Below are 54470 nucleotides of genomic sequence, written 5' to 3' on the forward strand. Positions count from 1 at the left end.
CAGCGCAGGCGAACGCGGCCGCCCTGCCGGGCCATCGGCCCGGGCCCTGACGGCCGCCGCGTCGACCACCGAACCGGCCCTTCCGCGATCCGCACCCATGCGGGGGGGTGCGGATCGGCACCGCCCCACCGTTCGGCACCGGTCCCCGCGTGGGGAGGGACCGGCGCCGAACGCTGTGGGGTGTGGGAAGCGGGGATTCTCGTCCATGCACCGATCCCATGACCAGCGCGCGCGAAGAGGCAAGGGGTCAGCCGGGATTCACGCCATGATGGCTGAATTCAACCGAGCTTATGCCCTCCGGTCCCTGTCGAAGTCCAGCTCCAGCATCCGGATCGCGTTGCCGCGCAGGATCTTGTACGTGGTCTCCGGCGGCAGCCCCGCGACGTGCTCGGCCGCGATCCGCTTGGTGTGCGGCCAGGTGGAGTCCACGTGCGGGTAGTCGGTCTCGAAGGTCGCGTTGTCCACCCCGACGGTGTCGAGCGAGGCGACGCCGTGCCGGTCGCGGAAGAAGCAGCAGTAGATCTGCCGGTAGTAGTACGTGGACGGCGGCTCCGGGATGAGGTCCCGGACGCCGCCCCACGCCCGGTGCTCCTCCCACACGTCGTCCGCGCGCTCCAGGGCGTAGGGGATCCAGCCCATCTGCCCCTCGGCGTACGCGAGCTTCAGCCGCGGGAACTTCACCAGGACGCCGCTGAAGAGGAAGTCCATCATCGACGCCATGGCGTTGTTGAAGCTCAACGCCGCCTGCACGGCGGGCGGGGCGTCGGGGGAGGCGGCGGGCATCTGCGAGGACGAGCCGATGTGCATGCACACGACCGTCCCCGTCGCCTCGCACTCGGCGAAGAACGGGTCCCAGTAGCCGCTGTGGATGCTGGGCAGGCCGAGGTAGGTGGGGATCTCGCTGAACGTCACGGCGCGCACGCCCCGCGCGGCGTTCCGGCGGATCTCCCGCACGGCCAGCTCGATGTCCCACAGCGGGATCAGGCACAGCGGGATCAGCCGCCCGCCGCTGTCACCGCACCACTCCTCGACCATCCAGTCGTTGTAGGCCCGCACGCACGCCAGCCCGACCTCCTTGTCGTCGGCCTCGGCGAAGGTCTGGCCGCAGAAGCGGGGGAAGGTCGGGAAGCACAGCGACGCCTCGACGTGGTTCATCTCCATGTCGGCGATCCGGGCCTTGGGGTCCCAGCACCCGCGGCGCATCTGCTCGCGGGTGATGCCCTCCAGGGTCATCTCGTCCCGCGAGAAGCCGACGGCCGCGATGATCCGCTTGTACGGGAACAGCCCGCCCTCGTACTCCCACCAGTCCGTGAGCGGACCATCCGGATCGGTCGTGATGCGGTATTTGCCGCCGATGTACGCCAGTTCCCCGATCCCGGCCGTGAGCGGCTTCGGGCCGCGGTCGCGGTACTTGGCCGGGAGCCAGGTCTCGAAGAGGTGGGCGGGCTCGATCACATGGTCGTCCACGCTGATGACCATGGGCAGCTCGGTCGCGCCGGTCGTCTCGCCCGTCATGGCGTCATCTCCCCGATAATCTGACGGCCCGTCAGATGGCAGGGTAGGGCTGACCGCCCCAGGCAACAAGAGGCTTCGCCCCCGCACGGATGTAAGGCCCGGGCCCAGCACCCCCGGATCGAACGCATCCGCACGGCGTACGAGCGGAGCTTCGGCCAGGAGTCGGTGGCAAGGCCGGACGCCCCGACCCCCGGAACCGGATGGGCGGGTTTCGCTGCCGGGTGCGGGCCGGTGGCCGGGTTGTGCCCACCCGTTCCGCCCAGCGGAACGATTGCCCACAACCTGGGTACAAGCCGCTGCTCGGCGGGAGGGGGCGGGGCCGCGCCCACCCCCGCCCGGCGCCCGCCCCCGGGTGGCTCGGGGTCGCTCCGGGGCCGCCCCCACCGGCCGGTGGCCGCCGCTCGACGGGAGGGGGCGGGGTCGCAGGGGTGGGGTCCTGGACGTTCCGTATATTTGTGGCGCCCATTTCCGGCTCACCCCACGTTTCCGGGCACCGGCGCCAAAAATATACGAGTCCAGGACCCTGCCCCGGAGGCCCCGCACCCGCACCCACCACGGACCCCGGCGCCCCCCGCACCCGGCGCCCCCGACCCCCGCCACCCCCCGGCTCAGCCGCCGTCGGCGACCGCCCGCACCGCCTCCGTCACCGGCGTGGAGCCGCCCAGGAGTTCCAGGGTGCGGCCCGCGGTGCGGGGTTCGTCGAGGAGGGCGGCCAGGACGGCGGCCACGTCGTCGCGGGTCACCTCGTCCCGGCCCGTGTGCTCGGCCAGGTGCACCAGCCCCGTACCCGGGTCGTCCGTGAGGCGGCCCGGGCGCAGCACGGTCCAGTCGAGGCCGTCGCGGGCCCGGAGATCGTCGTCCGCGGCGCCCTTCGCGCGCAGGTAGGCGGCGAAGACCGGGTCCGTGCCGGGCGCGGGCTCGCGCCCGGCGCCCATCGCGGACACGGTGAGGAACCGCCGTACCCCCGCCCGCTCGGCGGCGTCGGCGAAGAGCACGGAGGCCCCGCGGTCGACGGTCTCCTTGCGGGCGGCCCCGCTGCCGGGGCCCGCACCGGCGGCGAAGACGGCGGCGTCGGCGCCCTCCAGGTGCTTGGCCACGTCGTCCACGGAGGCCGATTCGAGGTCGCAGACGACCGGTTCGGCGCCCGCCGCCAGCAGGTCGCCCGCCTGTTCCGGCTTGCGGACGATGCCCGCCACTTCGTCTCCGCGCGCGGCGAGCAGCCGCTCCAGCCGCAGCGCGATCTGACCATGTCCACCAGCGATGACAATGCGCATGATCCCGACCGTACGCCGGTTGACCTATGGCTGCCCGTCGCCGTCCGCGGGCCGGGACGGGGGACGGGACTGGCGCGGCAGGTCGAGGGCGACCGCGGCGGCCGAGTCGCAGTACTCCCGTACCGCGCTGGTGCGGGCGACCACCCGGCCCTCGTGCACCACGACCCGGCTGTACGCGAGCGACAGCACGCCCGCGAGCCCGTCGCCGCGGACCGCCAGCAGCTCGGCGGGGAACCCGGCCTCCACCCGCACCTCGGGCAGTCCCAGCGCGGCCCGCGCCCGGGCGCAGACCGCGTCGTAGGCCTCCTCTGGTCGCAGTTCGCCCCGGGAGGCCAGCAGATAGGCGGCCTCCAGGGGATCGCCGCGGCCCACGGGGTTGACCGTGTCGCGCAGGGCGCCGCTCCCGGCGGCGACCCGGACGCCCGCGGCCCGCAGCAGCCGCACCGGCGCGCAGCCCGCCACGCGCGCCCCCTGCTCGCCCCGGTCCTCCAGCCCGACGCAGTCGCCCTGGGGCAGGCAGACCACGGTGACGCCCGCGGCCGCCAGCCGCGCGGCGACCCGCGCCGCGATGTCCCGCGGCAGCCGGGCCAGCCCGCCGCAGGGGCCGATGGTGACGCCGGGCCGCAGGCCCCCGGCCATCGCCGCGAGCCGGGCGAGCCGGGCCGGGTCGTCGCCGTCCGTGTGGAGGTCGACGGCGCAGCCGTGGCGGGCGGCGAGGTCGAGCACGGCTTCGGCGTGGCCGGTCGGGTCGGGGTCGAGGTCGGGGCAGCCGCCGATGACGGAGGCGCCCATCCGTACGGCGTCCCGCAGCATCGCGAGCCCGTCCGCCCCGGCCGCCCCGGTCAGCACCCGCGGCACCGCGACCGCGCCGAGGTCGATGAGCCCGCGCAGGCTGTGCCGGGCGTCCAGGACGGCCTCCAGGGAGCGCAGGCCGTGCACCCCGCCGATCCGCACATGGGTGCGCACGGCGGTCGCCCCGTGGCCGAGGTGCAGCAGGGCGGCCTCGGTGGTGCGGCGCTGGACGTCCTCGGCGGTGTGCGGGACGGGGCCCGCGATGTCGGCCGTCAGGGCGGTGTCGCAGTGCGCGTGCGGTTCGGCGGGGGCGGGGAGCAGCAGATAGCCGCCGAGGTCGAGCCGCGGCCCGGGGACCAGGCTGCCGGTGGTGCCGACCGCCTCGATCCGCCCGCCGCTGAGCCGTACGTCCACCGTTCGGCCGTCGGCGAGCCGGGCGCCGCCGAGGACCAGCGCGGTGGGCCCGGCGGCCGCCCCGCCGTCGTTGCCGGAGGGCTGCTGCTGGTGGCTCTCGGGCGGCTGGCTCTCGGGCATCGCACTCCTGGGGCGGCGCAAGATCACGCGGGGCGACCCGAGCCTAGGACCGCGTGGCGGCGGCTTCGCGGAGGAGCCGAATAGTCGTACCGGTGTGGTGCGTGAGCACTCTGTGTCGCACCCACCGGCCCCGGGCCGATACGGATTTCACCTTCGGCGGCCGAGCGTGTAATGTCTTCATCGCTCGCCCCAATAGCTCAGTCGGCAGAGCGTCTCCATGGTAAGGAGAAGGTCTACGGTTCGATTCCGTATTGGGGCTCTGATGTGTGAGGTATCCCGTTCGACTCCGGTCGGACGGGGTCCGGATCACATCGAAGCGGTGTAGCTCAGTCGGTAGAGCAAGCGGCTCATAATCGCTGTGTCACCGGTTCAAGTCCGGTCACCGCTACACACAGTAGCCGATTGTGGGGTCGGTCCTCCGGTCGGCTACTCTTTACTGCGTTCTTCTATCCCATCCGTTCGTCAAGGAGCACTCAACGTGGCTGCCACCGACGTCCGCCCGAAGATCACGCTGGCCTGCGTGGAGTGCAAGGAGCGGAACTACATCACCAAGAAGAACCGGCGTAACGACCCGGATCGTCTTGAGATCAAGAAGCACTGCCCGCGTTGCAACGCGCACACCGCGCACCGCGAGACGCGATAGCCATAAACTCTCATTCGAGGCCGCCCCCCATCAGCGGGGGTGGCCTCGTTTCGTTAGTCATCAACAGCAGGAGGTGCCGAGGCGATGGCGCTTGATCCGTCTTTCGTCGGGCGGACCTACCCGCCCACCGACCCGTATGAGGTCGGCAGGGAGAAGATCCGCGAATTCGCCGAATCGATCGGCGAGACCAACCCGGTCTACACCGATCCCCAGGCAGCCAAGGCGCTCGGCTACTCCGATGTGATCGCCCCGCCCACGTTCGTATTCGCGATCACCTTCAAGGCCGCACGGCACCTGGTCGTCGGCGATCCGCAGCTGGGCCTGGACTTCAACCGGGTGGTGCACGGCGATCAGAAGTTCACGTACACCCGGCCCATCGAGGCGGCCGACCGCCTCACCGTCACCACCAGGATCGACGACATCAAGTCGCTCGCGGGCAACGACGTGATCCTGATCAGCGGTGAGGTGCGCGACGCCGCGGGCGAGCACGTGGTGACCGCGATGACGAAACTGGTGGCCCGCGCGGCCGAAGCGGAGGAGAGCAGATGACCGCCAAGATCTCGTACGACGCCGTCGAGGTCGGCACCGAACTTCCCGCGCAGATCTTCCCGGTGAACCGCGCCGACCTCATCCGGTACGCCGGAGCGTCGGGCGACTTCAACCCGATCCACTGGAACGAGAAGTTCGCCAAGGAGGTCGGCCTCCCCGACGTCATCGCCCACGGCATGTTCACCATGGCCGAGGCGATCCGCGTGGTCACGGACTGGACCGGCGACCCCGGGACCGTCGTCGACTACGGCGTGCGCTTCACCAAGCCGGTCGTCGTCCCGAACGACGACAAGGGCGCGATCATCGAGGTCGCCGCCAAGGTCGCCGCCAAGCTGGACGACGACGCCCGCACCGTCCGGGTGGACATCACGGCGACCAGCGAGGGCCAGAAGGTGCTGGGCATGGCCCGCGCCGTCGTCCGCCTCGCTTAGGTCCGCCGGACAGGGCCTGACCGCCGGGCGTCTCGCGTGAACCCCGCACCGCCCCCGGCATCGCGCCGGGGGCGCCCCCGTACTCTGGTGCGCGTGCAGGAACTCCATGACGCCCCCCTCGCCCCCCTCACCACCTTCCGTCTCGGCGGCCCGGCCACCCGCCTGATCACGGCCACCACCGACGACGAGGTGATCGCCGCGGTCCGCGAGGCCGACGCGACCGGCACGCCGCTGCTGCTGATCGGCGGCGGCAGCAACCTCGTCATCGCCGACAAGGGCTTCGACGGCACCGCCCTGCACATCGCGACCAGCGGCTTCACCCTGGACGGCACCCGGCTGGAGCTGGCCGCGGGCGAGAACTGGTCCGACGCCGTGGCCCGGACGGTCGAGGCGGGCCTCGCCGGTATCGAGTGCCTCGCCGGAATCCCCGGCTCCGCGGGAGCGACGCCGATACAGAACGTCGGGGCGTACGGTCAGGAGGTCTCCACCACCCTCACCGAGGTGGTCGCCTACGACCGCCGCGCCGACGCCGTCGTGACGATCCCCGCGGCCGACTGCGCCTTCTCCTACCGCCACAGCCGCTTCAAGGCCGAGCCGGACCGCCACGTCATCCTGCGGGTCCGCTTCGAGCTGGAGGACGCGGGCGGGGCGTCCGCGCCCATCAAGTACGCCGAGACCGCCCGGGTGCTCGGCGTCGAGGTGGGGGACCGGGTGCCCGCCGAGACCGCCCGCAGGACCGTGTTGTCGCTGCGCGCGGGCAAGGGCATGGTGCTCGACCCCGAGGACCACGACACCTGGTCCGCGGGGTCGTTCTTCACCAACCCGGTGCTGACCGAGAGCGCGTACGAAGCCTTCCTGGCCCGCGTCGCCGACCGCCTCGGCGCGGACACCGCGCCGCCCGCCTTCCCGGCGGGGGAGGGGCGGATCAAGACCTCCGCCGCCTGGCTGATCGACAAGGCGGGCTTCACCAAGGGCTACGGCACCGGCCCGGCCCGCATCTCCACCAAGCACACCCTCGCGCTCACCAACCGCGGCGAGGCCACCACCGAGGACCTGCTGGCGCTGGCCCGCGAGGTGGTGGCCGGGGTAGAGGAGGCGTTCGGCGTACGGCTGGTCAACGAGCCGGTGACGGTGGGCGTGAGCCTCTAGTCCCCTCACGGTGAGGGGACTAGCTGGCCAGCCAGTCGTCGATCCCCGCCAGCAGCCGCCGCCGTACGTCCTCCGGCGCCGCCGACCCCCGCACCGACTGCCGCGCCAGCTCGGCCAGCTCCTCGTCGCTGAAGCCGTGGTGCTCGCGCGCCAGCTGGTACTGGGCCGCCAGCCGCGACCCGAACAGCAGCGGGTCGTCGGCGCCCAGCGCCATCGGCACCCCGGCGTCGTACAGGGTGCGCAGCGGTACGTCCTCGGGCTTCTCGTAGACCCCGAGCGCCACGTTGGAGGACGGGCACACCTCGCACGTCACCCCGCGGTCGGCCAGCCGGGCGAGCAGCCGCGGGTCCTCGGCGGCGCGCACCCCGTGACCCACCCGGGCCGCCACGAGGTCGTCCAGGCAGTCGCGGACGCTGCCGGGGCCCGACAGCTCGCCGCCGTGCGGGGCGGCGAGCAGGCCGCCGTCCCGGGCGATCGCGAAGGCGCGGTCGAAGTCGCGGGCGAAACCGCGCCGCTCGTCGTTGGAGAGCCCGAAGCCGACCACCCCGCGGTCCGCGTAGCGCACCGCGAGCCGGGCCAGGGTGCGGGCCTCCAGGGGGTGCTTCATCCGGTTCGCGGCGACCAGGACCCGTATCCCCAGCCCGGTGTCCCGGGCGGCGGTGTCGACCGCGTCGAGGATGATCTCCAGCGCCGGGATCAGCCCGCCCAGGCGCGGGGCGTACGAGGTGGGGTCGACCTGGATCTCCAGCCAGCCGGAGCCGTCCGCGACGTCCTCCTGGGCGGCCTCGCGCACCAGCCGCCGGATGTCCTCGGGCTCCCGCAGGCAGGAGCGCGCGATGTCGTACAGCCGCTGGAAGCGGAACCAGCCGCGCTCGTCGGTGGCCCGCAGTCTCGGCGGCTCGCCGCCGCTCAGCGCCTCGGGCAGATGGACGCCGTACTTGTCGGCGAGTTCGAGGAGCGTGCCGGGGCGCATGGAGCCGGTGAAGTGGAGATGCAGATGCGCCTTGGGGAGCAGATGTACATCGCGTGCCATCTGGAGATTTTGCCGCACGCCCGGACCCGCCGGTACCGCTTTCGCCGAACGTGGGCTTGCCCGCACAGGAATCCGAGCCCGGTACGGGCCGGAACGAGAGCGGGCGCCCGGCCGTGGCCGGGCGCCCGCTCTCACCAGGGGAAACCCGCTCAGGCGCGGGCCTCCGCCAGCAGCTTCTGGATCCGCGAGACGCCCTCGACGAGATCCTCGTCGCCCAGCGCGTAGGACAGCCGCAGGTAGCCCGGTGTGCCGAACGCCTCACCCGGCACCACGGCGACCTCGGCCTCCTCCAGGATCAGCGCGGCCAGCTCGACGGTGGTCTGCGGCCGCTTGCCGCGGATCTCCTTGCCGAGCAGCCCCTTCGCCGACGGGTAGGCGTAGAACGCGCCCTCCGGCTCCGGGCACTCGATGCCGTCGATCTCGTTGAGCATGCGCACGATGGTGCGGCGGCGGCGGTCGAACGCCTCGCGCATCGTGGCGACGGCGTCGAGGTCGCCGGTGAGGGCGGCCAGGGCGGCGGCCTGCGCGACGTTGCTCACGTTGGACGTGGCGTGCGACTGGAGGTTGGTCGCGGCCTTCACCACGTCCTTGGGGCCGAGGATCCAGCCGACCCGCCAGCCGGTCATCGCGTACGTCTTCGCGACGCCGTTGACCACGATGCACTTGTCGCGCAGCTCGGGCACCACCACCGGCAGCGAGTGGAACTTCGCGTCGCCGTAGACCAGGTGCTCGTAGATCTCGTCGGTGAGCACCCACAGCCCGTGCTCGGCGGCCCAGCGGCCGATCTCCTCGATCTGCTCGCGGCTGTAGACCGCGCCGGTCGGGTTGGACGGCGAGACGAAGACCAGCACCTTGGTGTGCTCGGTGCGGGCGGCCTCCAACTGCTCGACGGAGACGCGGTAGCCGGTCGTCTCGTCCGCGACGACGTCCACCGGGACACCGCCGGCCAGCCGGATCGACTCCGGGTAGGTGGTCCAGTACGGCGCGGGGACGATGACCTCGTCGCCCGGGTCGAGGATCGCGGCGAACGCCTCGTAGATCGCCTGCTTGCCCCCGTTGGTCACCAGGATCTGGGCCGCCTCGACCTCGTAACCGCTGTCGCGCAGCGTCTTCGCGGCGATGGCGGCCTTGAGCTCGGGGAGCCCGCCGGCCGGGGTGTAGCGGTGGAACTTGGGGTTGCGGCAAGCCTCCACCGCCGCCTCGACGACGTAGTCGGGCGTCGGGAAGTCCGGCTCGCCCGCGCCGAAGCCGATCACCGGGCGGCCGGCGGCCTTGAGGGCCTTGGCCTTGGCGTCGACGGCGAGGGTCGCGGACTCGGAGATGGAACCGATCCGGGCCGACACCCGTCGGTCGGTCGGGGACTGTACGGGGGGAGTAGCAGCGGTCATGGATGCATCGTCGCAGACGGGCGAAAAGGGCGGTACACGGGTTTAACGAGACTCACACAAGGCTCCTGCGGAACCCGAGCGGAGCGCACGGGCGCTTCTCGTTCGACGCCTGGCCGTCAAGCACGTACACTCAACCGTCGTTGGCCGCTCAACAGACGCATCCGACCCGCACACTCCGTGCAGCGGGATGGATGCGGTAGGTTGGGGGTTGCCGCAAAGGGTCGTAGCTCAATTGGTAGAGCACTGGTCTCCAAAACCAGCGGTTGGGGGTTCAAGTCCCTCCGGCCCTGCTACACGCACTTGATCGCCAGGGTGCGTGCATGCGTACGCAAGGACAAGCACCGCTGTGCGGCCGGGCCGGACGCGGCACGGCCACGACCCGGATTCAGGTGAGGACGAGTGACGGAAGCCCTTGGCTCCACCGCGACGCCTGAGAGCGGTCGTCCCGACGAGGACGAGGTGGCGACCAAGAAGGGCCGCCGTGGTGGCAAGCGCGCGAAGAAGGGGCCTTTCGGCCGGCTCGCGCTGTTCTACCGCCAGATCATCGCCGAGCTGCGCAAGGTCGTGTGGCCCACGCGCAGCCAGCTGTCGACGTACACCAGTGTGGTGATCGTCTTCGTGCTGATCATGATCGGCATCGTGACCGTGATTGACTATGGGTTCAACAACGCCATCAAGTACGTCTTTGGCTGAGACCCCGCGGAGGGCGGCCGCGTCCCGGCAGTGCCCTTTCGCACGTTCCACCCCTTGAAGCCAGGAAGAAGCAGCCACCGTGTCTGACCCGAACCTGAACGACGCCGCCGAGCCCGTCGAGTCCCGTGAGGACGAGCTCGACATCGTCGAGGCGGCGGACTCCGACCAGGCTGAAGCCGCCGACGCCGCCGCGGGTGAGCCCGCCGAGACGGCCGCGCTGCACGTCGAGGACGAGGCCGAGGCCGCCGTCGAGGTCGCCGAGGACGAGGCAGCGGAGGTTGCCGAGGCCGAGGTCGACCCGATCGAGGCCCTCCGCGAGGAGCTGCGCGGGCTGCCCGGCGAGTGGTACGTGATCCACACCTACGCGGGCTACGAGAAGCGCGTGAAGGCCAACCTGGAGCAGCGTGCCGTCTCGCTGAACGTCGAGGACTTCATCTACCAGGCCGAGGTCCCCGAAGAAGAGATCGTCCAGATCAAGAACGGCGAGCGGAAGAACGTCCGTCAGAACAAGCTCCCCGGCTATGTGCTGGTGCGCATGGACCTGACGAACGAGTCCTGGGGCGTCGTGCGGAACACCCCGGGCGTCACCGGCTTCGTCGGCAACGCCTACGACCCGTACCCGCTGACCCTGGACGAGATCGTCAAGATGCTCGCCCCGGAGGCCGAGGAGAAGGCCGCCAAGGCCACCGCCGAGGAGGGCGGCGCCCCGGCGCCCAGCCGCAAGGTCGAGGTCCAGGTGCTGGACTTCGAGGTGGGCGACTCGGTCACGGTCACCGACGGCCCGTTCGCCACGCTCCAGGCCACGATCAACGAGATCAACGCCGACTCGAAGAAGGTCAAGGGCCTGGTCGAGATCTTCGGCCGGGAGACCCCGGTCGAGCTGAGCTTCGACCAGATCCAGAAGAACTGACGCCTCTTCCGCACCCTTCCGACAGGTCAGATCGGGCCCTTCCGGGGCCGGTCTGACCTGCTCGGTTTCAGGCCGCACACCTATACCCGTTATCGTTGTGCGGTATGCCTCCATCCGGATGACCCGGAGTGGGGGCGGACCACCTCTCACTAGGACCCGGAGAGAGCATGCCTCCCAAGAAGAAGAAGGTCACGGGGCTGATCAAGCTCCAGATCCAGGCCGGTGCCGCCAACCCGGCCCCGCCGGTCGGCCCCGCGCTGGGTCAGCACGGCGTCAACATCATGGAGTTCTGCAAGGCCTACAACGCCGCGACCGAGTCGCAGCGTGGCATGGTCGTGCCGGTGGAGATCACGGTCTACGAGGACCGTTCCTTCACCTTCATCACCAAGACGCCGCCGGCCGCGAAGCTCATCCTCAAGGCCGCGGGCGTGGAGAAGGGCTCCGGCGAGCCGCACAAGACCAAGGTCGCCAAGATCACCCGCGACCAGGTCCGCGACATCGCCACCACCAAGATGCCCGACCTGAACGCCAACGACCTGGACGCCGCCGAGAAGATCATCGCCGGCACCGCCCGCTCCATGGGCATCACGGTCGAGGGCTGACAGCCACCCCGTAGCACCACCGTGGCAGGACCAATGCGCGGTCCGGACCACGACTCCGAACACAGACATCAGGAGCAGTAGTGAGCAAGCGCAGCAAGGCCCTCCGCGCTGCGGACGCCAAGATCGACCGGGAGCGCACCTACGCCCCGCTCGAGGCCGTCCGTCTCGCCAAGGACACCTCCCCGAGCAAGTTCGACGCGACCGTCGAGGTCGCCATGCGCCTGGGCGTCGACCCGCGCAAGGCCGACCAGATGGTCCGCGGCACCGTGAACCTGCCGCACGGCACCGGTAAGACCGCCCGGGTCCTGGTCTTCGCGACCGGTGACCGTGCTGCGGCCGCGGAGGCCGCCGGCGCCGACATCGTCGGCTCCGACGAGCTCATCGACGAGGTGTCCAAGGGCCGCCTGGACTTCGACGCCGTCGTCGCCACCCCGGACCTCATGGGCAAGGTCGGCCGCCTCGGCCGGGTGCTCGGTCCGCGTGGTCTGATGCCGAACCCGAAGACCGGCACCGTCACCCCGGACGTGGCCAAGGCCGTCACGGACATCAAGGGCGGCAAGATCGAGTTCCGCGTCGACAAGCACGCCAACCTGCACTTCATCATCGGCAAGGTGTCGTTCGGCGAGGCGCAGCTGGTGGAGAACTACGCCGCGGCGCTCGAGGAGATCAACCGTCTCAAGCCGTCCGCCGCGAAGGGCCGCTACATCAAGAAGGCGAGCCTGAGCACGACGATGGGCCCCGGCATCCCGCTGGACGCCAACCGCACGCGCAACCTGCTGGTCGAGGAAGAGGCCGTCTGAGCCTTTCCCTGACCGGAACCGCCGGGCCCCCGCATCTCGTGATGAGGTGCGGGGGCCCGGCGCGTTGCTGTCGGCGGGTCACTATAAGGTTCGACGGACAGTCGTAAAAGAAAAATAAGGGGGAACCGTGCGCGGTACTCATGTGGGTGTGCGATGCGTGATCGCGGCCTGTGGCGTTGTTCTGATGGCCGGACTCACCGCGTGCGGGAGCGACAAGTCCGATGAGGGCAAGGCGAGCGACAAGACCGGCGACAACGGCGGCCAGTCGGTCGGCAGCCCGCTGGCGGCCCTGAAGCTCGCCTCGCAGCGCACGGACCAGCAGCACTCGGCCAAGGTCGAGGGCACCACCCAGAACGGCACGCAGACCGCCGAGATGTCCGGCGCCATGGACTGGGCGGACGGCATGAACGCCACCATGACCATCACGCAGAAGGGCGGGGCCATAGCCTCCAGCCCGATCGCGGGCAAGCCCCTCCAGGCCCGGTACACGCCCGACGCGATGTTCATGAACATGGGCGACGAGTTCGCCCAGCAGGCGGGCGGCGGCAAGCACTGGATCAAGTACGACTACGACGCGCTGGCCGAGAAGGCGGGCGCCTCCGGTGCCTTCCTCAAGGACCAGATGCAGAACAACAACCCGTCGCGCTCGGTGCAGCTGCTGATGGCCTCGGGCAAGGTCAAGAAGGTCGGCTCGGAGAGCGTGAAGGGTGCCGAGACCACCCACTACACGGGCACGGTCGAGGTCTCCGAGCTGGCCAAGATGCAGTCCACCGACCTGAGCCGGTCGGACCTGGACGCCCTCCAGAAGCAGATGGAGCAGTCCGGCATGAAGACCGAGACCATCGATCTGTGGATCGACAACAAGAACCTGCTGGTCAAGAAGCGTGAGCAGGCCAAGAGCAACAACGGCGGGTACGACTCGACGGTCTTCTACTCGGACTACGGCACCAAGGTCACCGTCGAGGAGCCGTCGTCCTCGGACACCATCAGCTTCGATGAGATGGCGGGCACGCCCCGCAGCTGATGTGCCCGTAGCTGATTTGCCCGGCCGCGGCCCGTTCGCGTAATCTGCTTCAGAAGCCAAAGACCGCTGGTTGTCGCTGTGCCTCCGCAAGGGGATACGGCGGCTGAAGGATCCGCTAGCTGCGGACGGCCCGCGTAGGTGACTGTGGTGAGAACTCCCGAACGGGCCGTGTGTCCGTGCGGTCGAGTCACGCCCCGTGCGCCTGCGCCGGGGCGTTTTCGTGTTGTTCAGTCTCCTTCCTTCAGGCCGATGCGGTCCTCATCACCCGGAAGGAGGCCGAGGCTCATGGCGAGTCCCGACAAGGTCGACGCCGTCGACGAGATGCGGGAGAAGTTCAGCACCTCGAACGGCGCCGTTGTGACCGCGTACACCGGTCTCACCGTCGCACAGCTCAAGGAGCTGCGCCGTTCGCTCGGTGAGAACGCCCAGTACCGTGTGGTGAAGAACACGCTGACCAAGATCGCGGCCAACGAGGCCGGGATCAACCAGATCGACGACCTCTTCGTGGGTTCGTCGGCCGTCGCCTTCGTGACCGGTGACCCGGTCGAGGCGGCGAAGGGTCTCCGTGACTTCGCCAAGGACAACCCCGCTCTCGTCATCAAGGGCGGTGTCCTTGATGGCAAGGCGCTGTCCGCCGACGAGATCAAGAAGCTCGCGGACCTCGAGTCCCGCGAGGTGCTGCTCTCCAAGCTGGCGGGCGCCATGAAGGCCAAGCAGTCCCAGGCTGCCGCGCTCTTCCAGGCCCCGCTCTCGAAGTTCATCCGCACCGCGGAGGCGCTTCGGGCCAAGGTTGACGAGCAGGGCGGTGCCGGCGAGCCGGCTCCCGCCGAGGCCGAGGCCGCCGAGTAACTCGGCCCCGGTCGCAGCGGGCCCGGAAGAAGCCCGCCACCATTTTCATCCGGCACCTGCCGAACTAGTGGAAGGACCGCCATCATGGCGAAGCTCAGCCAGGACGACCTGCTCGCGCAGTTCGAGGAGATGACCCTCATCGAGCTCTCCGAGTTCGTGAAGGCCTTCGAGGAGAAGTTCGACGTCACCGCCGCCGCCCCGGCCGCCGTCGTCGCCGCCGGTGCCCCGGGTGCCCCGGCCGCCGCCGAGGCCGAGGAGGAGAAGGACGAGTTCGACGTCATCCTCACCGGCGCCGGCGACAAGAAGATCCAGGTCATTAAGGTCGTGCGCGAGCTGACCTCCCTGGGTCTGAAGGAGGCCAAGGACCTCGTCGACGGCACCCCGAAGCCGGTCCTCGAGAAGGTCAACAAGGAGGCCGCTGACAAGGCCGCCGAGTCCCTCAAGGGCGCCGGCGCCTCCGTCGAGGTCAAGTGATCTCACGGGTCGGATGACCCGCTGTGCCGTGAGGGCGATCACCCGTTGGGGTGGTCGCCCTTCGGTGTTCTTGTGACGGCTACGCTGACATCCCGGTTCCGGCAGGTATGGTGATCTTCGTTGCCCGTCGCCACGCCCTGTGACGATCTCGCCGGAGTGGGGGGCCTTGACGAACGGCACGCAGCGCGCAATTCTCGGGACGCGACGTCACACGATCCGTAAGTCCGAGGCATGGATCGTCGGCGAAGCGGGCAGTATCGATATGCGCTGGCGAAGCGCGGTCGTCGCCGACCAGGCGGGGTGAAGGACAACGAGGGGCATGCCCCCTCACCGGAGGGAGAGATTGGCGCTGCCGGTCTCAGAAACTCGGCGCTGGACATCAGTGTGCCAAGTGGCTACACTGACCCTTTGCGCTGCCTGTTAGCTGCTCCCTGCCCGTCACCAGGGGCATACCCACCTTTGAGCACTGCCGATGAAAATACCCTGACCAGGGATTTCATCCATGGGTTCGCGGTGGGACCGGTACGCGCGTAGTGAGTCCGAGCCCTCGGAAGGACCCCCTCTTGGCCGCCTCGCGCAACGCCTCGACTGCCAATACGAACAATGGCGCCAGCACCGCCCCGCTGCGCATCTCCTTTGCGAAGATCAAGGAGCCTCTCGAGGTTCCGAACCTCCTTGCACTGCAGACCGAGAGCTTCGATTGGCTGCTCGGCAATGCCGCCTGGAAGGCTCGCGTCGAGGCTGCGCTGGACAGCGGTCAGGACGTCCCCACCAAGTCCGGTCTGGAAGAGATCTTCGAGGAGATCTCCCCGATCGAGGACTTCTCCGGGTCGATGTCCCTGACCTTCCGTGATCACCGCTTCGAGCCGCCGAAGAACTCGATCGACGAGTGCAAGGAGCGCGACTTCACGTACGCCGCGCCGCTCTTCGTCACCGCCGAGTTCACCAACAACGAGACCGGTGAGATCAAGTCCCAGACGGTCTTCATGGGCGACTTCCCGCTCATGACCCCGAAGGGCACCTTCTGCATCAACGGCACCGAGCGTGTCGTCGTCTCGCAGCTGGTCCGCTCGCCGGGTGTGTACTTCGACTCCTCCATCGACAAGACGTCCGACAAGGACATCTTCTCCGCCAAGATCATCCCGTCCCGGGGTGCCTGGCTGGAGATGGAGATCGACAAGCGCGACATGGTCGGCGTCCGCATCGACCGCAAGCGCAAGCAGTCCGTCACCGTCCTGCTCAAGGCGCTCGGCTGGACCACCGAGCAGATCCTCGAGGAGTTCGGCGAGTACGAGTCCATGCGCGCCACCCTGGAGAAGGACCACACCCAGGGCCAGGACGACGCGCTGCTCGACATCTACCGCAAGCTGCGCCCGGGCGAGCCGCCGACGCGTGAGGCCGCCCAGACGCTGCTGGAGAACCTGTACTTCAACCCGAAGCGCTACGACCTCGCCAAGGTCGGCCGCTACAAGGTCAACAAGAAGCTCGGCGCGGACGCCCCCCTCGACGCCGGCGTGCTGACCACCGACGATGTCATCGCGACCATCAAGTACCTGGTCAAGCTGCACGCGGGCGAGACCGAGACGGTCGGCGAGGCCGGCGACATGATCGTCGTCGAGACCGACGACATCGACCACTTCGGCAACCGCCGCCTGCGGAACGTCGGCGAGCTGATCCAGAACCAGGTCCGCACCGGTCTGGCCCGTATGGAGCGCGTCGTCCGCGAGCGGATGACCACCCAGGACGTCGAGGCGATCACGCCGCAGACCCTGATCAACATCCGGCCGGTCGTCGCCTCCATCAAGGAGTTCTTCGGCACCAGCCAGCTGTCGCAGTTCATGGACCAGACCAACCCGCTGTCGGGTCTGACCCACAAGCGCCGTCTGTCGGCGCTGGGCCCGGGTGGTCTGAGCCGTGAGCGGGCCGGCTTCGAGGTCCGTGACGTGCACCCCTCGCACTACGGCCGCATGTGCCCGATCGAGACGCCGGAAGGCCCGAACATCGGTCTGATCGGCTCGCTCGCCTCGTACGGCCGGGTCAACGCGTTCGGCTTCGTCGAGACCCCGTACCGCAAGGTCCACGAGGGTGTCGTCACCGACAAGGTGGACTTCCTCACCGCCGACGAGGAAGACCGCTTCGTCATCGCCCAGGCGAACGCGCCGCTGGCCGAGGACAACACCTACGCCGAGAACCGCGTCCTGGTCCGCCGCCGTGGCGGTGAGGTCGACTACGTGCCCGGCTCCGAGGTCGACTACATGGACGTCTCGCCGCGCCAGATGGTGTCGGTCGCGACCGCCATGATCCCCTTCCTCGAGCACGACGACGCCAACCGCGCGCTCATGGGCTCGAACATGATGCGTCAGGCCGTGCCGCTGATCAAGGCGGAGTCCCCGCTGGTCGGCACCGGCATGGAGTACCGCTGCGCGGTCGACGCCGGCGACGTCATCAAGGCCGAGAAGGACGGTGTCGTCCAGGAGGTCTCCGCCGACTACGTGACGGTGGCCAACGACGACGGCACCTACACCACCTACCGGATCGCCAAGTTCTCCCGCTCCAACCAGGGCACCTCCTTCAACCAGAAGGTCGTCGTCGACGAGGGCGCCCGCGTCGTCACCGGCCAGGTCCTGGCCGACGGCCCGTCCACCGAGGACGGCGAGATGGCGCTCGGCAAGAACCTCCTCGTGGCGTTCATGCCGTGGGAGGGCCACAACTACGAAGACGCGATCATCCTCAGCCAGCGGCTGGTCCAGGACGACGTCCTCTCCTCGATCCACATCGAGGAGCACGAGGTCGACGCCCGGGACACCAAGCTCGGCCCCGAGGAGATCACCCGGGACATCCCGAACGTCTCCGAGGAGGTCCTGGCCGACCTCGACGAGCGCGGCATCATCCGCATCGGCGCCGAGGTCATCGCCGGGGACATCCTGGTCGGCAAGGTCACCCCGAAGGGTGAGACCGAGCTGACCCCGGAGGAGCGCCTGCTGCGCGCGATCTTCGGTGAGAAGGCCCGTGAGGTCCGTGACACCTCGCTGAAGGTGCCGCACGGCGAGACCGGCAAGGTCATCGGCGTCCGCGTCTTCGACCGCGAGGAGGGCGACGAGCTGCCCCCGGGCGTGAACCAGCTGGTCCGCGTCTACGTCGCGCAGAAGCGCAAGATCACCGACGGTGACAAGCTCGCCGGCCGCCACGGCAACAAGGGCGTCATCTCGAAGATCCTGCCGGTCGAGGACATGCCGTTCCTGGAGGACGGCACCCCGGTCGACATCATCCTCAACCCGCTGGGTGTCCCGTCCCGAATGAACCCGGGACAGGTGCTGGAGATCCACCTCGGCTGGCTGGCCTCCCGCGGCTGGAAGGTCGAGGGCTCCGAGGAGTGGATGCAGCGGCTGAAGGCGATCGGCGCGGACGAGGTCCAGCCCGGCACCAACGTCGCGACCCCGGTCTTCGACGGCGCCCGCGAGGACGAGATCGCCGGTCTCTTCGAGTCGACGATCCCGAACCGCGACGGTGACCGCCTGGTCCAGCCCTCCGGCAAGGCCCGGCTCTTCGACGGCCGCTCCGGCGAGCCGTTCCCGGACCCGATCTCGGTCGGCTTCATGTACATCCTCAAGCTGCACCACCTGGTGGACGACAAGCTGCACGCCCGGTCCACCGGCCCGTACTCGATGATCACCCAGCAGCCGCTGGGCGGTAAGGCTCAGTTCGGTGGCCAGCGCTTCGGAGAGATGGAGGTGTGGGCGCTGGAGGCTTACGGCGCCGCGTACGCCCTCCAGGAGCTGCTGACCATCAAGTCCGACGACGTCACCGGCCGCGTGAAGGTCTACGAGGCCATCGTCAAGGGCGAGAACATCCCCGAGCCCGGCATCCCCGAGTCCTTCAAGGTGCTCATCAAGGAGATGCAGTCCCTGTGCCTCAACGTGGAGGTGCTGTCCAGCGACGGCATGTCCATCGAGATGCGCGACACCGACGAGGACGTCTTCCGCGCTGCGGAGGAGCTCGGCATCGACCTGTCGCGGCGCGAGCCGAGCAGCGTCGAAGAGGTCTGACGGGTCTGGCCGGGGCGGTTCGTACGCACCCGCCCCGGCCTCTCCCCGGACCCCCAGTCAGACCCGAAGACACGACCCTGAAAGAGGGATTGACGACAAGTGCTCGACGTCAACTTCTTCGACGAGCTGCGGATCGGCCTCGCCACTGCTGACGACATCCGTCAGTGGTCCCACGGCGAGGTCAAGAAGCCGGAGACCATCAACTACCGCACCCTGAAGCCCGAAAAGGACGGACTCTTCTGCGAGAAGATCTTCGGTCCGACCCGGGACTGGGAGTGCTACTGCGGCAAGTACAAGCGCGTCCGCTTCAAGGGCATCATCTGTGAGCGCTGTGGCGTCGAGGTCACCCGCGCCAAGGTGCGCCGTGAGCGGATGGGCCACATCGAGCTGGCCGCTCCCGTCACCCACATCTGGTACTTCAAGGGCGTGCCCAGCCGTCTGGGCTACCTGCTCGACCTCGCCCCGAAGGACCTCGAAAAGGTCATCTACTTCGCCGCCTACATGATCACGTGGGTGGACGAGGAGCGCCGCACGCGCGACCTGCCGTCGCTGGAGGCCCACGTCTCCGTCGAGCGCCAGCAGATCGAGCAGCGCCGCGACGCCGACCTGGAGGCCCGCGCCAAGAAGCTCGAGGCGGACCTCGCCGACCTGGAGGCCGAGGGCGCCAAGGCCGATGTGCGCCGCAAGGTGCGCGAGGGCGCCGAGCGCGAGATGAAGCAGCTGCGCGACCGCGCCCAGCGCGAGATCGACCGTCTCGACGAGGTGTGGAACCGCTTCAAGAGCCTCAAGGTCCAGGACCTGGAGGGCGACGAGCTGCTCTACCGCGAGCTGCGTGACCGCTTCGGCACGTACTTCATGGGCGGTATGGGCGCGGCCGCGCTCCAGAAGCGCCTGGAGTCCTTCGACCTCGACGAGGAGGCCGAGAAGCTCCGCGAGATCATCCGGACCGGCAAGGGCCAGAAGAAGACCCGTGCGCTCAAGCGCCTCAAGGTCGTCTCCGCCTTCCTCCAGACCCGCAACAGCCCCAACGGCATGGTGCTGGACTGCATCCCGGTGATCCCGCCGGACCTGCGTCCGATGGTGCAGCTGGACGGTGGCCGCTTCGCGACCTCCGACCTGAACGACCTGTACCGCCGTGTGATCAACCGGAACAACCGCCTCAAGCGTCTGCTCGACCTCGGTGCCCCCGAGATCATCGTGAACAACGAGAAGCGGATGCTCCAGGAGGCCGTCGACGCGCTGTTCGACAACGGCCGCCGCGGTCGCCCGGTCACCGGTCCCGGTAACCGTCCGCTGAAGTCCCTCAGCGACATGCTGAAGGGTAAGCAGGGCCGGTTCCGTCAGAACCTGCTCGGTAAGCGTGTCGACTACTCGGCCCGTTCCGTCATCGTCGTCGGCCCGCAGCTGAAGCTGCACCAGTGCGGTCTGCCCAAGGCCATGGCGCTGGAGCTGTTCAAGCCGTTCGTGATGAAGCGCCTGGTGGACCTCAACCACGCGCAGAACATCAAGTCGGCGAAGCGCATGGTCGAGCGCGGACGCACCGTCGTGTACGACGTGCTCGAAGAGGTCATCGCCGAGCACCCGGTGCTGCTGAACCGTGCGCCGACCCTGCACCGCCTCGGCATCCAGGCCTTCGAGCCGCAGCTGGTCGAGGGCAAGGCCATTCAGATTCACCCGCTCGTCTGCACCGCGTTCAACGCGGACTTCGACGGTGACCAGATGGCCGTGCACCTGCCGCTGTCCGCGGAGGCCCAGGCCGAGGCCCGCATCCTGATGCTGTCCTCGAACAACATCCTCAAGCCGGCCGACGGCCGGCCGGTGACCATGCCGACCCAGGACATGGTGCTGGGTCTGTTCTTCCTCACCACCGACGAGGAGGAGCGCGAGGTCAAGGGCGAGGGCCGGTCCTTCGGTTCGGTCGCCGAGGCGATCATGGCGTTCGACGCCCGGGAGCTGTCGCTCCAGGCGAAGATCGACATCCGCTTCCCGATCGGCACCGTCCCGCCCCGCGGCTGGACCCCGCCGGTTCCCGAGGAGGGCGAGCCCGCCTGGCAGCAGGGCGACAGCTTCCGGCTGCGCACCACGCTGGGCCGTGCGCTCTTCAACGAGCTGCTGCCCGAGGACTACCCGTTCGTCGACTACTCGGTGGGCAAGAAGCAGCTCTCCGAGATCGTCAACGACCTCGCCGAGCGCTACCCCAAGGTCATCGTCGCGGCGACCCTGGACAACCTGAAGGCGGCCGGTTTCCACTGGGCCACCCGCTCCGGTGTCACCGTCGCCATCTCCGACGTGGTCGTGCCCGAGGCCAAGAAGGCCATCATCACGGGCTACGAGGCGCAGGACGAGAAGGTCCAGAAGCAGTACGAGCGCGGTCTGATCACCAAGGACGAGCGCACCCAGGAACTCATCGCGATCTGGACCAAGGCGACCAACGAGGTCGCCGAGGCGATGAACGCGAACTTCCCGAAGACCAACCCGATCTTCATGATGGTCGACTCGGGCGCGCGCGGAAACATGATGCAGATGCGTCAGATCGCCGGTATGCGTGGTCTGGTGTCCAACGCGAAGAACGAGACCATCCCGCGGCCCATTAAGGCGTCGTTCCGTGAGGGTCTCTCCGTGCTGGAGTACTTCATCTCCACCCACGGTGCCCGTAAGGGTCTCGCGGACACCGCCCTGCGTACCGCCGACTCGGGTTACCTGACCCGTCGTCTGGTGGACGTCTCGCAGGACGTGATCATTCGCGAGGAGGACTGCGGCACCGAGCGCGGTCTCAAGCTCGCGATCGCGACCACGGGCGCGGACGGCGTGCTGCGCAAGACGGAGGACGTCGAGACCAGCGTGTACGCGCGCTGCCTCGCCGAGGACATCGTCGTGGACGGGAAGGTCCTGGCCCCGGCCGGCACCGACCTGGGCGACGTGCTCATCGACGAGCTGGTCCGGCACGGCGTCGGGACGGTCAAGACCCGTTCGGTGCTCACCTGCGAGTCCGCCGTCGGCACCTGCGCCATGTGCTACGGCCGCTCGCTGGCGACCGGCAAGCTGGTGGACATCGGCGAGGCCGTCGGCATCATCGCCGCCCAGTCCATCGGTGAGCCCGGCACCCAGCTGACGATGCGTACCTTCCACACCGGTGGTGTGGCCGGTGACGACATCACCCAGGGTCTGCCGCGTGTCGTCGAGCTCTTCGAGGCCCGTACGCCCAAGGGCGTCGCGCCGATCTCGGAGGCGGCCGGCCGCGTCCGGATCGAGGAGACCGAGAAGACCAAGAAGATCGTCGTCACCCCGGACGACGGCTCCGACGAGACCGCCTACGGCGTCTCCAAGCGGGCCCGTCTGCTGGTGGGCGAGGGCGACCACGTCGAGGTCGGCCAGGCGCTGACCGTGGGTGCCACCAACCCGCACGACGTGCTGCGCATCCTCGGCCAGCGCGCCGTCCAGGTGCACCTGGTCGGCGAGGTCCAGAAGGTCTACAACTCGCAGGGTGTGTCGATCCACGACAAGCACATCGAGATCATCATCCGGCAGATGCTGCGCCGGGTCACGATCATCGAGTCCGGCGACGCGGAGCTGCTGCCGGGCGAGCTCGTGGAGCGCTCGCGCTTCGAGGGTGAGAACCGTCGTGTGGTCCAGGAAGGCGGCCACCCGGCCTCCGGCCGTCCGCAGCTGATGGGTATCACCAAGGCCTCGCTGGCGACCGAGTCCTGGCTGTCGGCGGCGTCCTTCCAGGAGACGACCCGGGTGCTCACCGACGCGGCGATCAACGCCAAGTCGGACTCCCTGATCGGCCTCAAGGAGAACGTCATCATCGGTAAGCTCATCCCGGCCGGTACGGGCCTGTCCCGCTACCGCAACATCCGGGTCGAGCCGACCGAGGAGGCGAAGGCCGCGATGTACTCGGCCGTCGGCTACGACGACATCGACTACTCGCCCTTCGGCACCGGTTCCGGCCAGGCGGTCCCGCTGGAGGACTACGACTACGGTCCGTACAACCAGTAGGAGCACCCCCGGCTGGGGGTCCGGGGGTTATCCCCCGGGAATTTGCAGCACAGGGCGGTCACCCCATGGCGGGGTGGCCGCCCTGCGGCTATGCTCCGGGTTGGTGTGTCCAGCGCGTGTGCATTTGTTTTGACCGGAGCCGATGCGGTAGGTACGCTCTGACCTTGTGCCTGGGGTGTCCCTGGGCTCCCGTATGCGCTAAGAGCGCTGCCGGGGGGCCGAGGTGTCGACACCAATCAATTCGCACTCTCCTGATATTCGCAGGGGACTGCGGTGCGCGACACACCCGACCGCGTGGGTCGGAGAAACCCCAGGTTAGCTTTATCGAGATCGGCACACAGAAACCGGAGAAACGGTGCCTACGATCCAGCAGCTGGTCCGCAAGGGCCGCCAGGACAAGGTCGAGAAGAACAAGACTCCCGCACTGGCGGGGTCGCCGCAGCGTCGTGGCACGTGCACTCGCGTGTTCACCACGACGCCGAAGAAGCCGAACTCGGCGCTCCGCAAGGTCGCGCGTGTCCGGCTGAGCAGTGGGATCGAGGTCACCGCCTACGTCCCGGGTGAGGGGCACAACCTGCAGGAGCACTCCATCGTGCTCGTGCGCGGCGGTCGTGTGAAGGACCTGCCGGGTGTTCGTTACAAGATCATCCGCGGCTCCCTCGACACGCAGGGCGTCAAGAACCGCAAGCAGGCTCGCAGCCGCTACGGCGCCAAGAAGGAGAAGTAAGAATGCCTCGTAAGGGTCCCGCCCCGAAGCGCCCGGTCATCATCGACCCGGTTTACAACTCTCCTCTGGTGACTTCCCTCATCAACAAGGTCCTGCTGAACGGCAAGCGCTCCACCGCCGAGCGCATTGTCTACGGCGCCATGGAGGGCCTGCGTGAGAAGTCCGGCAACGACCCGGTCATCACGCTCAAGCGCGCGCTGGAGAACGTGAAGCCGACCCTCGAGGTCCGCTCCCGTCGTGTCGGTGGCGCCACCTACCAGGTGCCGGTCGAGGTTCGTCCCGGCCGCTCCTCCACCCTCGCGCTGCGCTGGCTCGTGGGCTACTCCCGCGCCCGTCGTGAGAAGACCATGACCGAGCGTCTGATGAACGAGCTGCTGGACGCCAGCAACGGTCTGGGCGCCTCCGTCAAGCGTCGCGAGGACACCCACAAGATGGCCGAGTCCAACAAGGCCTTCGCGCACTACCGCTGGTAGTCGCTACCCCATCGAGAACCGAGAGAAGACTGAAGCCTTATGGCTACCACTTCACTTGACCTGGCCAAGGTCCGCAATATCGGGATCATGGCCCACATCGACGCGGGCAAGACGACGACCACCGAGCGGATCCTGTTCTACACCGGTGTGAGCTACAAGATCGGTGAGGTCCACGACGGCGCTGCCACGATGGACTGGATGGAGCAGGAGCAGGAGCGCGGCATCACGATCACGTCGGCCGCGACGACCTGTCACTGGCCGCTCGAGGACACCGATCACACGATCAACATCATTGACACCCCGGGGCACGTCGACTTCACCGTCGAGGTGGAGCGCTCGCTGCGCGTCCTCGACGGTGCCGTGACGGTGTTCGACGGTGTGGCCGGCGTGGAGCCGCAGTCCGAGACCGTTTGGCGTCAGGCGGACCGCTACGGCGTTCCGCGGATCTGCTTCGTCAACAAGCTCGACCGCACCGGTGCCGAGTTCCACCGCTGCGTCGACATGATCACGGACCGCCTGGGCGCGGTGCCGCTGGTCATGCAGCTGCCGATCGGCACCGAGGCCGACTTCAAGGGCGTCATCGACCTCGTCACCATGAAGGCGCTGGTCTGGAACATTGAGGCGTCCAAGGGCGAGATGTACGACACCGTCGACATCCCGGACACCCACACCGAGGCCGCCGACGAGTGGCGCGGCAAGCTGCTGGAGACCGTCGCCGAGAACGACGAAGAGATGATGGAGCTGTACCTGGAGGGCGAGGAGCCCTCCGTGGAGCAGCTGTACGCGGCGGTCCGCCGCATCACCATCGCCTCGGGCAAGGGCGGCGGCACCACCGTCACCCCCGTGTTCTGCGGCACCGCGTTCAAGAACAAGGGCGTGCAGCCCCTGCTCGACGCGGTCGTCCGGTACCTGCCGTCGCCGATCGACATCGAGGCGATCGAGGGCCACTCGGTCAAGGACCCCGACGAGGTCATCAAGCGTCGTCCGTCCGAGGACGAGCCGCTGTCGGTCCTGGCGTTCAAGATTGCGAGCGACCCGCACCTCGGGAAGCTCACCTTCATCCGGGTCTACTCGGGCCGCCTCGTGGCCGGCTCGCAGGTCCTGAACTCGGTGAAGGGCAAGAAGGAGCGCATCGGCAAGATCTACCGGATGCACGCGAACAAGCGTGAGGAGATCGAGTCGGTGGGTGCCGGTGACATCGTCGCCGTCATGGGTCTCAAGCAGACCACCACCGGTGAGACGCTCTGCGACTCCTCGAACCCGGTGATCCTCGAGTCCATGGACTTCCCGGCCCCGGTCATCGAGGTGGCCATCGAGCCGAAGTCCAAGGGCGACCAGGAGAAGCTGGCCGTCGCGATCCAGCGGCTTGCCGAGGAGGACCCGTCCTTCCGCGTCAAGACCGATGAGGAGACCGGCCAGACCATCATCTCCGGCATGGGTGAGCTCCACCTCGACGTGCTGGTCGACCGCATGAAGCGCGAGTTCAAGGTCGAGGCCAACGTCGGCAAGCCGCAGGTGGCCTACCGCGAGACGCTGCGCAAGGCGGTCGAGCGGTACGACTACACGCACAAGAAGCAGACTGGTGGTTCCGGCCAGTTCGCCAAGGTGCAGATCGCGCTGGAGCCGCTCGAGGGCGACGGCTACGAGTTCGAGAACAAGGTCACCGGTGGCCGCATCCCGCGGGAGTACATCCCGTCCGTGGACGCGGGCTGCCAGGAGGCCATGGAGTTCGGCGTGCTCGCCGGCTACCCGCTGACCGGCGTCAAGGTCGTGCTTCTCGACGGTGGCTACCACGAGGTCGACTCCTCCGAGATGGCCTTCAAGATCGCCGGTTCGATGGCCTTCAAGGAGGCCGCCCGCAAGGCCAGCCCGGCCCTGCTCGAGCCGATGATGAAGGTCGAGGTCACGACGCCCGAGGACTACATGGGTGACGTGATCGGCGACATCAACTCCCGCCGTGGTCAGATCCAGTCCATGGAGGACCGTAGCGGCGCCAAGCTGGTGATCGGTCTGGTCCCGCTGTCGGAGATGTTCGGCTACGTGGGCGACCTGCGCAGCAAGACCTCTGGCCGCGCCAGCTACTCCATGCAGTTCGACTCCTACGCCGAGGTTCCGCGGAACGTCGCCGAGGAGATCATCGCGAAGGCCAAGGGCGAGTAAGGCGGGTTCATCCGCATTCCTCACCCTTTAGGCTGGAGCAAAAGGCAACGGGTGTTCCGTCGTAGATCGTCCACCGTGACGGTTTACGGCGGGGCCCCGGCCGCCGGCCCCCATAACGAATACGGCGAAGGGCATCCCCCTCGGGGTCCTGGCCGGTTCGGTAAGACCACCTGAACCCGTCCGCAAGGCGCGGATGCGTTACAGAACCACTCCACAGGAGGACCCCAGTGGCGAAGGCGAAGTTCGAGCGGACTAAGCCGCACGTCAACATCGGCACCATCGGTCACATCGACCACGGTAAGACGACCCTTACCGCGGCGATCACCAAGGTGCTGCACGACGCGTTCCCGGACCTGAACGAGGCCTCGGCCTTCGACATGATCGACAAGGCGCCGGAAGAGCGCCAGCGTGGTATTACGATCTCCATCGCGCACGTCGAGTACCAGACCGAGTCGCGTCACTACGCGCACGTTGACTGCCCCGGTCACGCGGACTACATCAAGAACATGATCACCGGTGCCGCGCAGATGGACGGCGCCATCCTCGTGGTCGCCGCCACCGACGGCCCGATGCCGCAGACCAAGGAGCACGTGCTCCTGGCCCGCCAGGTCGGCGTTCCGTACATCGTCGTCGCCCTGAACAAGGCCGACATGGTGGACGACGAGGAGATCCTGGAGCTCGTCGAGCTCGAGGTCCGCGAGCTGCTCTCCGAGTACGAGTTCCCGGGCGACGACGTTCCGGTCGTCAAGGTCTCGGCGCTCAAGGCGCTCGAGGGCGACGCCGAGTGGGGCAAGTCCGTCCTCGACCTGATGAAGGCCGTCGACGACTCCATCCCGAACCCGGAGCGCGACGTCGACAAGCCGTTCCTCATGCCGATCGAGGACGTCTTCACCATCACCGGCCGCGGCACGGTCGTCACCGGCCGTATCGAGCGTGGTGTGCTGAAGGTCAACGAGAACGTCGACATCATCGGCATCAAGAACGAGAAGACCTCGACCACCGTCACCGGTATCGAGATGTTCCGCAAGCTGCTCGACGAGGGCCAGGCCGGTGAGAACGTCGGTCTGCTGCTCCGCGGCATCAAGCGCGAGGACGTCGAGCGCGGCCAGGTCATCATCAAGCCGGGCTCGGTCACCCCGCACACCGAGTTCGAGGCCCAGGCGTACATCCTGTCCAAGGACGAGGGTGGCCGCCACACGCCGTTCTTCAACAACTACCGTCCGCAGTTCTACTTCCGTACCACGGACGTGACGGGCGTTGTGACCCTCCCCGAGGGCACCGAGATGGTCATGCCGGGCGACAACACCGAGATGTCCGTCCAGCTGATCCAGCCGGTCGCCATGGAGGAGGGCCTGAAGTTCGCCATCCGTGAGGGTGGCCGGACCGTCGGCGCCGGTCAGGTCACGAAGATCAACAAGTGATCTGACGCTCTTCGGAGCACGCTCCCCGGAGCACAAGCCCCACTCGCCTTCACACGGCGGGTGGGGCTTTTCCGTATCTGGGTACCCGGCCATCCGCATCGAAGCTGGGTTCGACTTCGGGAGTACGGATGATGACCAACGGCAAGATCGCGGTCGCGGTCGCGGGAGGCTACCTCCTGGGGCGCACCAAAAAGGCGAAACTCGCCCTGGGGCTGGGCATGTTGCTCGCCGGGAAGAAGATCACCCTCGATCCGCAGCAGCTGGCCCGGGCGGTCGCCGACTCCCCGCTGCTGAGCGGGCTGAACGCGCAGGCGCGCAAGGAGCTGGCCGGTGCCGCGAAGACGGCCGCCACCTCGGCCCTGTCCACCCGCATGAACGGTCTCGCCGACTCGCTGCACGACCGCACGCTGAGCCTGCGGGGTGAGGGGGACGAGGAGCGTGCGGACGAGGAGCCCGGGGAGGACGACGAACCGGCCGACGAGGAGAGCGAACGGAAACCGCCGGCGCCACGCCGCAAGCCGCCGCAGGCCAAGGCGGCCAAGACGGCCAAGGCCCCGGCAGGCCGGGCGCGCAAGGCCGCCGCCTCCTCTCCCGGCAAGGCGAAGAAGGCCGTGAAGAAGACCGCGAAGTCCGCGGGGGGCCGCAATGGCTGACACGTTGGGCAAGCTGAAGGACGACATCGTGCGCAGCCCGGCCGCGGACCGCCTCAAGGACGAGCTCCAGAGCTACGTCCAGGCCCGGGCGACTCATGCGCTCACCGGGCTCGGCACCGGTCTCGCCAAGGGCACCCAGGCGCTCGCCGAGGGCAAGCCGCCGGGCCAGGCCGTGCTGAAGGCCGGGGCCTCCCAGCTGAAGGATTCTCTGAAGGACAAGGCCAAGGGGATGTTCGGCAAGGGCCGCGGCAAGAGCGGCGGCGGCAAGTCCAAGAGCGTCACCGTGGTCGAGGACATCGACGTCGGGGTGCCGGTCCGCGAGGCGTACGACCAGTGGACCCAGTTCCAGGAGTTCAGCACCTTCGCCAAGGGCGTCGTCAGCGTCGAGAAGGCCGACGACACCAGCAGCAACTGGAAGGTGAAGGTCGCCAAGTCCACGCGCAGCTGGAAGGCCAACGTCACCGAGCAGGTGCCCGACGAGCGGATCAGCTGGACGACCGAGGGCGCCAAGGGCACCGTCAAGGGCGTCGTCACCTTTCACCCGCTGGGCGACAGCCTCACCCGGGTGCTGCTGGTGCTGGAGTACTTCCCCAAGGGGCTGTTCGAGAAGACCGCCAACATCTGGCGCGCCCAGGGCCGCCGGGCGCGGCTCGACCTCAAGCTCTACCGCAAGTTCATCATGATGCGCGGCGAGGCCACGGACGGCTGGCGCGGCGAGATCCGGGACGGCGAGGTCGTGGTCGACCACGAGACGGCCGTGGCGGAGGAAGAGGAAGAGCGCGACGAAGAGCGCGCCGAAGAGGCCGGGGGAGAGGCCGATGAGCCGCGGGCCGAAGAGGACGACGAGGACGCGGCGTACGAGGACGAGGACGAGCCCGAGGGCGAGGGCGACGAGGCCGAGTTCGTCGACGAGGACGCCGACATCGAGCCCGAGGACGCCGACATCGAGCCCGAGGACGCCGACGTCGAGCCCGAGGAGGAGTACGAGGAGGAGCCCGACGAGCCCGACGAGGCCGAGGAGGACGCCGAGCCCGAGCGCCCGCGGCGGCGCATGGCGGCAGCGCGCCGCTGAGGGCCTGCTGCTCCGGCAACCGCCGGGGCGCCCCGGTCGAGACGACGGGGGCGCCCCGGCGGTGGTGTTACGCCGTCGAGGTCGGGCGCGGGCGCCAGATCCAGGGGGTGGCGTCCGGCGCGACGCCCACCACGCAGGCCCCCTGGTCGGGGTCGGCCAGCAGGGCGGGGGTGCCCACCGGGGTGAGGTGGCCGGGGGAGCGCAGCGGGCGGTCGTCGGGGCCGGTGCCCCACTGGACCTGGACGTCGCCGTCGAGGCTGCGGCCGAGCAGGAGCAGGGTGGCGGCCTTGTCGTCCCCGCTGCCCTTGCCGTCCTTGCCGGGCTCGGGCACGGTGTGCGCGGCGATGGCCCCGTACCCCTCGAAGTGCGGCACCGTGCGGCTTTCCGTGCCGTTTTCCGGGCCGCCCTCCGTGCCGTGGAGGGTGGGCACCGTGGCCGCGGGGGTGCGGTAGACCAGGGAGAGCGTGCCGTCGGGGGCGATCGCGGCGCCGATCTGGTTGCCGCCGGGGCGGGGCAGTCCGGCGGCGGGCCGCAGGGTGACGGGGCCTCCGGGCCGCTCCTGGGACCAGTGGTGCACGGTGTCGCGGCCCGGGGCGACGACATGGGCGCGGCCCTCGCCGTCGACCAGGGCGGTCAGCCCGTCCTGGATTTCCGCGCCGCCGAGCCGCTCCCACGGCCCCCAGCGGCCGTCCGCGCCCCGTACCCGGGTGGCGAGGCCCTTCTCGGCGGTCCGTACGAAGAGGTGGACCTTCCCGTCCGGGGTGGCGACCGCGGTGGGGCAGCCGACGCGGCGGCCGAGTTCGGGGTTGGCCTCGGGGGTGCCGAGCCCGGTCCAGGCGCGGAACGGCCCGTCGGGGCGGCTCTGTTCCAGTGCCACGATCTCGCGCATGTTGGCGCCGCCCTGGCCGTCCAGCGCCGCGAACCGCAGCGCGAGCAGCACGTGGCGTCCCGCGCTGTCGGTCACGGCGCTCAAGGCGGGGGCCAGCGGCCCGCCGCCGAGCCCGAGCGGCGTTCCGAACCGCCCGCTGCCGCGGGCGGTTTCGCGCCACCGGACGGCCTGGGTGCCGAGGACGCCGTACGCGACGAGGCGGCCCTCGCGGTCGGTGGTGGGGGTGGGCAGGGCGCTGGGGTAGCGGTAGTGGGTGGAGCGGATCCAGCCCTTGCGGTTCTTGAGCGGCCGCAGGCCGCCCTGGCTGTAGTCGCCGCAGCCCGCGGAGTCACCGCACTTCCACGCGGGGGAGCCGCCGTACGCCTTGATGACGCGCGCCTTCTGGGCCAGCACGGCGGGCGGCAGATTGTGCGGCCAGCGCTGGTTGTAGTAGCCGCGGAAGGACGTGGTGGTGAAGCGCGGCGCCTCCTTGTCCCGCCGGGTGGACTCGGCGGCCCACTGCGCGATCGCCTTCCAGGTGAACAGCGCGACCGGGGTGTGGTCCCGGTGGTCCGAACAGCCGGGCTGGTCGTTGTCCTTGGGGTGCAGCAGGTCGTGGACCTGGAAGTCGGGGTCGGGGTCGAGGGTGTGGATGAGCGTGGGCCGGTAGCGGTCCATGATCTCGGCGAGCACGTCGACCAGGGTCTGGTGGACGTACGAGCTGGGGTGCTGCACCGGGGAGCCCTCGGCCAGCAGCGTGCGCATGACGGTGCCGGGGGTGTCCCACAGGGCGGGCATGCGTATGTGCCCCTCGGACAGCATGGCGATGTTGAGGAAGATCAGCCGCACCCTGCGGGTGCCGTTGGCGAGGACGTTCGTCTCCGCCTTGACGCCGCCGGGCAGGTTCAGCACCGACCGGTGCCACGGCGTGAACTGGTGCAGCCCCAGCATCTGCGCGTACGCCTGCCGCAGCCCCTGGTGGCGGGCGGCGGAGTACGCGGCCTTGTCCGGCGGCGGCAGCGGCCGCCCGGCGACCCGGTTGAGGCCCAGCGCCTCGCCCGCCGTGACGTACACGCTCACCACGGGGACCCCGGAGCGCAGGACGTGCTCGTTGTCGGGGTTCATGAAGTACAGGTCGTCATCGGGGTGGGCCATGACCTGGAGCAGGGTGGCGCGCTTGTCCCCGGCCGCCGAGGTGAACGGCTCGGCGGCCCCCGGGCGGGTGGTCGTCCGGGCGGGTGCGGCGGGGACGGCGGAAGACCCGGGACGGCCGCTGCATCCGGCGGCAGCGGTGGCGGTGAGGGCCGCCACCGCGGCCAGTGCCTGCCTGCGTGTCGTGCGCGCGGGCAGAGTCCATCGACTGTTCAATTTGGCGACCCTGTCACTTGTGCAGCGCGTAGTCTCCGGCTGCTTCCACGTGATAGGGGACGGCTGATGATCTTCGAAGGTTGTCCGATAGCCGGGGAGGTCTCGATCACACTTCGGACACGCCGGGCCGGGGCCGGTCAGGCGACCGAAGGGCCGCCGAGGTACTTCCCGGCCTTGGAGTACGGCCAGGCGTTGGCGACGCAGCCCTTCAGCCCGTCTATCTGCTGCATCATCGCCGGGGCGGGCTTTCCGGGGCCGGGGCAGGTCTCATGGCCGCGGCCGATGCGGTGGCCCACCTCGTGGTTGACGATCAGCGCGCGGTATTCGCGGATCGGGCCGTCGAACTCGGGGGAGCCGGTGTTCCAGCGCTTGAGGTTGACCATGACCTGCGTTCCGGCGGCGCAGTTGACCTCGCCGCGGGTCTTGAGCCCCGCCTGCCCGCAGATGTCGTCGACGGTGTCCGGGGTGGCGATCTTCACCTCGAAGTCGTAAGCGCCGCCGGACACCAGCTGGAAGGAGTGCTTCCGGTCCCTGGTCCAGCCGCGCTCGTCCGCGAGGACCGCGGATATCTCGGCCGCGGCCCGCTTCGGGTCGACGCCCGTGCCCTCCTCGACCTGGACCTTGAACCGCCGCACATCGCCGCCGTCGCCGATCACCTTGCCGGAGGACTTCGCGGTGACGAAGGTGCCGGTCCCCGCCGGGGAGGCGGTCCCGGTGGGGGACGTGGGTGCGGTGGGGCGCGCGGGGCCCGCGTCGCGGGAGGACCGGGAGGGCGGCGCCGTCGGCGCGGCGGTGGGGGCGTAGTCGGCCGCGGGGGACCGGGTCGCCGCCGCGGAGTCCGCGGGGGCGGACCGTACGCCGCCGCCGTCGCCGGGTAACACGGCGTAGACGGCCAGCGCGGCTCCGGACGTCACCGCCGCGCCGATCACCAGCGGCACCACCGGCGAGCGGCGCCGACGGCGACGCCGGGAGGAACGGCGGTGTGAGGACCGGGCGGGCGGTGCGGCGGAACGCTCGGCGGACGGCTCGGTGACGGTCATGACGGGGGTGCTCCAGGGGTGGTGAAGGGGGTGGGGGCGTTCGGGTGTCGGCTCAGGAGAAGCGGGCCGAGGAGAGCGCGCCCTTGACGTGCTCGATCAGGGTGGAGTCCGCGGAAGCGAGACAGGCGTACGCGGCGACCGTGCTGTCGGGGTGGTCGGGCAGCGGCTGCCGCAGGCTGAGGAAGGCCGTGCCGCCCAGCTCCCGGCAGACCGGGGTCGGCCGCGACCGCTGCACGGGCAGCTTCCGCTCCGGCCGGTCGTAGGACTCGCGGCGCCACAGCACCAGGGCGCTGTTCTTCGCCAGCCGGGTCACCGGCAGGCACAACTCGGGGCCGTAGAGGGCTTCCTTGAGGGCGTCGCCGCAGGCGCGGTCGCCGGTGCTCGGGGGAACGACGGCCGACGCCGTGCCCTGCGGCGTGGCGGACAGCGTGCTCCGCGGCGTGGCGGGCAGCGTGCCCGCCGCCGTGCTCGACGCCTCGTGCGCCGCCGGGCCCGCCAGGACGTACGTCTCGCTCGCCGGACCGTCCGTGCCGTCTGCGCCGTCCGTGGCGTCTGCGCCGTCTGCGCCGTCTGCGCGATACGGCTTCTGCACCCGCCAGTCGTCGGGCACGGACACCCGCAGGTCCATGCCGCCCGCCACGTCCGGCAGCTTCAGCACCTTCCGGGGCGTCGCGGTCCGGTCCGGGGTGGTGGGCGTGGTGGCCGGGGTGGTGCCGGGGTCCGCGGACCGGCCGTCGCGCAGACCGGTGGCGAGGGACACCGCCCCCGCGATCAGCGCGACCACCATCGGGGCGGCCACGACGGCGGTGCGCCGCCTGCGGGCCCGCACCACCCGGTGCCTTACCCGCTCCATGCGGTCCTCCGGCGCCGTCAGCGGCGGGGTGTCGGTGTCCGCGAGCCGCCGCAGCCCGGCCGCGGTGCGGGCCAGCTCCTCGGTGCCGTATCCCCCGGGGTCCTTCTTCGTCACCACGGTCCTCACCTCACTTCGGCGCGGCGCGGCCGCGGACCGGCTCCGGGGCGGGCACGAGACCGGCGTCGAGCCCGGGTAATCGGGTGCGCAGCGTGTTCAGGGCCTTCGACGCCTGGCTCTTGACCGTGCCGCTGGAGCAGCCCAGCACCGCCGCGGTCTGCTCCACGCTCAGGTCCTCCAGGTAGCGCAGGACGACGACCTCGCGCTGGCGCCGGGGCAGCAGCCGCAGCAGCCCGATGATCGTCCGTCCCTGGTCGACCTCGCCGACCTGGGGATACGCACCGGCCGGGCCACCACGGGAGGACGGTTCGGGCACCTGGGAGTGCGGCACCTCGCGCCGCCAGTGCCGCCGCCACCAGGACGCGTGCAGATGGACCAGGGTGCGGCGGACGTACGCCTCGGGGTTCTCCTCCGCGATACGTCCCCACTTCGGCCAGACCCGGGCCAGGGCGCTCTGGAGCAGGTCCTCGGCCAGATGCCGGTCCCCGGTCAGGAACCAGGCGGAACGCAGCAGCCGTGGCCCGCAGGCGGCAACGAACTCCTCGAACTCGGTCCAGTCGCCGCCCGCCATGCCGTCCTCGCGTGATTCGAAGCCGATCCTTCGTGTGATCCACGCACGCCGAACGCGTTGGGGGCGGCCTCGGGTTGCCCTTTGTGGGTCACATCACAGGCCGTGAGGGGTTGAGTTGGTCGGCGACCTCAGTGGGCGATCAGTGCTGTGAGCGCCCCGAGCCAGCAGAGCGCGACCAGCACCGGCAGCAGCACCATGATCAATCCGGTGGGCGACACCTTCAGATATCCGGAACGGGGGTCGGTGGCGCGGCGGTTCACTATCCGCTCGCCGCCGAGCCAGGCCATGTACTCCTCCAGCTCGATCACCGCTTCCTTGCGCGCCAGCAGGTACTCACGGCCGTAGCGCAGCATCACGGAGAAGCCCAACGACACCCCGAAGCCGATCACCGAGATGATCCCCGCCAGGACCTTGCCCAGGGCGCCGCCCGCGCCCTCCTTGCCGAGGCTGAAGGCCATGGCCGCCGCGAGGCCCGCGGTGATGTAGAAGAGGTTGTTCAGCTTCTGCCAGTTCAGGTTGTCCTCGTGCTTGTAGAGGTCCACCGCGACCTCGTACTGCACGTGCAGGATCGCCTCGCGCGGTTTGCGCCAGACCCACACCACCCGCGGCAGCCCGTCCGGCGGGGTCAGCCGGGTCAGCTCCTGGAAGCCGAGCTTGTGGTGGAAGTGCGCGGACGCGTCGTTGGGCGGGTCGTTGACCACCGCGGCGATCACGGGGCTTTTGTGCCACTGATCGAGCACGTGGTAGTAGAGCATCGAGGCGATCCCGGACCGCGCCGCTTCGCGGGACACGCAGATCTGCTTGATCACCAGGAAGGCGCCCAGCGTCGTCTTGATCCGGCGGTTCAGCCACTCGTCCGGCTCGACCTGGTCGGAGCTGTACGCCATCAGGAACGCCAGCACCTGCCCGCCCTTGACCGCCACGTAGAAGTGCTCGGCGGTCGCCAGCCGGGAGCGGTAGTCCGTCTCGGTGTACGCCGAGACCAGGAAGCCGCCGTCCGTCGATCCCCGGATGCCGCCCGGCCCGTTCAGGCTCCGTGACTCGGCGAGCCGGGCGATCTGCTCCACGTGCTCCTCGCCCGCCCGCAGGATCTCCACCCGTAACGGCTCGGCCATCCCGATACCCCCCTCTTCTCGGCATGCCGAAGGTACCGTGGCCGCGGTCCGTCATACCACGGGGCGAATGAGGGATTCGCCGATGTGGGTGTGGGGTACGCTCCAGGGCCGATTCGCGGAGGCTGGGCCTCGTATGGCAGACTGTCCGGGTTGCTCGGTTGAGTGCCGATGCTGCGCGCCTCCCGCCGGGAGGACTGGAAGCGAGTCCCGCAGTACTCGTCGTCCCTGATCAGGGGCGGAAGTACGGGAATCTTCCGGGAAGTGTCAGCGGGGCCCCAGCCAGGCGCCCGGTGGGTGACTCTCTCCCCCGACCAGCCCCCTTCACCAGGGATCTCTTCTGCGGAGATGTACGGGAAGGGACGCGACACGCCCGACCGCGTGGGTCGGGAGTGCGGGTGGGAGGGCCGCGAACGCCACCGGGTCCCAGAGCGTTACGAGAGACAGGACTACGAAGTAGCCATGGCGGGACAGAAGATCCGCATCCGGCTCAAGGCCTACGACCACGAGGTCATCGACTCCTCGGCGAAGAAGATCGTCGAGACGGTGACCCGCACTGGTGCGTCGGTCGCGGGCCCGGTGCCGCTGCCCACAGAGAAGAACGTGTACTGCGTCATCAAGTCGCCGCACAAGTACAAGGACTCGCGCGAGCACTTCGAGATGCGTACGCACAAGCGCCTCATCGACATCCTCGACCCCACGCCGAAGACCGTCGACTCGCTCATGCGTCTCGACCTGCCGGCGGGCGTCGACATCGAGATCAAGCTCTGAGGTGACGCGCGAGATGGCTAAGCAGATCAAGGGCGTCCTGGGCGAGAAGCTCGGCATGACGCAGGTCTGGGACGAGAACAACCGTGTCGTCCCGGTCACCGTCGTCAAGGCCGGGCCCTGCGTCGTGACCCAGGTCCGTACCGATGACGCCGACGGCTACAACGCCGTCCAGATCGCCTTCGGCGAGATCGACCCGCGCAAGGTGAACAAGCCCCTCAAGGGCCACTTCGCCAAGGCGGACGTCACCCCGCGCCGCCACCTGGTGGAGCTGCGTACCGCCGACGCCGGTGAGTACACGCTCGGCCAGGAGGTCACCGCCGAGGTGTTCGAGTCCGGTGTGAAGGTCGACGTGACCGGCACCAGCAAGGGCAAGGGCACCGCCGGTGTCATGAAGCGCCACGGCTTCGGCGGCCTCGGCGCCGGCCACGGCACCCAGCGCAAGCACCGCTCGCCTGGCTCCATCGGTGGCTGCGCCACCCCGGGCCGCGTGTTCAAGGGCCTGCGCATGGCCGGCCGCATGGGCAACGAGCGGGTCACCACCCAGAACCTGACCGTCCACGCCGTTGACGCGGAGAAGGGTCTGCTCCTGATCAAGGGAGCGGTTCCTGGTCCGAACGGCGGCCTCGTCCTGGTCCGTACCGCGGCCAAGGGGGCCTGAGGTAACCGATGAGCACCATTGACATCCTTTCGCCGGCAGGCGACAAGGCCGGGACCGTCGAGCTCCCCTCGGAGATCTTCGACGTGCAGGTCAGCGTTCCGCTGATCCACCAGGTCGTCGTCGCACAGCTGGCCGCTGCCCGCCAGGGCACGCACAAGACCAAGACCCGTGGCGAGGTCCGCGGCGGTGGCAAGAAGCCGTACCGCCAGAAGGGCACCGGTCGCGCCCGTCAGGGTTCGACCCGCGCGCCGCAGTTCGCCGGCGGTGGCACCGTGCACGGTCCCGTGCCGCGTGACTACAGCCAGCGGACCCCGAAGAAGATGAAGGCCGCCGCGCTCCGCGGGGCCCTCTCCGACCGGGCGCGCCACAGCCGCGTTCACGTCGTGACCGGCGTGGTCGAGGGCGACATCTCCACCAAGGCCGCGAAGGCCCTGCTGGGCAAGATCAGCGAGCGCAAGCACGTGCTGCTGGTCGCCGAGCGGAGCGACGAGGCCGCGTGGCTGTCCGCCCGCAACCTGCCCCAGGTGCACATCCTGGAGCCGGGCCAGCTGAACACGTACGACGTGCTCGTCTCCGACGACGTGGTCTTCACCAAGGCCGCCTTCGAGTCCTTCGTGGCTGGTCCCAAGGCCGCTGAGAAGACTGAAGGGAGCGCCGCCTGATGAGTGAGGCGACCGCTGTCACCAGCAAGACCTTCACGGACCCCCGCGACGTTCTCGTCAAGCCGGTGGTCTCGGAGAAGAGCTACGCGCTGCTGGACGAGAACAAGTACACGTTCATCGTCGACCCGCGCGCGAACAAGACCCAGATCAAGCAGGCCGTCGAGGCGGTCTTCTCGGTCAAGGTCACCGGGGTCAACACGATCAACCGGCAGGGCAAGCGCAAGCGCACCCGCACCGGTTACGGCAAGCGCAAGGACACCAAGCGCGCCATCGTGACCCTTGCCGAGGGCGACCGTATCGACATCTTCGGCGGCCCGACCTCCTGACGGAGGCCGGAACGTCCAGAAGTCCGGAATATTCCGAGGACTGAGAAATGGGTATCCGCAAGTACAAGCCGACGACCCCGGGGCGTCGTGGCTCCAGCGTCGCCGACTTCGTCGAGATCACGCGGTCCACGCCGGAGAAGTCGCTGGTCCGCCCGCTGCACAGCAAGGGTGGTCGTAACAACGCCGGTCGCATCACGGTCCGCCACCAGGGTGGCGGTCACAAGCGTGCGTACCGCGTGATCGACTTCCGCCGTCATGACAAGGACGGCGTCCCGGCGAAGGTCGCGCACATCGAGTACGACCCGAACCGCACCGCGCGCATCGCGCTGCTCCACTACGTGGACGGCGAGAAGCGCTACATCCTCGCGCCGCGTGGCCTGAAGCAGGGCGACCGGATCGAGAACGGCCCCGGCGCCGACATCAAGCCCGGCAACAACCTGTCGCTGCGCAACATCCCCGTCGGTACGACGCTGCACGCCATCGAGCTGCGGCCCGGCGGCGGCGCGAAGTTCGCCCGCTCCGCGGGTGCCTCGGTGCAGCTGCTGGCGAAGGAGGGCTCCATGGCCCACCTTCGTATGCCGTCCGGTGAGATCCGCCTGGTCGACGTCCGCTGCCGCGCCACCGTCGGCGAGGTCGGCAACGCCGAGCAGTCGAACATCAACTGGGGCAAGGCCGGCCGCATGCGCTGGAAGGGCGTCCGCCCGACCGTTCGTGGTGTGGTCATGAACCCCGTCGACCACCCGCACGGTGGTGGTGAAGGCAAGACTTCCGGTGGTCGCCACCCGGTCTCGCCGTGGGGTCAGAAGGAGGGCCGTACGCGCTCGCCGAAGAAGGCCAGCAACAAGTACATCGTCCGCCGCCGCAAGACGAACAAGAAGCGCTAGGAGCGGGTTTAGATGCCGCGTAGTCTCAAGAAGGGGCCCTTCGTCGACGACCACCTGAGCAAGAAGGTGGACACGCAGAACGAAGCCGGCACCAAGAACGTCATCAAGACCTGGTCCCGCCGCTCGATGATCGTCCCGGCCATGCTCGGCCACACGATCGCGGTGCACGACGGCCGCAAGCACGTCCCGGTGTTCGTCACCGAGTCGATGGTCGGCCACAAGCTCGGCGAGTTCGCGCCGACCCGCACCTTCCGCGGCCACGAGAAGGACGACCGCAAGTCGCGTCGTCGCTGATCGGCGGAAGAGACTCATGACAGACACCGAAGGGACAACCATGGAAGCCAGGGCCCAGGCGCGGTACATCCGCGTCACGCCCATGAAGGCCCGCCGCGTGGTGGACCTCATCCGTGGCATGAACGCCACGGAGGCTCAGGCGGTCCTGCGTTTCGCCCCGCAGGCCGCGAGCGTGCCGGTCGGCAAGGTGCTGGACAGCGCCATCGCCAACGCCGCGCACAACTACGACCACACCGACGCCGACAGCCTCGTCATCTCCGAGGCCTACGTCGACGAGGGCCCGACCCTGAAGCGTTTCCGTCCGCGCGCCCAGGGCCGCGCCTACCGGATCCGCAAGCGGACCAGCCACATCACCGTGGTCGTCAGCAGCAAGGAAGGAACCCGGTAATGGGCCAGAAGGTTAACCCGCACGGGTTCCGGCTCGGCATCACCACCGACTTCAAGTCGCGGTGGTACGCCGACAAGCTGTACAAGGACTACGTCAAGGAAGACGTCGCCATCCGCCGGATGATGACGAAGGGCATGGAGCGCGCCGGTATCTCCAAGGTGGAGATCGAGCGCACCCGTGACCGCGTCCGCGTCGACATCCACACCGCCCGGCCGGGCATCGTCATCGGCCGCCGCGGCGCGGAGGCCGACCGTATCCGCGGCGAGCTGGAGAAGCTCACCGGCAAGCAGGTGCAGCTGAACATCCTCGAGGTCAAGAACCCCGAGGTGGACGCTCAGCTGGTGGCCCAGGCCGTCGCCGAGCAGCTCTCCTCCCGCGTCTCCTTCCGTCGTGCGATGCGCAAGTCGATGCAGAGCTCGATGAAGGCCGGTGCCAAGGGCATCAAGATCCAGTGTGGTGGCCGTCTCGGCGGCGCCGAGATGTCCCGCTCGGAGTTCTACCGCGAGGGCCGCGTGCCCCTGCACACGCTCCGCGCGAACGTCGACTACGGCTTCTTCGAGGCCAAGACCACCTTCGGCCGCATCGGCGTCAAGGTGTGGATCTACAAGGGCGACGTCAAGAACATCGCTGAGGTCCGCGCCGAGAACGCCGCCGCCCGCGCGGGCAACCGCCCGTCGCGCGGCAGCGACCGCCCGCAGCGCCGTGGTGGCGAGCGTGGCGGCCGTGGCCGTAAGCCGCAGCAGCAGAACGCCGCTGCCGAGGCCCCCAAGGCCGAGGCCGCTGCCGCTGCTCCGGCTGCTGAGAGCACCGGAACGGAGGCCTGACCGACATGCTGATCCCTCGCAGGGTCAAGCACCGCAAGCAGCACCACCCCAAGCGGTCCGGCATGGCCAAGGGCGGCACGGAGCTGGCGTTCGGCGAGTACGGCATTCAGGCCGTCACCCCGGCGTACGTCACGAACCGTCAGATCGAGGCCGCTCGTATCGCGATGACCCGCCACATCAAGCGTGGCGGCAAGGTCTGGATCAACATCTACCCGGACCGTCCGCTGACGAAGAAGCCCGCCGAGACCCGCATGGGTTCCGGTAAGGGTTCGCCGGAGTGGTGGGTCGCGAACGTCAAGCCCGGTCGGGTGATGTTCGAGCTGTCCTACCCGAACGAGAAGACTGCGCGTGAGGCGCTCACCCGCGCTGCTCACAAGCTCCCGATGAAGTGCCGGATCGTGCGGCGCGAGGCAGGTGAGTCGTGATGGCGGCCGGTACCAAGGCGTCCGAGCTGCGTGAGCTGAACAACGAGGACCTCGTTGGCAAGCTGCGTGAGGCCAAGGAAGAACTGTTCAACCTCCGCTTCCAGGCGGCGACGGGACAGCTCGAGAACCACGGCCGGCTGAAGGCCGTCCGCAAGGACATCGCCCGGATCTACACCCTGATGCGGGAGCGCGAGCTCGGCATCGAGACGGTGGAGAGCGCCTGATGAGCGAGACGAATGTGACTGAGAACGCAACGCAGAGCCGCGGCTTCCGCAAGACCCGCGAGGGTCTGGTCGTCAGCGACAAGATGGACAAGACCGTCGTCGTCGCCGTCGAGGACCGCGTCAAGCACGCGCTGTACGGCAAGGTCATCCGCCGTACCAACAAGCTCAAGGCGCACGACGAGCAGAACGCCGCGGGTGTCGGCGACCGTGTCCTCCTGATGGAGACCCGGCCGCTGTCCGCGACCAAGCGCTGGCGCGTCGTCGAGATCCTCGAGAAGGCCAAGTAATTCCTGCGGGCATGAGTCCGCAGGACAGTTCCGCCAGGCTTGGCAGGGGCTCGCACCGCATGAGTGCCGAGCCCCTGCCGGGAACCGGCAGACGATCAGGAGATAGACGTGATCCAGCAGGAGTCGCGACTGCGCGTCGCCGACAACACGGGAGCGAAGGAGATCCTTTGCATCCGTGTTCTCGGTGGCTCCGGTCGCCGCTACGCGGGCATTGGTGACGTCATCGTCGCCACCGTGAAGGACGCGATCCCCGGCGGCAACGTGAAGAAGGGTGACGTCATCAAGGCGGTCATCGTGCGCACCGTGAAGGAGCGCCGCCGCCCGGACGGTTCGTACATCCGCTTCGACGAGAACGCGGCCGTCATCCTCAAGAACGATGGCGACCCCCGCGGCACCCGTATCTTCGGCCCGGTGGGCCGTGAGCTGCGCGAGAAGAAGTTCATGAAGATCATCTCGCTCGCGCCGGAGGTGCTGTAACCGATGAAGATCAAGAAGGGCGACCTGGTCCAGGTCATCACCGGTAAGGACAGGGGCAAGCAGGGCAAGGTCATCGCGGCCTTCCCCCGCGAGGACCGCGTCCTGGTCGAGGGTGTCAACCGGGTCAAGAAGCACACCAAGGCCGGACAGACCGCTCGTGGTTCGAAGACCGGCGGCATCGTGACGACCGAGGCCCCGATCCACGTGAGCAATGTTCAGCTCGTGGTGGAGAAGGACGGCAAGAAGGTCGTCACCCGCGTCGGGTTCCGCTTCGACGACGACGGCAACAAGATCCGCGTTGCCAAGCGGACCGGTGAGGACATCTGATGACTGCCACCACCACTGCACCGCGTCTCAAGACGCGCTACCGCGAAGAGATCCAGGGCAAGCTGCAGGAGCAGTTCTCGTACGGGAACGTCATGCAGATCCCGGGCCTCACCAAGGTCGTGGTCAACATGGGTGTGGGCGACGCCGCCCGCGACTCCAAGCTGATCGAGGGCGCCATCCGCGACCTCACCACGATCACCGGCCAGAAGCCGGCCGTCACCAAGGCCCGCAAGTCCATCGCGCAGTTCAAGCTGCGTGAGGGCCAGCCGATCGGCGCCCACGTCACCCTCCGCGGTGACCGCATGTGGGAGTTCCTGGACCGCCTGGTGTCGCTCGCGCTGCCGCGCATCCGCGACTTCCGCGGTCTGTCGCCGAAGCAGTTCGACGGCCGGGGCAACTACACCTTCGGTCTCACGGAGCAGGTCATGTTCCACGAGATCGACCAGGACAAGATCGACCGCGTCCGGGGTATGGACATCACCGTGGTGACCACGGCGACCAACGACGAAGAGGGCCGGGCCCTGCTGCGTCACCTCGGCTTCCCGTTCAAGGAGGCGTGAGCCGTGGCGAAGAAGGCTCTCATTGCGAAGGCCGCCCGCAAGCCGAAGTTCGGCGTGCGCGGCTACACCCGCTGCCAGCGCTGCGGCCGTCCGCACTCCGTGTACCGCAAGTTCGGCCTGTGCCGCGTGTGCCTTCGTGAGATGGCTCACCGTGGCGAGCTGCCGGGCGTGACCAAGAGCTCCTGGTAACCGGCCCGTAAGGGCTGGTAACCGGGCTCTCGGTAAGCAATGGATGGCGAGGCCCGCCCGCTCACTCCCGTAGAGTGGAAGGGTTGGGCGCTCGCCGCCCAGAATTCTTACTACGCCGTAGGTCCCCGCGCCGCACCCGTGCCCCGTTGAGTGGGTGAGAGGGATGGCGCATACAGGAAACCCCGGCGAGAGAGGCCGAAGGCCATCATGACCATGACCGATCCGATCGCAGACATGCTGACGCGTCTGCGAAACGCGAACTCGGCGTACCACGACTCCGTCGTGATGCCGCACAGCAAGATCAAGTCGCACATCGCGGAGATCCTCCAGCAGGAGGGCTACATCACCGGCTGGAAGGTCGAGGACGCCGAGGTCGGCAAGAACCTCACCCTCGAGCTGAAGTTCGGCCCGAACCGTGAGCGCTCGATCGCCGGCATCAAGCGGATTTCGAAGCCGGGCCTGCGGGTCTACGCAAAGTCCACCAACCTGCCGAAGGTGCTCGGCGGCCTGGGCGTGGCGATCATCTCCACGTCGCACGGGCTCCTCACCGACAAGCAGGCCGGCAAGAAGGGCGTGGGTGGGGAAGTCCTCGCCTACGTCTGGTAACCAGGGAACGGAGGAAGCACATGTCGCGCATTGGCAAGCTGCCCATCCAGGTTCCCGCTGGTGTGGACGTCACCATCGATGGCCGCACGGTCGCCGTGAAGGGCCCCAAGGGCTCTCTCTCGCACACCGTCGCCGCGCCGATCGATGTCGCCAAGGGTGAGGACAACCAGCTGGTTGTCACCCGCCCGAACGACGAGCGTCAGAACAAGGCCCTGCACGGCCTGTCCCGCACGCTGGTGGCGAACATGATCACCGGCGTGACCCAGGGCTACAGCAAGGCGCTCGAGATCAGCGGTGTCGGTTACCGCGTCCAGGCGAAGGGCTCCAACCTGGAGTTCTCGCTGGGCTACAGCCACCCGATCCTGGTGGAGGCCCCGGAGGGCATCTCCTTCAAGGTGGAGTCCCCGACCAAGCTGAGCGTCGAGGGTATCGACAAGCAGAAGGTCGGCGAGGTCGCCGCGAACATCCGCAAGCTGCGCCGCCCGGACCCGTACAAGGCCAAGGGCGTCAAGTACGCGGGCGAGGTCATCCGCCGCAAGGTCGGAAAGGCTGGTAAGTAAGCCATGACATACGGTGTGAAGATCGCTAAGGGCGACGCGCGCAAGGCCGCGGCCGTCAAGCGCCGTCACATCCGCGTCCGCAAGCGGGTCTCCGGTACGCCGGAGCGCCCCCGCCTCGTCGTGACGCGGTCCAACCGTCACATGGTGGCCCAGGTCATCGACGACATCGCGGGCCACACGGTGGCCTCGGCGTCGACCCTGGACACCTCCATCCGTGGCGCCGAGGGTGACAAGAGCGCTCAGGCCAAGCAGGTCGGCGCGCTGGTCGCCGAGCGGGCGAAGGCCGCGGGCGTCGAGGCGGTCGTGTTCGACCGCGGCGGCAACAGGTACGCCGGGCGGATCGCCGCTCTGGCGGACGCTGCCCGTGAGGCCGGGCTGCAGTTCTAGGCCCCGGTTCCAACGCAAAGCGGAAACGAGAGAGGTAAATCCAATGGCTGGACCCCAGCGCCGCGGTGGCGGCGCCGGTGGCGGCGAGCGGCGGGACCGGAAGGACCGGCGGGACGGCGGCGCAGCTGCCGAGAAGACCGCTTACGTCGAGCGTGTTGTCGCGATCAACCGCGTCGCCAAGGTTGTGAAGGGTGGTCGTCGCTTCAGCTTCACCGCGCTGGTCGTGGTGGGCGACGGTGACGGCACCGTGGGTGTCGGTTACGGCAAGGCCAAGGAGGTGCCGGCCGCGATCGCCAAGGGCGTGGAGGAGGCCAAGAAGCACTTCTTCAAGGTCCCCCGGATCGCCGGCACCATCCCGCACCCGATCCAGGGTGAGGAGGCCGCGGGTGTCGTGCTGCTCAAGCCGGCGTCCCCCGGTACCGGTGTGATCGCCGGTGGCCCGGTGCGCGCCGTTCTGGAGTGCGCGGGCATCCACGACGTGCTGAGCAAGTCGCTCGGCTCGTCGAACCCGATCAACATCGTGCACGCCACGGTGGCCGCTCTGCGGGGCCTTCAGCGCCCCGAGGAGATCGCCGCCCGCCGTGGTCTGCCGCTCGAGGACGTCGCCCCCGCCGCTCTGCTGCGGGCGCGTGCCGGGGTGGGTGTGTGAGCATGGCCCGCCTGAAGATCACGCAGACGAAGTCGTACATCGGCAGCAAGCAGAACCACCGCGACACCCTGCGTTCGCTCGGGCTGAAGAAGCTCGGCGACGTGGTTGTCAAGGAGGACCGCCCCGAGTTCCGCGGCATGGCGACCACCGTGCGGCACCTCGTGACGGTCGAGGAGGTCGACTGACATGGCGGAGAACAACCCGCTGAAGGTCCACAACCTCCGGCCCGCCCCGGGCGCCAAGACCGCCAAGACCCGTGTCGGTCGTGGTGAGGCGTCCAAGGGTAAGACCGCTGGTCGTGGTACCAAGGGCACCAAGGCCCGCTACCAGGTTCCGGAGCGCTTCGAGGGTGGGCAGATGCCCCTCCACATGCGGCTCCCGAAGCTGAAGGGCTTCAAGAACCCCTTCCGCACCGAGTACCAGGTCGTGAACCTGGACAAGCTGGCCGCGCTCTACCCGCAGGGTGGCGAGGTCACGGTGGCCGACCTGGTCGCCAAGGGTGCGGTGCGCAAGAACCAGCTCGTCAAGGTGCTGGGCTCCGGTGAGGTCTCCGTGGCGCTCCAGGTGACGGTCGACGCCGTCTCCGGCTCCGCCAAGGAGAAGATCACCGCCGCCGGTGGCACTGTCACCGAGCTCGTCTGAGCAACGTGCAAAACTGGCCGGGGATGCCCCAGATACGGGGCATCCCCGGTTGGTCGTTCCTAGGGAGGCCAGGTCGCCGGTAAGGTGGCGTGCGCTGTTACCTTCCGTGCGGTACGTCTTCGTACGGGTCCTGGCTGATAAGTATTCGTCGATCCTCAAGACCGTCACCTCTCGCGCAACGAACGCGGGGGGCGCAGGAGGCACCGTGCTCACCGCGTTCGCCCGGGCGTTCAAGACGCCCGACCTGCGCAAGAAGCTGCTGTTCACGCTGGCCATCATCGTCCTGTTCCGGCTCGGGCAACACGTCCCGATCCCGGGCATCGACTACAAGAACGTCCAGACGTGCATGGATCTGGCCAAGGGTCAGCAGGGGCTGTTCGGCCTGGTCAACATGTTCAGTGGTGGCGCACTGCTCCAGATCACCATCTTCGCGCTCGGGATCATGCCGTACATCACGGCGAGCATCATCCTTCAGCTGCTGACCGTGGTGATCCCGCGTCTGGAGGCCCTCAAGAAGGAGGGCCAGACCGGGCAGGCGAAGATCACGCAGTACACCCGTTACCTGACCGTCGCGCTGGCGATCCTCCAGGGCACCGGCCTGGTCGCCACCGCGCGCAGCGGTTCTCTGTTCCAGAGCTGCCCGGTCGGCAGTCAGATCGTCCGGGACGATTCGATCTTCACCACCGCCGTGATGGTCATCACGATGACCGCCGGCACCGCGCTGATCATGTGGCTCGGTGAGCTGGTCACCGACCGCGGCATCGGCAACGGCATGTCGATCCTGATGTTCGTCTCGATCGCCGCCGGTTTCCCCAGCGCCATGTGGAGCATCAAGCAGCAGGGCAAGATCATGAACGGCTGGCTGGAGTTCGGCCTGGTGATCGTCTGCGGTCTCGCCATGGTCGGCCTGGTGGTCTTCGTCGAGCAGGCGCAGCGCCGCATCCCGGTGCAGTACGCCAAGCGGATGATCGGCCGTCGCAGTTACGGCGGCACGTCCACCTACATCCCGATGAAGGTGAACCAGGCGGGTGTGATCCCCGTGATCTTCGCCTCGTCCCTGCTCTACATTCCCGCGCTGATCGTCCAGTTCAGCCAGTCCAAGGCGGGCTGGGCGCAGTGGATCTCGCAGAACCTGGTCAAGGGCGACCACCCGATCTACATCACCGCGTACTTCCTTCTGATCGTCTTCTTCGCGTTCTTCTACGTCGCCATCAGCTTCAACCCCGAAGAAGTTGCCGACAACATGAAGAAGTATGGTGGGTTCATCCCGGGTATTCGGGCTGGTCGTCCCACTGCTGAGTATCTGAGCTACGTGCTGAACCGCATCACGTGGCCCGGTGCGCTCTATCTGGGTCTGATCGCCCTCGTGCCCACGGTGGCGCTCGTGACGCTCAACGCGAATCAGAACTTCCCGTTCGGCGGCACGAGCATCCTCATCATCGTGGGTGTCGGCCTGGAGACCGTGAAGCAGATCGAGAGCCAGCTTCAGCAGCGACACTACGAAGGGTTCCTCCGCTGATGCGAATCGTCCTCGTCGGGCCTCCTGGAGCCGGCAAGGGTACGCAGGCCGCGTACCTGGCCGAGAACCTGTCGATCCCGCACATCTCCACGGGCGACCTCTTCCGCGCGAACATCAGCCAGGGCACACCGCTCGGCAAGCAGGCGCAGGAGTACATGAGGGCCGGGCAGCTGGTACCGGACGAGGTCACCGTCGGCATGGCCGAGGACCGGATGGGCCAGCCGGACGCCGCGGGCGGCTTCCTGCTCGACGGCTTCCCGCGCAACCTGGCCCAGGCCGAGGCGCTGGACGCCTTCCTGCGGGCCAACGACCTGTCGCTGGACGCGGTGCTGGACCTGGAGGTCCCGGAGGACGAGGTGGTCAAGCGCATCGCCGGCCGCCGCACCTGCCGCAACGACAGCGCGCACACCTTCCACGTCGAGTACAAGAAGCCCGAGACCGAGGGCGTGTGCGACGTGTGCGGCGGCGAGCTGTACCAGCGCGAGGACGACAGCGAGGAAACCGTCCGCAAGCGCCTCGAGGTCTACCACCGCGAGACCGAGCCGATCATCGACTACTACAAGGCCAAGGGCCAGGTCGTGACGATCCCGGCGCTCGGCAAGGTGTCCGAGGTGACGCAGCGCGCGATGGGCGCTCTGGCCGCCAAGGCGGCCTGAAGGCCGCGAGGACCAGAACAGTACGGCCGCGGCGCCCCGCAGGGCACCGCGGCCGTACTGTTGAGCAGATACGTCACGGCACGACGACCGCAGCACCAGAGACTGACCCGGAAGGCGCCCCATGGTGGAGATCAAGACAGCCGAGCAGATCGCGAAGATGCGCGAGGCGGGGCTGGTCGTCGCCGCCATCCACGAGGCGACGCGCGCGGCCGCGGTGCCCGGTGCCTCCACCAAGGACCTGGACGACGTCGCCCGCAAGGTGATCGCCGACCACGGCGCCAAGTCGAACTTCCTGGGCTACGGCGGGTTCCCCGCGACCATCTGCACCTCGGTGAACGACATCGTGGTGCACGGCATCCCGGACCGGGAGACCGTGCTGAAGGACGGCGACCTCCTCTCCATCGACGCGGGCGCGATCATCGACGGCTGGCACGGGGACGCCGCCTTCACCGTCTTCGTCGGCGAGGGCCACGCCCCGGAGCTGCACGAGCTGAGCCGGGTCACCGAGGAGTCGATGTGGGCCGGGATCGCCGCGGTCCGCAAGGGCAACCGGCTGATCGACATCTCCAAGGCGATCGAGGGCTACATCCGGCGCCAGCCGCGTCCGGCCTCCGGCAAGTACGGGATCATCGAGGACTACGGCGGCCACGGCATCGGCAGCCAGATGCACATGGACCCGCACCTGCTGAACTACGTCTCCCGCAAGCGCGGCAAGGGCCCGAAGCTGGTGCCCGGCTTCTGCATCGCGATCGAGCCGATGGTGAGCCTCGGCACCGCGAAGACGCACGTCCTCGCCGACGACTGGACCGTCAAGACGGACGACGGCACCTGGTCCAGCCACTGGGAGCACTCGGTCGCGCTGACCGAGGAGGGCCCGCTGGTGCTGACGGCTGTGGACGGCGGCAAGGCGAAGCTGGCCGAGCTGGGCGTGGAGACCGCGCCGGACCCGCTGGCCTGATTCCGTCGCCCTCCGTGATCTTCTTTGGCATAAACACCGCGGAATCCGGGCATGCTGCCCCGGATTCGTGTTTCGGGATGCCCTGACGTAGACTGACACGTCGGCTCACGCATGCCCTCCCGCATGTCGCGAGCCGATCAAGGTAGCCGATCCCGAAAGCAGGACATGGCCAAGAAGCAAGGCGCCATCGAAATCGAGGGCACCGTGATCGAGTCTCTGCCGAACGCGATGTTCAAGGTGGAGCTCCAGAACGGTCACAAGGTCCTCGCGCACATCAGCGGCAAGATGCGCATGCACTACATCCGCATCCTGCCCGATGACCGAGTTGTCGTGGAGCTCTCTCCGTACGACCTCACGCGCGGACGGATCGTCTACCGCTACAAGTAGATCTCACGACCCGGAGAACCTCACACCATGAAGGTCAAGCCGAGCGTCAAGAAGATCTGCGACAAGTGCAAGGTGATCCGCCGCCACGGGCGGGTCATGGTCATCTGCGACAACCTGCGCCACAAGCAGCGCCAGGGCTGACGTACGCCGGCCGCAGACCTGCACCTCTCGCAGCAATCTTCGCGCGACGCATAACTATACGTACATACGCAGTCACCCGTTCCCGCCTCGGTTTTCACGCCAGAGGGGACGACACCCCCGGTCGGAGGCCGGGGACCCGGCCGCCCGGCCGGGAGTGGTGCTGCGGAAGACCTCCGACAACCATCTGGAGCCAGATTCATGGCACGCCTTGCAGGCGTTGATCTCCCGCGCGAAAAGCGCGTCGAGGTCGCCCTCACCTACGTCTTCGGCATCGGTCGCACCCTTGCCCAGCAGACGCTCGCCAACACCGGTGTGAACCCGGACACCCGCGTTCGCGACCTGGCCGAAGAGGACCTGGTCAAGATCCGCGAGTACGTGGACAACAACATCAAGACCGAGGGTGACCTCCGTCGTGAGATTCAGGCCGACATCCGCCGCAAGGTGGAGATCGGCTGCTACCAGGGCCTGCGTCACCGCCGCGGCCTGCCGGTCCACGGCCAGCGCACCAGCACCAACGCCCGCACCCGCAAGGGCCCGCGTCGCGCGATCGCCGGTAAGAAGAAGCCGGGCAAGAAGTAGTCCGCACCGGACGCTGCCAAGCGGTCCGAGCTGTAGGACCGACCACCTCCACGGGAGAATTCAGGAATGCCTCCGAAGAGCAGGACGGCCGGCGCCAAGAAGGTGCGCCGCAAGGAGAAGAAGAACGTCGCCCACGGGCACGCTCACATCAAGAGCACGTTCAACAACACCATCGTCTCGATCACGGACCCGACCGGGAACGTGATTTCTTGGGCCTCGGCCGGCCACGTCGGCTTCAAGGGCTCGCGCAAGTCCACTCCGTTCGCCGCGCAGATGGCCGCCGAGTCGGCCGCCCGCCGCGCGCAGGAGCACGGCATGCGCAAGGTCGACGTGTTCGTCAAGGGTCCGGGCTCCGGCCGTGAGACCGCGATCCGCTCGCTCCAGGCCACCGGCCTGGAGGTGGGCTCGATCCAGGACGTCACTCCGACTCCGCACAACGGATGCCGCCCGCCCAAGCGCCGGCGCGTCTGACCCGCTGCTGAAGTAGGAGACAACTAGAAAATGGCGCGTTACACCGGGGCCGACTGCAAGCGTTGCCGTCGGGAAAAGCAGAAGCTCTTCCTCAAGGGGAGCAAGTGCGAGAGCGCAAAGTGCCCGATCGAGATCCGTCCTTACCCCCCGGGTGAGCACGGTCGCGGGCGCACCAAGGACAGCGAGTACCTCCTTCAGCTTCGTGAGAAGCAGAAGGCGACCCGCATTTACGGCGTCCTTGAGAAGCAGTTCCGTGGCTACTACGCGGAGGCGAACAAGAAGACCGGCAAGACCGGTGAGAACCTTCTTCGCATCCTCGAGACGCGGCTGGACAACGTGGTCTACCGGGCGGGCTTCGCCAAGTCCCGGGACCACGCCCGCCAGCTGGTGCGTCACGGCCACTTCACCGTGAACGGCGTCAAGACCGACATCCCGTCGGCCCGCGTCGTCGTGAACGACATCATCGAGGTTCGTCCGAAGTCCCGGACCATGACCCCCTTCCAGGTGGCCGTGGCCGAGGCGGGCGAGCGCACCGTGCCGGCGTGGCTCGAGGCCATTCCGTCGCAGCTGCGCATCCTCGTGCACTCGATGCCCGAGCGCCAGGTGATCGACACCCAGGTGCAGGAGCAGCTGATCGTCGAGCTCTACTCCAAGTAGTAGAGGGTGACGATACGGGCGGTACGGCGCCGTTTGGCACGTACCGCCCGTACCATTGAAGGGTTCGGCGTCAAATAGCGGGCGCCGGAGACTGGAGGAAAACCCCATGCTGATCGCTCAGCGTCCCTCGTTGACCGAAGAGGTCGTCGACGAGTTCCGCTCCCGGTTCGTGATCGAGCCGCTGGAGCCGGGCTTCGGCTACACCCTCGGAAACTCCCTGCGTCGTACGCTCCTCTCCTCGATTCCCGGTGCGGCGGTCACGTCCATCCGGATCGACGGGGTCCTGCACGAGTTCACCACCGTGCCGGGCGTCAAGGAGGACGTCACCGACCTGATCCTCAACATCAAGCAGCTGGTCGTCTCCTCGGAGCACGACGAGCCGGTCGTGATGTACCTGCGCAAGCAGGGCCCGGGTCTGGTCACCGCCGCCGACATCGCCCCGCCGGCCGGTGTCGAGGTGCACAACCCGGACCTGGTCCTGGCCACGCTGAACGGCAAGGGCAAGCTGGAGATGGAGCTGACCGTCGAGCGCGGTCGCGGCTATGTCTCCGCCGTCCAGAACAAGCAGGTCGGCCAGGAGATCGGCCGGATCCCGGTCGACTCGATCTACTCGCCGGTGCTCAAGGTCACGTACAAGGTCGAGGCGACCCGTGTCGAGCAGCGCACCGACTTCGACAAGCTGATCGTCGACGTCGAGACCAAGCAGGCCATGCGCCCGCGCGACGCCATGGCGTCGGCCGGTAAGACCCTGGTCGAGCTGTTCGGCCTGGCCCGCGAGCTGAACGTGGACGCCGAGGGCATCGACATGGGCCCGTCCCCGACGGACGCCGCCCTGGCCGCCGATCTGGCGCTGCCGATCGAGGAGCTGGAGCTCACCGTCCGCTCCTACAACTGCCTCAAGCGTGAGGGCATCCACTCCGTGGGCGAGCTGGTGGCCCGCTCCGAGGCGGACCTGCTCGACATCCGCAACTTCGGCGCCAAGTCGATCGACGAGGTCAAGGCGAAGCTGGCCGGTATGGGCCTCGCGCTCAAGGACAGCCCGCCCGGATTCGACCCGACCGCCGCCGCGGACGCCTTCGGCGCGGACGACGACGCGGACGCCGGTTTCGTCGAGACCGAGCAGTACTGATACCTCCGGCGGGCACACGCTCGTCGGTAACTGACACCGGTACCTGATACGGCCGGTGCAGACATCTAGGAGATACACCATGCCGAAGCCCACCAAGGGCGCCCGTCTGGGCGGCAGCGCTGCGCACGAGCGGCTCCTGCTGGCGAACCTCGCCACCGCGCTGTTCGAGCACGGCCGGATCACCACCACCGAGGCGAAGGCCCGCCGCCTGCGCCCGGTCGCGGAGAAGCTGGTCACCAAGGCGAAGAAGGGCGACCTTCACAACCGCCGTCTGGTGCTCCAGACCGTCCGGGACAAGAGCGTCGTGCACACTCTCTTCACCGAGATCGCGCCGCGCTACGAGAACCGGCCGGGTGGCTACACCCGCATCACCAAGATCGGCAACCGTCGTGGCGACAACGCCCCGATGGCGGTCATCGAGCTGGTCGAGGCCCTGACCGTGCAGCAGGAGGCGGTCGGCGAGGCCGAGGCCGCCACCAAGCGCACCGCCAAGGACGCCGCCGGCGACCAGGCCGTCGCGGACCTCAAGAAGGACGAGGCCACCGAGGCCGAGGCCACCGAGGCTCCGGCGGAGGAGTCCAAGGACGCCTGACGTCCGAGGCGTGTCGTACGGGCGGGCCCGCTCCCAGATTCTGGGTGCGGGCCCGTTCCGCGTTGCGAGCAGTTGAGAGGAACGGTTGCGTGAGTGACGAGGCGGCACCCGGTTTCGTACGGGTCCGGCTGGATCTGAGTTACGACGGCAAGGACTTCTCGGGCTGGGCCAAGCAGCGCGAGCGGCGCACCGTCCAGGGCGAGCTGGAGAGCGCCCTGCGCACGGTGACCCGGTCGTCGGAGACCCATGAGCTGACGGTCGCGGGCCGCACCGACGCCGGGGTGCACGCCCGCGGGCAGGTCGCGCACGTCGACCTGCCGGAGGAGCTCTGGGCCGAGCACCGGGACAAGCTGCTGCGCCGGCTGGCGGGGCGGCTGCCGCACGACGTACGGGTCCGGCGGGTGGCGGAGGCGCCGCCCGGTTTCAACGCGCGCTTCTCGGCGATCTGGCGGCGGTACGCCTACCGGGTGGTGGACCACCCGGGCGGGGTCGATCCGCTGCTGCGCGGCCATGTGCTGTGGCACGACTGGCCGCTGGACGTGGACGCCATGAACGCGGCCTCGGCGCCGCTGCTCGGCGAGCACGACTTCGCCGCGTACTGCAAGCGGCGGGACGGCGCCACCACCATCCGCACCCTCCAGAAGCTGAGCTGGGAGCGCGGCGCGGACGGGGTGATCACGGCGACGGTGCGGGCCGACGCCTTCTGCCACAACATGGTCCGCTCGCTGGTCGGCGCGCTGCTGTTCGTCGGCGACGGCCACCGCCCGGTGGACTGGCCGGGGAAGGTGCTGGCGGCGGGGGTGCGGGATTCGGCGGTCCATGTCGTACGCCCCCACGGACTGACCCTCGAAGAGGTCGGCTACCCGGTCGACGAGCTGCTCGCGGCCCGGAACAAGGAGGCCCGCAACAAGCGTTCACTACCGGGCGCGGGATGCTGCTGACCTGCGGCGGGTATGTGATCGCGATCACCGGGTACACGATTTCGCGCATCTGTGTCTGGAGCCGGAGCACAGGAGATCGATAACATTTGCGCCGCAGAGTCCGGGTGGCCGACCGGGAAGGGACCGATCCGCGTGAGCACCAGTGAGGCCGCCGTACGTGAACAGCTGACGAGGGCTCTGCGGGAGCGCGACGAGGAGATCGCCGACCGCTGGGTCGCGCTCCAGCTGGAGCAGGCGCTGCTCGACACCGACATCAGCGAGGCCGAACTCCGCGAGGAGGCCGACGCGTTGATCGACGCGCTGGTCCCGGGGCTGGAGAGCGACGTCCCGGCGGACCGGGTCGTCACCTCCCACCCGGGGCTGCACGAGGCGGTCGTCGGACTGTCCATGCGCCGGGCCCAGGCCGGGGCCACCCCGACCGCCACCTCCCTCGCGGTGCTGGCGCTCAAGGAGGCGCTGCTGAAGGCCGTACAGCGGGAGACCCGGGACGCCGAGGAGCTGTTCGCCACGGCGGTCTTCATCAACCGGCTGCTCGATGTGGCCGGAGCGCTGTCCTTCGAGACGTATGTGGAGGGCCGCGAGGAGATCATCCGGCGGCAGAGCCAGCAGCTCATGGAGCTGTCCACGCCGGTGGTCCGGCTGTGGAAACAGGTGCTGGCGGTGCCACTGATCGGAACGCTGGACACCGCGCGGACCCAGATCGTCATGGAGAACCTGCTCCAGGCGATACAGGACCATGAGGCGCTGGTCGCGATCATCGACATCACGGGCGTCTCGACGGTGGACACCGCCGTCGCCCAGCACCTCATGCAGACCGTCAACGCGGTGCGGCTGATGGGCGCGGACTGTGTGATCAGCGGCATCCGTCCGTCCATCGCCCAGACCATCGCCCAGCTCGGCATCGACCTGTCCACCATCCTCACGCGGGCGACGCTGGCCGATGCGCTGGCCGCCGCGATCAAGCTGATCGACGGGCCCGGCCCGGACGGGGAAGCGGGGGAGAGCCGGTGACCGAACACCGCCCGGTGGGCGTTCCGATTCTGCGGCTGGGCGACGTCCTGGTCACCGGACTGCTCAACGAGCTGGACGACCGGGCCGCCATCGCCTTCACCGAGGAGCTGACGGCCCGCATCTCCGCCGAAGGGGCGCGGGGGGTGCTC

Annotated in this window: 63 protein-coding genes and 3 tRNA genes (1 of these 66 running past the window's edge); 56 read left to right on the plus strand and 10 right to left on the minus strand. The window is 68.7% G+C overall.

The window, feature by feature from the left end; translation table 11 throughout:
* Positions 1-288: 288 nt before the first annotated feature.
* The 3 genes from HYQ63_RS24640 to HYQ63_RS24650 all read right to left on the minus strand — a co-directional run bounded on the left by HYQ63_RS24640 (position 289) and on the right by HYQ63_RS24650 (position 4115).
* Positions 289-1515: an amidohydrolase family protein gene (locus tag HYQ63_RS24640; protein WP_179935959.1), complete on the minus strand. Its 1227-nt coding sequence runs from the start codon at positions 1513-1515 to the stop codon at positions 289-291.
* 608 nt (positions 1516-2123) lie between these two features.
* A complete protein-coding gene (locus HYQ63_RS24645) occupies positions 2124-2789 on the minus strand; it encodes an SDR family oxidoreductase (RefSeq protein WP_179935960.1) in 666 nt (221 codons plus the stop codon).
* Positions 2790-2813: 24 nt separating this feature from the next.
* Entirely contained in the window at positions 2814-4115 is a 1302-nt protein-coding gene (locus tag HYQ63_RS24650) for a hydrolase (protein WP_179935962.1), read from the minus strand.
* A 186-nt stretch (positions 4116-4301) separates the two neighbouring features.
* On the opposite strand from HYQ63_RS24650, the gene HYQ63_RS24655 reads away from it, so the two are divergent.
* From HYQ63_RS24655 to HYQ63_RS24680, 6 genes are all read left to right on the plus strand, one after another.
* Positions 4302-4374, plus strand: a tRNA-Thr gene (locus HYQ63_RS24655).
* Positions 4375-4430: 56 nt separating this feature from the next.
* Positions 4431-4503: transfer RNA gene (locus HYQ63_RS24660), tRNA-Met, on the plus strand.
* Between the two features lie 90 nt (positions 4504-4593).
* Entirely contained in the window at positions 4594-4758 is a 165-nt protein-coding gene (gene rpmG / locus HYQ63_RS24665) for a 50S ribosomal protein L33 (protein WP_009715907.1), read from the plus strand.
* Positions 4759-4842: 84 nt separating this feature from the next.
* Positions 4843-5307: a MaoC family dehydratase N-terminal domain-containing protein gene (locus HYQ63_RS24670; protein ID WP_179935964.1), complete on the plus strand. Its 465-nt coding sequence runs from the start codon at positions 4843-4845 to the stop codon at positions 5305-5307.
* Complete coding sequence (locus HYQ63_RS24675) at positions 5304-5738, plus strand: MaoC family dehydratase (protein WP_179935966.1); 435 nt, start codon at positions 5304-5306, stop codon at positions 5736-5738. Before HYQ63_RS24670 ends, HYQ63_RS24675 begins: the two co-directional genes overlap by 4 nt.
* Positions 5739-5831: 93 nt before the next feature.
* Positions 5832-6887, plus strand: a complete 1056-nt coding sequence (locus HYQ63_RS24680) for a UDP-N-acetylmuramate dehydrogenase (protein ID WP_179935968.1) — start codon at positions 5832-5834, stop codon at positions 6885-6887.
* Positions 6888-6906: 19 nt separating this feature from the next.
* Here HYQ63_RS24680 and HYQ63_RS24685 read toward each other — a convergent pair whose 3' ends face one another.
* Complete coding sequence (locus tag HYQ63_RS24685) at positions 6907-7920, minus strand: adenosine deaminase (RefSeq protein WP_179935970.1); 1014 nt, start codon at positions 7918-7920, stop codon at positions 6907-6909.
* A 149-nt stretch (positions 7921-8069) separates the two neighbouring features.
* The gene (locus tag HYQ63_RS24690) at positions 8070-9308 is read right to left on the minus strand and encodes a pyridoxal phosphate-dependent aminotransferase (RefSeq protein ID WP_179935972.1); all 1239 of its coding nucleotides are present in this window, start codon (positions 9306-9308) and stop codon (positions 8070-8072) included.
* Between the two features lie 217 nt (positions 9309-9525).
* On the opposite strand from HYQ63_RS24690, the gene HYQ63_RS24695 reads away from it, so the two are divergent.
* The 16 genes from HYQ63_RS24695 to HYQ63_RS24770 all read left to right on the plus strand — a co-directional run bounded on the left by HYQ63_RS24695 (position 9526) and on the right by HYQ63_RS24770 (position 29211).
* A tRNA-Trp gene (locus HYQ63_RS24695) sits at positions 9526-9598 on the plus strand.
* Between the two features lie 109 nt (positions 9599-9707).
* Positions 9708-10001 (plus strand): preprotein translocase subunit SecE, encoded by a 294-nt coding sequence (gene secE / locus HYQ63_RS24700; RefSeq protein WP_009715901.1) that lies wholly within the window; start codon positions 9708-9710, stop codon positions 9999-10001.
* Positions 10002-10080: 79 nt separating this feature from the next.
* Positions 10081-10911, plus strand: a complete 831-nt coding sequence (gene nusG / locus HYQ63_RS24705; RefSeq protein WP_179935974.1) for a transcription termination/antitermination protein NusG — start codon at positions 10081-10083, stop codon at positions 10909-10911.
* 167 nt (positions 10912-11078) lie between these two features.
* Positions 11079-11513: a 50S ribosomal protein L11 gene (rplK, locus tag HYQ63_RS24710; protein WP_009715899.1), complete on the plus strand. Its 435-nt coding sequence runs from the start codon at positions 11079-11081 to the stop codon at positions 11511-11513.
* A gap of 80 nt (positions 11514-11593) precedes the next feature.
* The gene (rplA, locus tag HYQ63_RS24715) at positions 11594-12313 is read left to right on the plus strand and encodes a 50S ribosomal protein L1 (RefSeq protein ID WP_179935976.1); all 720 of its coding nucleotides are present in this window, start codon (positions 11594-11596) and stop codon (positions 12311-12313) included.
* 184 nt (positions 12314-12497) lie between these two features.
* Complete coding sequence (locus HYQ63_RS24720) at positions 12498-13337, plus strand: hypothetical protein (RefSeq protein WP_179935978.1); 840 nt, start codon at positions 12498-12500, stop codon at positions 13335-13337.
* 285 nt (positions 13338-13622) lie between these two features.
* Positions 13623-14186, plus strand: coding sequence for a 50S ribosomal protein L10 (gene rplJ, locus HYQ63_RS24725; RefSeq protein WP_123107885.1), 564 nt, complete (start codon positions 13623-13625; stop codon positions 14184-14186).
* A gap of 84 nt (positions 14187-14270) precedes the next feature.
* Positions 14271-14660 carry a 50S ribosomal protein L7/L12 gene (gene rplL / locus HYQ63_RS24730; RefSeq protein WP_179935980.1) on the plus strand — a complete coding sequence of 130 codons (390 nt, stop codon included), beginning with the start codon at positions 14271-14273 and terminating at the stop codon, positions 14658-14660.
* Between the two features lie 563 nt (positions 14661-15223).
* Positions 15224-18706, plus strand: coding sequence for a DNA-directed RNA polymerase subunit beta (gene rpoB / locus HYQ63_RS24735; RefSeq protein WP_123107883.1), 3483 nt, complete (start codon positions 15224-15226; stop codon positions 18704-18706).
* Positions 18707-18805: 99 nt separating this feature from the next.
* Entirely contained in the window at positions 18806-22705 is a 3900-nt protein-coding gene (locus HYQ63_RS24740) for a DNA-directed RNA polymerase subunit beta' (protein WP_179935982.1), read from the plus strand.
* Positions 22706-23060: 355 nt separating this feature from the next.
* Positions 23061-23432, plus strand: coding sequence for a 30S ribosomal protein S12 (rpsL, locus tag HYQ63_RS24745; RefSeq protein WP_014054153.1), 372 nt, complete (start codon positions 23061-23063; stop codon positions 23430-23432).
* 2 nt (positions 23433-23434) lie between these two features.
* Entirely contained in the window at positions 23435-23905 is a 471-nt protein-coding gene (rpsG, locus tag HYQ63_RS24750) for a 30S ribosomal protein S7 (protein WP_014178748.1), read from the plus strand.
* Positions 23906-23944: 39 nt separating this feature from the next.
* Complete coding sequence (gene fusA / locus HYQ63_RS24755; protein WP_123107881.1) at positions 23945-26065, plus strand: elongation factor G; 2121 nt, start codon at positions 23945-23947, stop codon at positions 26063-26065.
* Positions 26066-26292: 227 nt separating this feature from the next.
* A complete protein-coding gene (gene tuf / locus HYQ63_RS24760; RefSeq protein WP_123107880.1) occupies positions 26293-27486 on the plus strand; it encodes an elongation factor Tu in 1194 nt (397 codons plus the stop codon).
* Between the two features lie 128 nt (positions 27487-27614).
* Positions 27615-28139, plus strand: coding sequence for a hypothetical protein (locus HYQ63_RS24765; protein ID WP_179935984.1), 525 nt, complete (start codon positions 27615-27617; stop codon positions 28137-28139).
* Positions 28132-29211 carry an SRPBCC family protein gene (locus HYQ63_RS24770; RefSeq protein WP_179935986.1) on the plus strand — a complete coding sequence of 360 codons (1080 nt, stop codon included), beginning with the start codon at positions 28132-28134 and terminating at the stop codon, positions 29209-29211. Before HYQ63_RS24765 ends, HYQ63_RS24770 begins: the two co-directional genes overlap by 8 nt.
* 67 nt (positions 29212-29278) lie before the next feature.
* Here the strand turns inward: HYQ63_RS24770 and HYQ63_RS24775 are convergent, their stop codons facing one another.
* The 5 genes from HYQ63_RS24775 to HYQ63_RS24795 form a co-directional block, all read right to left on the minus strand.
* Complete coding sequence (locus tag HYQ63_RS24775) at positions 29279-31447, minus strand: PIG-L family deacetylase (RefSeq protein WP_257232069.1); 2169 nt, start codon at positions 31445-31447, stop codon at positions 29279-29281.
* A 137-nt stretch (positions 31448-31584) separates the two neighbouring features.
* Positions 31585-32487 (minus strand): DUF3152 domain-containing protein, encoded by a 903-nt coding sequence (locus tag HYQ63_RS24780; protein WP_179935988.1) that lies wholly within the window; start codon positions 32485-32487, stop codon positions 31585-31587.
* A 52-nt stretch (positions 32488-32539) separates the two neighbouring features.
* Entirely contained in the window at positions 32540-33457 is a 918-nt protein-coding gene (locus HYQ63_RS24785) for a hypothetical protein (RefSeq protein WP_179935990.1), read from the minus strand.
* 10 nt (positions 33458-33467) lie between these two features.
* Positions 33468-34028 carry a SigE family RNA polymerase sigma factor gene (locus HYQ63_RS24790; RefSeq protein WP_179935992.1) on the minus strand — a complete coding sequence of 187 codons (561 nt, stop codon included), beginning with the start codon at positions 34026-34028 and terminating at the stop codon, positions 33468-33470.
* 128 nt (positions 34029-34156) lie between these two features.
* Complete coding sequence (locus tag HYQ63_RS24795) at positions 34157-35143, minus strand: GNAT family N-acetyltransferase (protein WP_179935994.1); 987 nt, start codon at positions 35141-35143, stop codon at positions 34157-34159.
* A gap of 459 nt (positions 35144-35602) precedes the next feature.
* Here HYQ63_RS24795 and rpsJ point away from each other — a divergent pair, with 459 nt between their 5' ends.
* The 34 genes from rpsJ to HYQ63_RS24965 all read left to right on the plus strand — a co-directional run.
* A complete protein-coding gene (rpsJ, locus tag HYQ63_RS24800) occupies positions 35603-35911 on the plus strand; it encodes a 30S ribosomal protein S10 (protein ID WP_003948644.1) in 309 nt (102 codons plus the stop codon).
* A gap of 13 nt (positions 35912-35924) precedes the next feature.
* On the plus strand, positions 35925-36569 hold the full coding sequence (gene rplC, locus HYQ63_RS24805; RefSeq protein ID WP_179935996.1) for a 50S ribosomal protein L3: 645 nt from the start codon (positions 35925-35927) through the stop codon (positions 36567-36569).
* A gap of 8 nt (positions 36570-36577) precedes the next feature.
* On the plus strand, positions 36578-37231 hold the full coding sequence (gene rplD, locus HYQ63_RS24810) for a 50S ribosomal protein L4 (protein WP_179935998.1): 654 nt from the start codon (positions 36578-36580) through the stop codon (positions 37229-37231).
* On the plus strand, positions 37231-37557 hold the full coding sequence (gene rplW, locus HYQ63_RS24815) for a 50S ribosomal protein L23 (RefSeq protein ID WP_009715880.1): 327 nt from the start codon (positions 37231-37233) through the stop codon (positions 37555-37557). The genes rplD and rplW overlap by 1 nt, the downstream gene beginning before the upstream one ends.
* 47 nt (positions 37558-37604) lie before the next feature.
* On the plus strand, positions 37605-38441 hold the full coding sequence (gene rplB, locus HYQ63_RS24820; RefSeq protein ID WP_009715879.1) for a 50S ribosomal protein L2: 837 nt from the start codon (positions 37605-37607) through the stop codon (positions 38439-38441).
* A gap of 12 nt (positions 38442-38453) precedes the next feature.
* Complete coding sequence (rpsS, locus tag HYQ63_RS24825; protein ID WP_030016988.1) at positions 38454-38735, plus strand: 30S ribosomal protein S19; 282 nt, start codon at positions 38454-38456, stop codon at positions 38733-38735.
* A 40-nt stretch (positions 38736-38775) separates the two neighbouring features.
* Positions 38776-39123 carry a 50S ribosomal protein L22 gene (gene rplV, locus HYQ63_RS24830; RefSeq protein ID WP_044571671.1) on the plus strand — a complete coding sequence of 116 codons (348 nt, stop codon included), beginning with the start codon at positions 38776-38778 and terminating at the stop codon, positions 39121-39123.
* Complete coding sequence (gene rpsC, locus HYQ63_RS24835) at positions 39123-39947, plus strand: 30S ribosomal protein S3 (RefSeq protein ID WP_055556093.1); 825 nt, start codon at positions 39123-39125, stop codon at positions 39945-39947. Before rplV ends, rpsC begins: the two co-directional genes overlap by 1 nt.
* Before the next feature lie 5 nt (positions 39948-39952).
* A complete protein-coding gene (gene rplP, locus HYQ63_RS24840) occupies positions 39953-40372 on the plus strand; it encodes a 50S ribosomal protein L16 (RefSeq protein WP_009715875.1) in 420 nt (139 codons plus the stop codon).
* Entirely contained in the window at positions 40372-40596 is a 225-nt protein-coding gene (gene rpmC / locus HYQ63_RS24845; RefSeq protein ID WP_009715874.1) for a 50S ribosomal protein L29, read from the plus strand. The genes rplP and rpmC overlap by 1 nt, the downstream gene beginning before the upstream one ends.
* Positions 40596-40883 carry a 30S ribosomal protein S17 gene (rpsQ, locus tag HYQ63_RS24850; RefSeq protein WP_055556095.1) on the plus strand — a complete coding sequence of 96 codons (288 nt, stop codon included), beginning with the start codon at positions 40596-40598 and terminating at the stop codon, positions 40881-40883. The genes rpmC and rpsQ overlap by 1 nt, the downstream gene beginning before the upstream one ends.
* A 108-nt stretch (positions 40884-40991) precedes the next feature.
* Positions 40992-41360: a 50S ribosomal protein L14 gene (rplN, locus tag HYQ63_RS24855; RefSeq protein WP_003992364.1), complete on the plus strand. Its 369-nt coding sequence runs from the start codon at positions 40992-40994 to the stop codon at positions 41358-41360.
* Between the two features lie 3 nt (positions 41361-41363).
* Positions 41364-41687, plus strand: coding sequence for a 50S ribosomal protein L24 (rplX, locus tag HYQ63_RS24860; RefSeq protein ID WP_179936000.1), 324 nt, complete (start codon positions 41364-41366; stop codon positions 41685-41687).
* Complete coding sequence (gene rplE / locus HYQ63_RS24865) at positions 41687-42247, plus strand: 50S ribosomal protein L5 (protein WP_009715871.1); 561 nt, start codon at positions 41687-41689, stop codon at positions 42245-42247. Before rplX ends, rplE begins: the two co-directional genes overlap by 1 nt.
* 3 nt (positions 42248-42250) lie before the next feature.
* Positions 42251-42436 (plus strand): type Z 30S ribosomal protein S14, encoded by a 186-nt coding sequence (locus HYQ63_RS24870; RefSeq protein WP_003948630.1) that lies wholly within the window; start codon positions 42251-42253, stop codon positions 42434-42436.
* Between the two features lie 207 nt (positions 42437-42643).
* On the plus strand, positions 42644-43042 hold the full coding sequence (gene rpsH, locus HYQ63_RS24875) for a 30S ribosomal protein S8 (protein ID WP_055556099.1): 399 nt from the start codon (positions 42644-42646) through the stop codon (positions 43040-43042).
* Positions 43043-43062: 20 nt separating this feature from the next.
* Positions 43063-43602, plus strand: a complete 540-nt coding sequence (rplF, locus tag HYQ63_RS24880) for a 50S ribosomal protein L6 (RefSeq protein ID WP_179936002.1) — start codon at positions 43063-43065, stop codon at positions 43600-43602.
* A gap of 3 nt (positions 43603-43605) precedes the next feature.
* Positions 43606-43989 carry a 50S ribosomal protein L18 gene (gene rplR, locus HYQ63_RS24885; protein WP_009715868.1) on the plus strand — a complete coding sequence of 128 codons (384 nt, stop codon included), beginning with the start codon at positions 43606-43608 and terminating at the stop codon, positions 43987-43989.
* A gap of 43 nt (positions 43990-44032) precedes the next feature.
* Complete coding sequence (rpsE, locus tag HYQ63_RS24890; protein WP_020869250.1) at positions 44033-44638, plus strand: 30S ribosomal protein S5; 606 nt, start codon at positions 44033-44035, stop codon at positions 44636-44638.
* A gap of 2 nt (positions 44639-44640) precedes the next feature.
* Positions 44641-44823 (plus strand): 50S ribosomal protein L30, encoded by a 183-nt coding sequence (gene rpmD / locus HYQ63_RS24895; protein ID WP_009715866.1) that lies wholly within the window; start codon positions 44641-44643, stop codon positions 44821-44823.
* 1 nt (position 44824) lies between these two features.
* Positions 44825-45280, plus strand: coding sequence for a 50S ribosomal protein L15 (rplO, locus tag HYQ63_RS24900; RefSeq protein ID WP_059148967.1), 456 nt, complete (start codon positions 44825-44827; stop codon positions 45278-45280).
* A 205-nt stretch (positions 45281-45485) separates the two neighbouring features.
* Positions 45486-46799, plus strand: a complete 1314-nt coding sequence (gene secY, locus HYQ63_RS24905) for a preprotein translocase subunit SecY (RefSeq protein ID WP_179940470.1) — start codon at positions 45486-45488, stop codon at positions 46797-46799.
* Positions 46799-47455 (plus strand): adenylate kinase, encoded by a 657-nt coding sequence (locus HYQ63_RS24910; protein ID WP_179936004.1) that lies wholly within the window; start codon positions 46799-46801, stop codon positions 47453-47455. The genes secY and HYQ63_RS24910 overlap by 1 nt, the downstream gene beginning before the upstream one ends.
* Before the next feature lie 121 nt (positions 47456-47576).
* Positions 47577-48413, plus strand: coding sequence for a type I methionyl aminopeptidase (gene map, locus HYQ63_RS24915; RefSeq protein WP_179936006.1), 837 nt, complete (start codon positions 47577-47579; stop codon positions 48411-48413).
* A 165-nt stretch (positions 48414-48578) separates the two neighbouring features.
* On the plus strand, positions 48579-48800 hold the full coding sequence (gene infA, locus HYQ63_RS24920) for a translation initiation factor IF-1 (protein ID WP_003956442.1): 222 nt from the start codon (positions 48579-48581) through the stop codon (positions 48798-48800).
* A 27-nt stretch (positions 48801-48827) separates the two neighbouring features.
* Positions 48828-48941 (plus strand): 50S ribosomal protein L36, encoded by a 114-nt coding sequence (rpmJ, locus tag HYQ63_RS24925; protein WP_003956441.1) that lies wholly within the window; start codon positions 48828-48830, stop codon positions 48939-48941.
* A gap of 198 nt (positions 48942-49139) precedes the next feature.
* Positions 49140-49520, plus strand: a complete 381-nt coding sequence (gene rpsM / locus HYQ63_RS24930; RefSeq protein ID WP_009715861.1) for a 30S ribosomal protein S13 — start codon at positions 49140-49142, stop codon at positions 49518-49520.
* 66 nt (positions 49521-49586) lie between these two features.
* Positions 49587-49991: a 30S ribosomal protein S11 gene (gene rpsK, locus HYQ63_RS24935; protein ID WP_009715860.1), complete on the plus strand. Its 405-nt coding sequence runs from the start codon at positions 49587-49589 to the stop codon at positions 49989-49991.
* A gap of 30 nt (positions 49992-50021) precedes the next feature.
* On the plus strand, positions 50022-50648 hold the full coding sequence (gene rpsD / locus HYQ63_RS24940) for a 30S ribosomal protein S4 (RefSeq protein WP_179936012.1): 627 nt from the start codon (positions 50022-50024) through the stop codon (positions 50646-50648).
* A 106-nt stretch (positions 50649-50754) separates the two neighbouring features.
* Positions 50755-51777, plus strand: a complete 1023-nt coding sequence (locus HYQ63_RS24945; RefSeq protein WP_009715858.1) for a DNA-directed RNA polymerase subunit alpha — start codon at positions 50755-50757, stop codon at positions 51775-51777.
* Between the two features lie 79 nt (positions 51778-51856).
* Positions 51857-52369, plus strand: coding sequence for a 50S ribosomal protein L17 (gene rplQ / locus HYQ63_RS24950; protein WP_009715857.1), 513 nt, complete (start codon positions 51857-51859; stop codon positions 52367-52369).
* Positions 52370-52458: 89 nt separating this feature from the next.
* Positions 52459-53310 (plus strand): tRNA pseudouridine(38-40) synthase TruA, encoded by an 852-nt coding sequence (gene truA, locus HYQ63_RS24955; RefSeq protein WP_179936014.1) that lies wholly within the window; start codon positions 52459-52461, stop codon positions 53308-53310.
* A 132-nt stretch (positions 53311-53442) separates the two neighbouring features.
* Positions 53443-54321: an STAS domain-containing protein gene (locus HYQ63_RS24960; protein ID WP_179936016.1), complete on the plus strand. Its 879-nt coding sequence runs from the start codon at positions 53443-53445 to the stop codon at positions 54319-54321.
* A protein-coding gene (locus tag HYQ63_RS24965; RefSeq protein ID WP_179936017.1) for an STAS domain-containing protein crosses the window boundary here: on the plus strand, positions 54318-54470 show its 5' end (the start). Its footprint extends 258 nt past the window's final position; 153 of the gene's 411 nt are visible here — the first part of the coding sequence; its start codon is at positions 54318-54320; its stop codon lies beyond the right edge, outside the window. The genes HYQ63_RS24960 and HYQ63_RS24965 overlap by 4 nt, the downstream gene beginning before the upstream one ends.

The organism is Streptomyces sp. Rer75 (genome assembly GCF_013414305.1).
Taxonomy (GTDB): domain Bacteria; phylum Actinomycetota; class Actinomycetes; order Streptomycetales; family Streptomycetaceae; genus Streptomyces; species Streptomyces himastatinicus.

Excerpts from the sequence above, each read along its gene's own strand:
- HYQ63_RS24640 (WP_179935959.1), bottom strand. The coding sequence starts at position 1,515 with ATGACGGGCGAGACGACCGGCGCGACCGAGCTGCCCATGGTCATCAGC.
- HYQ63_RS24645 (WP_179935960.1), bottom strand. The coding sequence starts at position 2,789 with ATGCGCATTGTCATCGCTGGTGGACATGGTCAGATCGCGCTGCGGCTG.
- HYQ63_RS24650 (WP_179935962.1), bottom strand. The coding sequence starts at position 4,115 with ATGCCCGAGAGCCAGCCGCCCGAGAGCCACCAGCAGCAGCCCTCCGGC.
- HYQ63_RS24670 (WP_179935964.1), top strand. The coding sequence starts at position 4,843 with ATGGCGCTTGATCCGTCTTTCGTCGGGCGGACCTACCCGCCCACCGAC.
- HYQ63_RS24675 (WP_179935966.1), top strand. The coding sequence starts at position 5,304 with ATGACCGCCAAGATCTCGTACGACGCCGTCGAGGTCGGCACCGAACTT.
- HYQ63_RS24685 (WP_179935970.1), bottom strand. The coding sequence starts at position 7,920 with ATGGCACGCGATGTACATCTGCTCCCCAAGGCGCATCTGCATCTCCAC.
- HYQ63_RS24690 (WP_179935972.1), bottom strand. The coding sequence starts at position 9,308 with ATGACCGCTGCTACTCCCCCCGTACAGTCCCCGACCGACCGACGGGTG.
- rplK (WP_009715899.1), top strand. The coding sequence starts at position 11,079 with ATGCCTCCCAAGAAGAAGAAGGTCACGGGGCTGATCAAGCTCCAGATC.
- HYQ63_RS24720 (WP_179935978.1), top strand. The coding sequence starts at position 12,498 with ATGGCCGGACTCACCGCGTGCGGGAGCGACAAGTCCGATGAGGGCAAG.
- rplJ (WP_123107885.1), top strand. The coding sequence starts at position 13,623 with ATGGCGAGTCCCGACAAGGTCGACGCCGTCGACGAGATGCGGGAGAAG.
- rplL (WP_179935980.1), top strand. The coding sequence starts at position 14,271 with ATGGCGAAGCTCAGCCAGGACGACCTGCTCGCGCAGTTCGAGGAGATG.
- rpsG (WP_014178748.1), top strand. The coding sequence starts at position 23,435 with ATGCCTCGTAAGGGTCCCGCCCCGAAGCGCCCGGTCATCATCGACCCG.
- fusA (WP_123107881.1), top strand. The coding sequence starts at position 23,945 with ATGGCTACCACTTCACTTGACCTGGCCAAGGTCCGCAATATCGGGATC.
- HYQ63_RS24765 (WP_179935984.1), top strand. The coding sequence starts at position 27,615 with ATGATGACCAACGGCAAGATCGCGGTCGCGGTCGCGGGAGGCTACCTC.
- HYQ63_RS24770 (WP_179935986.1), top strand. The coding sequence starts at position 28,132 with ATGGCTGACACGTTGGGCAAGCTGAAGGACGACATCGTGCGCAGCCCG.
- HYQ63_RS24780 (WP_179935988.1), bottom strand. The coding sequence starts at position 32,487 with ATGACCGTCACCGAGCCGTCCGCCGAGCGTTCCGCCGCACCGCCCGCC.
- HYQ63_RS24790 (WP_179935992.1), bottom strand. The coding sequence starts at position 34,028 with ATGGCGGGCGGCGACTGGACCGAGTTCGAGGAGTTCGTTGCCGCCTGC.
- HYQ63_RS24795 (WP_179935994.1), bottom strand. The coding sequence starts at position 35,143 with ATGGCCGAGCCGTTACGGGTGGAGATCCTGCGGGCGGGCGAGGAGCAC.
- rpsJ (WP_003948644.1), top strand. The coding sequence starts at position 35,603 with ATGGCGGGACAGAAGATCCGCATCCGGCTCAAGGCCTACGACCACGAG.
- rplC (WP_179935996.1), top strand. The coding sequence starts at position 35,925 with ATGGCTAAGCAGATCAAGGGCGTCCTGGGCGAGAAGCTCGGCATGACG.
- rplD (WP_179935998.1), top strand. The coding sequence starts at position 36,578 with ATGAGCACCATTGACATCCTTTCGCCGGCAGGCGACAAGGCCGGGACC.
- rplW (WP_009715880.1), top strand. The coding sequence starts at position 37,231 with ATGAGTGAGGCGACCGCTGTCACCAGCAAGACCTTCACGGACCCCCGC.
- rplB (WP_009715879.1), top strand. The coding sequence starts at position 37,605 with ATGGGTATCCGCAAGTACAAGCCGACGACCCCGGGGCGTCGTGGCTCC.
- rpsS (WP_030016988.1), top strand. The coding sequence starts at position 38,454 with ATGCCGCGTAGTCTCAAGAAGGGGCCCTTCGTCGACGACCACCTGAGC.
- rplV (WP_044571671.1), top strand. The coding sequence starts at position 38,776 with ATGGAAGCCAGGGCCCAGGCGCGGTACATCCGCGTCACGCCCATGAAG.
- rpsC (WP_055556093.1), top strand. The coding sequence starts at position 39,123 with ATGGGCCAGAAGGTTAACCCGCACGGGTTCCGGCTCGGCATCACCACC.
- rplP (WP_009715875.1), top strand. The coding sequence starts at position 39,953 with ATGCTGATCCCTCGCAGGGTCAAGCACCGCAAGCAGCACCACCCCAAG.
- rpmC (WP_009715874.1), top strand. The coding sequence starts at position 40,372 with ATGGCGGCCGGTACCAAGGCGTCCGAGCTGCGTGAGCTGAACAACGAG.
- rpsQ (WP_055556095.1), top strand. The coding sequence starts at position 40,596 with ATGAGCGAGACGAATGTGACTGAGAACGCAACGCAGAGCCGCGGCTTC.
- rplX (WP_179936000.1), top strand. The coding sequence starts at position 41,364 with ATGAAGATCAAGAAGGGCGACCTGGTCCAGGTCATCACCGGTAAGGAC.
- rplE (WP_009715871.1), top strand. The coding sequence starts at position 41,687 with ATGACTGCCACCACCACTGCACCGCGTCTCAAGACGCGCTACCGCGAA.
- rpsH (WP_055556099.1), top strand. The coding sequence starts at position 42,644 with ATGACCATGACCGATCCGATCGCAGACATGCTGACGCGTCTGCGAAAC.
- rplF (WP_179936002.1), top strand. The coding sequence starts at position 43,063 with ATGTCGCGCATTGGCAAGCTGCCCATCCAGGTTCCCGCTGGTGTGGAC.
- rplR (WP_009715868.1), top strand. The coding sequence starts at position 43,606 with ATGACATACGGTGTGAAGATCGCTAAGGGCGACGCGCGCAAGGCCGCG.
- rpsE (WP_020869250.1), top strand. The coding sequence starts at position 44,033 with ATGGCTGGACCCCAGCGCCGCGGTGGCGGCGCCGGTGGCGGCGAGCGG.
- rpmD (WP_009715866.1), top strand. The coding sequence starts at position 44,641 with ATGGCCCGCCTGAAGATCACGCAGACGAAGTCGTACATCGGCAGCAAG.
- rplO (WP_059148967.1), top strand. The coding sequence starts at position 44,825 with ATGGCGGAGAACAACCCGCTGAAGGTCCACAACCTCCGGCCCGCCCCG.
- HYQ63_RS24910 (WP_179936004.1), top strand. The coding sequence starts at position 46,799 with ATGCGAATCGTCCTCGTCGGGCCTCCTGGAGCCGGCAAGGGTACGCAG.
- map (WP_179936006.1), top strand. The coding sequence starts at position 47,577 with ATGGTGGAGATCAAGACAGCCGAGCAGATCGCGAAGATGCGCGAGGCG.
- infA (WP_003956442.1), top strand. The coding sequence starts at position 48,579 with ATGGCCAAGAAGCAAGGCGCCATCGAAATCGAGGGCACCGTGATCGAG.
- rpmJ (WP_003956441.1), top strand. The coding sequence starts at position 48,828 with ATGAAGGTCAAGCCGAGCGTCAAGAAGATCTGCGACAAGTGCAAGGTG.
- rpsM (WP_009715861.1), top strand. The coding sequence starts at position 49,140 with ATGGCACGCCTTGCAGGCGTTGATCTCCCGCGCGAAAAGCGCGTCGAG.
- rpsK (WP_009715860.1), top strand. The coding sequence starts at position 49,587 with ATGCCTCCGAAGAGCAGGACGGCCGGCGCCAAGAAGGTGCGCCGCAAG.
- rpsD (WP_179936012.1), top strand. The coding sequence starts at position 50,022 with ATGGCGCGTTACACCGGGGCCGACTGCAAGCGTTGCCGTCGGGAAAAG.
- HYQ63_RS24945 (WP_009715858.1), top strand. The coding sequence starts at position 50,755 with ATGCTGATCGCTCAGCGTCCCTCGTTGACCGAAGAGGTCGTCGACGAG.
- rplQ (WP_009715857.1), top strand. The coding sequence starts at position 51,857 with ATGCCGAAGCCCACCAAGGGCGCCCGTCTGGGCGGCAGCGCTGCGCAC.